Origin of the sequence: Bacillus yapensis (assembly GCF_005280205.1) — a bacterium.
Lineage (GTDB): Bacteria > Bacillota > Bacilli > Bacillales > Cytobacillaceae > Robertmurraya > Robertmurraya yapensis.
In genome coordinates this window covers 115344-169137 of the sequence record NZ_SUND01000010.1, presented here as the reverse complement: position 1 = coordinate 169137, position 53794 = coordinate 115344, and the positions used below count along the sequence as shown (strand labels likewise).

49 protein-coding genes, 1 other RNA gene and 1 pseudogene (1 of these 51 running past the window's edge) are annotated in these 53794 nt (G+C 36.1%); 16 read left to right on the top strand and 35 right to left on the bottom strand.

The genetic code is table 11. The features are described from left to right. Nucleotides 1–180: 180 nt before the first annotated feature. The 8 genes and pseudogenes from FAR12_RS13600 to FAR12_RS13565 all read right to left on the bottom strand — a co-directional run bounded on the left by FAR12_RS13600 (nucleotide 181) and on the right by FAR12_RS13565 (nucleotide 12379). Nucleotides 181–774 (bottom strand): restriction endonuclease subunit S domain-containing protein, encoded by a 594-nt coding sequence (locus FAR12_RS13600; RefSeq protein WP_170972201.1) that lies wholly within the window; start codon nucleotides 772–774, stop codon nucleotides 181–183. A gap of 4 nt (nucleotides 775–778) precedes the next feature. Next, entirely contained in the window at nucleotides 779–2434 is a 1656-nt protein-coding gene (locus FAR12_RS13595) for a site-specific integrase (RefSeq protein ID WP_126409198.1), read from the bottom strand. Beyond that, nucleotides 2412–5180 carry a helix-turn-helix domain-containing protein gene (locus FAR12_RS13590; RefSeq protein ID WP_170972200.1) on the bottom strand — a complete coding sequence of 923 codons (2769 nt, stop codon included), beginning with the start codon at nucleotides 5178–5180 and terminating at the stop codon, nucleotides 2412–2414. The genes FAR12_RS13595 and FAR12_RS13590 overlap by 23 nt, the downstream gene beginning before the upstream one ends. A gap of 16 nt (nucleotides 5181–5196) precedes the next feature. Continuing rightward, the gene (locus FAR12_RS13585) at nucleotides 5197–6378 is read right to left on the bottom strand and encodes a site-specific integrase (RefSeq protein WP_126409196.1); all 1182 of its coding nucleotides are present in this window, start codon (nucleotides 6376–6378) and stop codon (nucleotides 5197–5199) included. Beyond that, entirely contained in the window at nucleotides 6350–7285 is a 936-nt protein-coding gene (locus FAR12_RS13580; protein WP_126409195.1) for a tyrosine-type recombinase/integrase, read from the bottom strand. The genes FAR12_RS13585 and FAR12_RS13580 overlap by 29 nt, the downstream gene beginning before the upstream one ends. A 129-nt stretch (nucleotides 7286–7414) precedes the next feature. Next, a complete protein-coding gene (locus FAR12_RS13575) occupies nucleotides 7415–9565 on the bottom strand; it encodes a type IA DNA topoisomerase (RefSeq protein ID WP_126409194.1) in 2151 nt (716 codons plus the stop codon). Nucleotides 9566–10072: 507 nt separating this feature from the next. Continuing rightward, a pseudogene (locus FAR12_RS13570) lies at nucleotides 10073–11107 on the bottom strand (DNA topoisomerase); the annotation flags it as partial. Between the two features lie 282 nt (nucleotides 11108–11389). Further along, nucleotides 11390–12379 (bottom strand): HD-GYP domain-containing protein, encoded by a 990-nt coding sequence (locus tag FAR12_RS13565; RefSeq protein ID WP_246010393.1) that lies wholly within the window; start codon nucleotides 12377–12379, stop codon nucleotides 11390–11392. A 278-nt stretch (nucleotides 12380–12657) separates the two neighbouring features. Here FAR12_RS13565 and cspD point away from each other — a divergent pair, with 278 nt between their 5' ends. Then, nucleotides 12658–12858, top strand: a complete 201-nt coding sequence (gene cspD / locus FAR12_RS13560) for a cold-shock protein CspD (RefSeq protein WP_019155915.1) — start codon at nucleotides 12658–12660, stop codon at nucleotides 12856–12858. A 60-nt stretch (nucleotides 12859–12918) separates the two neighbouring features. Here cspD and FAR12_RS13555 read toward each other — a convergent pair whose 3' ends face one another. Together FAR12_RS13555 and FAR12_RS13550 are read right to left on the bottom strand one after the other, a co-directional pair. Next, on the bottom strand, nucleotides 12919–13095 hold the full coding sequence (locus FAR12_RS13555; protein ID WP_126409192.1) for a zinc-finger domain-containing protein: 177 nt from the start codon (nucleotides 13093–13095) through the stop codon (nucleotides 12919–12921). Between the two features lie 15 nt (nucleotides 13096–13110). Beyond that, complete coding sequence (locus FAR12_RS13550; RefSeq protein WP_126409191.1) at nucleotides 13111–13767, bottom strand: ribonuclease H family protein; 657 nt, start codon at nucleotides 13765–13767, stop codon at nucleotides 13111–13113. Nucleotides 13768–13907: 140 nt separating this feature from the next. On the opposite strand from FAR12_RS13550, the gene FAR12_RS13545 reads away from it, so the two are divergent. The 3 genes from FAR12_RS13545 to FAR12_RS13535 all read left to right on the top strand — a co-directional run bounded on the left by FAR12_RS13545 (nucleotide 13908) and on the right by FAR12_RS13535 (nucleotide 16022). Beyond that, complete coding sequence (locus tag FAR12_RS13545) at nucleotides 13908–14585, top strand: queuosine precursor transporter (protein ID WP_126409190.1); 678 nt, start codon at nucleotides 13908–13910, stop codon at nucleotides 14583–14585. Between the two features lie 109 nt (nucleotides 14586–14694). Further along, the gene (locus tag FAR12_RS13540; protein WP_126409189.1) at nucleotides 14695–15093 is read left to right on the top strand and encodes a reverse transcriptase-like protein; all 399 of its coding nucleotides are present in this window, start codon (nucleotides 14695–14697) and stop codon (nucleotides 15091–15093) included. 5 nt (nucleotides 15094–15098) lie between these two features. Beyond that, complete coding sequence (locus FAR12_RS13535) at nucleotides 15099–16022, top strand: DMT family transporter (protein ID WP_126409188.1); 924 nt, start codon at nucleotides 15099–15101, stop codon at nucleotides 16020–16022. 56 nt (nucleotides 16023–16078) lie between these two features. On the opposite strand, the gene FAR12_RS13530 is transcribed toward FAR12_RS13535, so the two are convergent. Together FAR12_RS13530 and FAR12_RS13525 are read right to left on the bottom strand one after the other, a co-directional pair. Beyond that, entirely contained in the window at nucleotides 16079–16345 is a 267-nt protein-coding gene (locus FAR12_RS13530) for a DUF6123 family protein (protein ID WP_126409187.1), read from the bottom strand. A gap of 37 nt (nucleotides 16346–16382) precedes the next feature. Next, nucleotides 16383–16874 carry a divergent PAP2 family protein gene (locus FAR12_RS13525; protein WP_126409186.1) on the bottom strand — a complete coding sequence of 164 codons (492 nt, stop codon included), beginning with the start codon at nucleotides 16872–16874 and terminating at the stop codon, nucleotides 16383–16385. 127 nt (nucleotides 16875–17001) lie between these two features. Here FAR12_RS13525 and sspL point away from each other — a divergent pair, with 127 nt between their 5' ends. Continuing rightward, complete coding sequence (gene sspL / locus FAR12_RS13520; RefSeq protein WP_126409185.1) at nucleotides 17002–17142, top strand: small, acid-soluble spore protein L; 141 nt, start codon at nucleotides 17002–17004, stop codon at nucleotides 17140–17142. Between the two features lie 335 nt (nucleotides 17143–17477). Here the strand turns inward: sspL and FAR12_RS13515 are convergent, their stop codons facing one another. The 3 genes from FAR12_RS13515 to FAR12_RS13505 all read right to left on the bottom strand — a co-directional run bounded on the left by FAR12_RS13515 (nucleotide 17478) and on the right by FAR12_RS13505 (nucleotide 20471). Further along, a complete protein-coding gene (locus FAR12_RS13515; protein WP_126409184.1) occupies nucleotides 17478–18353 on the bottom strand; it encodes a TIGR03943 family putative permease subunit in 876 nt (291 codons plus the stop codon). Between the two features lie 13 nt (nucleotides 18354–18366). Further along, a complete protein-coding gene (locus FAR12_RS13510; protein ID WP_126409183.1) occupies nucleotides 18367–19371 on the bottom strand; it encodes a permease in 1005 nt (334 codons plus the stop codon). A gap of 128 nt (nucleotides 19372–19499) precedes the next feature. Next, complete coding sequence (locus FAR12_RS13505) at nucleotides 19500–20471, bottom strand: CobW family GTP-binding protein (protein ID WP_170972199.1); 972 nt, start codon at nucleotides 20469–20471, stop codon at nucleotides 19500–19502. A 338-nt stretch (nucleotides 20472–20809) separates the two neighbouring features. Here FAR12_RS13505 and FAR12_RS13500 point away from each other — a divergent pair, with 338 nt between their 5' ends. Continuing rightward, on the top strand, nucleotides 20810–21973 hold the full coding sequence (locus FAR12_RS13500; protein WP_425456178.1) for a metal ABC transporter solute-binding protein, Zn/Mn family: 1164 nt from the start codon (nucleotides 20810–20812) through the stop codon (nucleotides 21971–21973). A gap of 73 nt (nucleotides 21974–22046) precedes the next feature. Here FAR12_RS13500 and FAR12_RS13495 read toward each other — a convergent pair whose 3' ends face one another. The 7 genes from FAR12_RS13495 to galU all read right to left on the bottom strand — a co-directional run bounded on the left by FAR12_RS13495 (nucleotide 22047) and on the right by galU (nucleotide 29692). Beyond that, nucleotides 22047–22916, bottom strand: a complete 870-nt coding sequence (locus tag FAR12_RS13495) for a 5'-3' exonuclease (RefSeq protein WP_246010395.1) — start codon at nucleotides 22914–22916, stop codon at nucleotides 22047–22049. Nucleotides 22917–22984: 68 nt separating this feature from the next. Further along, a complete protein-coding gene (locus FAR12_RS13490) occupies nucleotides 22985–24190 on the bottom strand; it encodes an MFS transporter (RefSeq protein WP_126409179.1) in 1206 nt (401 codons plus the stop codon). A 347-nt stretch (nucleotides 24191–24537) separates the two neighbouring features. After that, nucleotides 24538–25368: a sulfurtransferase gene (locus FAR12_RS13485; RefSeq protein ID WP_126409178.1), complete on the bottom strand. Its 831-nt coding sequence runs from the start codon at nucleotides 25366–25368 to the stop codon at nucleotides 24538–24540. A gap of 143 nt (nucleotides 25369–25511) precedes the next feature. Further along, on the bottom strand, nucleotides 25512–26219 hold the full coding sequence (locus tag FAR12_RS13480; RefSeq protein WP_126409177.1) for a hypothetical protein: 708 nt from the start codon (nucleotides 26217–26219) through the stop codon (nucleotides 25512–25514). 207 nt (nucleotides 26220–26426) lie between these two features. Further along, complete coding sequence (locus FAR12_RS13475; RefSeq protein WP_126409176.1) at nucleotides 26427–27416, bottom strand: NAD-dependent epimerase; 990 nt, start codon at nucleotides 27414–27416, stop codon at nucleotides 26427–26429. Continuing rightward, a complete protein-coding gene (locus FAR12_RS13470) occupies nucleotides 27409–28803 on the bottom strand; it encodes a UDP-glucose dehydrogenase family protein (protein WP_246010392.1) in 1395 nt (464 codons plus the stop codon). The genes FAR12_RS13475 and FAR12_RS13470 overlap by 8 nt, the downstream gene beginning before the upstream one ends. Beyond that, nucleotides 28793–29692, bottom strand: a complete 900-nt coding sequence (gene galU / locus FAR12_RS13465; RefSeq protein ID WP_126409174.1) for a UTP--glucose-1-phosphate uridylyltransferase GalU — start codon at nucleotides 29690–29692, stop codon at nucleotides 28793–28795. The genes FAR12_RS13470 and galU overlap by 11 nt, the downstream gene beginning before the upstream one ends. A 222-nt stretch (nucleotides 29693–29914) precedes the next feature. Here galU and FAR12_RS13460 point away from each other — a divergent pair, with 222 nt between their 5' ends. Further along, nucleotides 29915–31006 carry a CotS family spore coat protein gene (locus tag FAR12_RS13460; protein ID WP_126409173.1) on the top strand — a complete coding sequence of 364 codons (1092 nt, stop codon included), beginning with the start codon at nucleotides 29915–29917 and terminating at the stop codon, nucleotides 31004–31006. A 4-nt stretch (nucleotides 31007–31010) separates the two neighbouring features. Then, a complete protein-coding gene (locus FAR12_RS13455; protein ID WP_126409172.1) occupies nucleotides 31011–32375 on the top strand; it encodes a glycosyltransferase family 4 protein in 1365 nt (454 codons plus the stop codon). 149 nt (nucleotides 32376–32524) lie between these two features. On the opposite strand, the gene FAR12_RS13450 is transcribed toward FAR12_RS13455, so the two are convergent. From FAR12_RS13450 to FAR12_RS13430, 5 genes are all read right to left on the bottom strand, one after another. Beyond that, the gene (locus FAR12_RS13450) at nucleotides 32525–32935 is read right to left on the bottom strand and encodes a hypothetical protein (protein ID WP_126409171.1); all 411 of its coding nucleotides are present in this window, start codon (nucleotides 32933–32935) and stop codon (nucleotides 32525–32527) included. Nucleotides 32936–33175: 240 nt separating this feature from the next. Continuing rightward, nucleotides 33176–33916, bottom strand: a complete 741-nt coding sequence (locus tag FAR12_RS13445; RefSeq protein WP_126409170.1) for a nucleotidyltransferase domain-containing protein — start codon at nucleotides 33914–33916, stop codon at nucleotides 33176–33178. A gap of 20 nt (nucleotides 33917–33936) precedes the next feature. Next, nucleotides 33937–37587 (bottom strand): dynamin family protein, encoded by a 3651-nt coding sequence (locus tag FAR12_RS13440; RefSeq protein ID WP_126409169.1) that lies wholly within the window; start codon nucleotides 37585–37587, stop codon nucleotides 33937–33939. A gap of 510 nt (nucleotides 37588–38097) precedes the next feature. Beyond that, nucleotides 38098–38658 carry an isoprenylcysteine carboxyl methyltransferase family protein gene (locus FAR12_RS13435; protein ID WP_126409168.1) on the bottom strand — a complete coding sequence of 187 codons (561 nt, stop codon included), beginning with the start codon at nucleotides 38656–38658 and terminating at the stop codon, nucleotides 38098–38100. Next, nucleotides 38658–39743 carry a type III polyketide synthase gene (locus tag FAR12_RS13430; protein ID WP_126409167.1) on the bottom strand — a complete coding sequence of 362 codons (1086 nt, stop codon included), beginning with the start codon at nucleotides 39741–39743 and terminating at the stop codon, nucleotides 38658–38660. Before FAR12_RS13430 ends, FAR12_RS13435 begins: the two co-directional genes overlap by 1 nt. Nucleotides 39744–40047: 304 nt before the next feature. Between FAR12_RS13430 and FAR12_RS13425 the strand changes: the two genes are divergently transcribed. Continuing rightward, the gene (locus tag FAR12_RS13425) at nucleotides 40048–40503 is read left to right on the top strand and encodes a chemotaxis protein CheX (protein ID WP_126409166.1); all 456 of its coding nucleotides are present in this window, start codon (nucleotides 40048–40050) and stop codon (nucleotides 40501–40503) included. Between the two features lie 103 nt (nucleotides 40504–40606). On the opposite strand, the gene FAR12_RS13420 is transcribed toward FAR12_RS13425, so the two are convergent. Further along, on the bottom strand, nucleotides 40607–41380 hold the full coding sequence (locus tag FAR12_RS13420; protein ID WP_126409165.1) for an SDR family NAD(P)-dependent oxidoreductase: 774 nt from the start codon (nucleotides 41378–41380) through the stop codon (nucleotides 40607–40609). 1286 nt (nucleotides 41381–42666) lie between these two features. Between FAR12_RS13420 and FAR12_RS13415 the strand changes: the two genes are divergently transcribed. From FAR12_RS13415 to FAR12_RS13405, 3 genes are read left to right on the top strand one after another with little or no spacing between them, the layout of a single operon-like run. Then, nucleotides 42667–42816, top strand: a complete 150-nt coding sequence (locus FAR12_RS13415) for a cytochrome c oxidase subunit 2A (RefSeq protein ID WP_126409164.1) — start codon at nucleotides 42667–42669, stop codon at nucleotides 42814–42816. A gap of 17 nt (nucleotides 42817–42833) precedes the next feature. After that, complete coding sequence (locus tag FAR12_RS13410) at nucleotides 42834–43310, top strand: cytochrome c oxidase subunit II (RefSeq protein ID WP_126409163.1); 477 nt, start codon at nucleotides 42834–42836, stop codon at nucleotides 43308–43310. 56 nt (nucleotides 43311–43366) lie between these two features. Next, complete coding sequence (locus tag FAR12_RS13405) at nucleotides 43367–44968, top strand: b(o/a)3-type cytochrome-c oxidase subunit 1 (protein ID WP_425456180.1); 1602 nt, start codon at nucleotides 43367–43369, stop codon at nucleotides 44966–44968. A gap of 83 nt (nucleotides 44969–45051) precedes the next feature. On the opposite strand, the gene FAR12_RS13400 is transcribed toward FAR12_RS13405, so the two are convergent. Together FAR12_RS13400 and FAR12_RS13395 are read right to left on the bottom strand one after the other, a co-directional pair. Beyond that, on the bottom strand, nucleotides 45052–46572 hold the full coding sequence (locus FAR12_RS13400) for a carboxypeptidase M32 (RefSeq protein ID WP_126409161.1): 1521 nt from the start codon (nucleotides 46570–46572) through the stop codon (nucleotides 45052–45054). Between the two features lie 131 nt (nucleotides 46573–46703). Beyond that, on the bottom strand, nucleotides 46704–46937 hold the full coding sequence (locus FAR12_RS13395; protein WP_126409207.1) for a DUF2249 domain-containing protein: 234 nt from the start codon (nucleotides 46935–46937) through the stop codon (nucleotides 46704–46706). Between the two features lie 189 nt (nucleotides 46938–47126). Here FAR12_RS13395 and FAR12_RS13390 point away from each other — a divergent pair, with 189 nt between their 5' ends. Genes FAR12_RS13390 through FAR12_RS13375 form a run of 4 tightly spaced genes read left to right on the top strand, consistent with a single transcriptional unit; the run spans nucleotide 47127 to nucleotide 49165 of the window. Further along, nucleotides 47127–47369 (top strand): DUF2249 domain-containing protein, encoded by a 243-nt coding sequence (locus FAR12_RS13390; RefSeq protein WP_126409160.1) that lies wholly within the window; start codon nucleotides 47127–47129, stop codon nucleotides 47367–47369. Then, nucleotides 47366–47572 carry a DUF2249 domain-containing protein gene (locus tag FAR12_RS13385; protein WP_126409159.1) on the top strand — a complete coding sequence of 69 codons (207 nt, stop codon included), beginning with the start codon at nucleotides 47366–47368 and terminating at the stop codon, nucleotides 47570–47572. The genes FAR12_RS13390 and FAR12_RS13385 overlap by 4 nt, the downstream gene beginning before the upstream one ends. A 14-nt stretch (nucleotides 47573–47586) precedes the next feature. Next, nucleotides 47587–48831 (top strand): hypothetical protein, encoded by a 1245-nt coding sequence (locus FAR12_RS13380; protein WP_126409158.1) that lies wholly within the window; start codon nucleotides 47587–47589, stop codon nucleotides 48829–48831. A 13-nt stretch (nucleotides 48832–48844) separates the two neighbouring features. Continuing rightward, nucleotides 48845–49165, top strand: a complete 321-nt coding sequence (locus FAR12_RS13375; RefSeq protein ID WP_126409157.1) for a metal-sulfur cluster assembly factor — start codon at nucleotides 48845–48847, stop codon at nucleotides 49163–49165. 13 nt (nucleotides 49166–49178) lie between these two features. Here FAR12_RS13375 and FAR12_RS13370 read toward each other — a convergent pair whose 3' ends face one another. The 5 genes from FAR12_RS13370 to gpsB all read right to left on the bottom strand — a co-directional run. Further along, nucleotides 49179–51104 carry an ATP-dependent DNA helicase gene (locus tag FAR12_RS13370; RefSeq protein ID WP_126409156.1) on the bottom strand — a complete coding sequence of 642 codons (1926 nt, stop codon included), beginning with the start codon at nucleotides 51102–51104 and terminating at the stop codon, nucleotides 49179–49181. Nucleotides 51105–51205: 101 nt separating this feature from the next. After that, on the bottom strand, nucleotides 51206–51379 hold the full coding sequence (locus tag FAR12_RS23460) for a hypothetical protein (protein WP_170972198.1): 174 nt from the start codon (nucleotides 51377–51379) through the stop codon (nucleotides 51206–51208). A 57-nt stretch (nucleotides 51380–51436) separates the two neighbouring features. Continuing rightward, entirely contained in the window at nucleotides 51437–52579 is a 1143-nt protein-coding gene (locus FAR12_RS13365) for a THUMP domain-containing class I SAM-dependent RNA methyltransferase (RefSeq protein ID WP_126409155.1), read from the bottom strand. A gap of 449 nt (nucleotides 52580–53028) precedes the next feature. After that, nucleotides 53029–53412: RNase P RNA component class B (gene rnpB, locus FAR12_RS13360), an RNA gene on the bottom strand. Between the two features lie 73 nt (nucleotides 53413–53485). Further along, a protein-coding gene (gpsB, locus tag FAR12_RS13355; protein WP_126409154.1) for a cell division regulator GpsB crosses the window boundary here: on the bottom strand, nucleotides 53486–53794 show its 3' portion. The gene runs 3 nt beyond the window's last position; 309 of the gene's 312 nt are visible here — the last part of the coding sequence; its start codon lies off the right edge, out of view; its stop codon occupies nucleotides 53486–53488.

Sequence of the window (53794 nt, the reverse complement as noted above, 5' to 3'; positions counted from 1 at the left end):
CGTACATAACCGATTTTCTGCAAAATTTCACCTCGTTTTTGAGACAAGTCTTATGAGACACTCTTAACTATGATTTTATCAGTCTACTATACTTGTATCAATAGAGTACACTCTATTGATACATCATTATACTAACTTTCAAATAAATGCAGATCGGAGTATACAGATATTTAATTGTTCTTAACTCTCATCATCCAAATCCCCGAACAGTTCTGGAAATTCGTCTTCCAATTCTAACGAAGCAGCAGACTCTTTTCTATGCTCACTCATTTTAATAAGATTACTACTAATTCCTTTTCTCCTTCTTACACTTGGATTTGTACTTTCAATTATTATCTTTTCGTAATTTCTTACTTCCTGTTTCTTTTCGTTCAATTCATGTTTTAGCTTTTCTATTTTTTGTGTTAGTTCATCAATTTTTTTGTCCTTTTTCATTAGTTGATCAGAAAGCTTGTTGTTTTCTTCAATATTTTTAATAAATACCTCTTGAATATGATATAAAGCATCTCTTAGACCTTTTTCATCGTTTAAAAACCTATCTATTATTAAATCAAAATTCGGATATGGTATTTCATCGAAACCTACATTATTATGACTGGTAATTACCTTTCTATTTAGGGTTTCAATAGTTTCTCCCATGCGCCTTTTCCAAGTTTTTCGACTAATTCCTGTTTCCTTTTGCAAACCTAAATATGTGATAGAACCAGTATGTTTATTTGAGTATTCCAATAATAATTTTTTTAACTCTTCATCGCTATAAGACTCCGTTTTCATAATACTATTCAATAACCTCCCTATCTTCCGGCAGCAAAGAATCAACCATAGCTTTTTGCCGTATTAGGCGATTAATAAGATTTGCCTTGCTTAATATCTGTTCATGATCTAGCATTGAATAGGATTCTGTGGCAAAATTAAATTTCATATTTTTATAAAGATTTAATAGAGACTTTAATTCTGTTTCTAATTGCTGTTCTAAATGATCTGATCCGGATAATAACCACTTCAATCCCTCATCAGGGTTTTTTGGGTAATAAAAAAAATCATCACAAAATCTACATTCACCAGTGCAATTGTCAAAAGCCCCATATTTGCAATATCCGTTTTTTACCTCTTTTCGAAGAGGAAAATCCTCCGGTTTATAGATTCGTGATTCATTAATTTTATCTTTTACGCCAAATATCCCTTCTCCTAAACTTTTCTCAAGCCTATGAATTCTGGCTTTTGTTGAAATAATATAAACATAAGATTCAACGAAGTATTCCAAATGCCCCCAATAATTTCGTTGAGTACCTAATCGTGTATGGCCTGCCATTTTAGCAATAGTTAATGGATTAACCCCCTGTAACATCATATTACACATTGAAAAATGTCGTGTATCAGCAGGTGTTATATAATTACGGAAAATCTTAATGATTTCACCTTTTTCATTTCTTTTAACAAAGCGATAGAAATCAGTGTTATTCCAACCGATGATTTCTTTGTAGAAGGACATCAAGTGCCAATATAACGTATCTGGATGGTACATATCCTCCCTTTTAGTTATGCTATCAGCTTGAAAGAAACGTGATTGTATCTTAAATGAAAATAAGTAGTTTCCAATTAATTCAGGAGGAACTGTTTGCTTATACTCTTGAATAGTGTCATAAATATTTTTATTTATACGAATGACATTAGTCACGCTTATTTCGCTATATGATTTTGCCTCTTGTTTACTTCTTGGAACTTTTAAAAAGTAATAACCATCTTCCTCGTAGCAACAATCCCATTCTAGTAAACAAAATTCTTTAGGTCTCATTGGAATAATACCTGTAATCTTCCACCATAATATTATAGGAAAATATTTGGATTTCTGAAGTGTGGTTGCTCGATTTTCAAATTCCATCATAAAATAATGAAAATCAATAATTACTTCATAATTAGGTAAATCTCTATTTTTCGAATCCATATTTTTAATCTTTAAGTCATATAAATCACGATAAGTATGCTCTATAAATGAAAGAAATCTACTAGTAAAATCATTAAATCTATAACGACTATTCATTGTTTTTGTCATAGCATACTCTTCATAAGCATCTACATTTGTTTTCTTAAATCCACCAGAAACTACAATTGCTTGTTTAACATTTGTATGAATTGCTTGAATATGATTTATGGAAAATTTAGTGTCTATTAATATTAACAAAAAACATTTTAAGGCAACCTTTAATTCAGGATATAAGTCAATATCGAACTTTAAATACCTACGCATTCCCGTAAAATCAACAATACACCAATAATCACTCTCAAAACTATCTGTAAGCAGGATACCTTGATCTTTATTTGTTTCTAACATACTTAAATATTTAGATATGTCGTTTCTATCAAATTTATGATTTTCTGTGATTTGGATGCTTAATGCTCCATTTAATTCCTTAACCTTTTTCTGAATTATCAATTTGTTTCACCTCTCTATCTTTAAGAATAGCTCCATATAATTTTTTGATTCTTTTGCGATCAATAAAGGTCTCTACATATTCTTTACCTTTCTCAACAATAGCCTCATTCATTAATAGAAACATTTGTTTTAGAAAATGCTTTTCTCGTTCTTTATCCCATTCAAATTCACTATTGTAAATTTTATAAAGGCTCGTCTCAATCTGTTCAGATATAGAAAATAATAAATATTCTGTTGGTATTAAGTTCTCACATCCAATACAAGTGGTTCGTTCAGGACTTTTGCATTCAGGATATGTTAAACATTGAGCGAAAGCCATCCTTGCTGGCATTTCTCCACGAAATATTTTAACAATTAATCTTTTTAGATCCTCTTTAGGTAACTTTGAAAGCCTAAGTGCTAAAGATTCTTTTTTAATTCTTTCTGCAAGTAAAAAGGACGAATACGTTTCTAATTCATTTACTTTATACTTTTCACTTAAAGATTTAATTAAAGAGGTTCTGTCCTCCAGTTTTTGTTCATTTTGGTGCAACACAAGATTTATCATGGTATTATAAACCCAACCAAAATGACCCCTTTCGCATATATTAAAGGCCATACTATCAAGAGTACCTTGTGGGCTAGAGAATTTTATATAAACTTTGGTTGTATCTTCATTTAAGTGGCTTCGTAAAATTTGAGCTGCCTCATAGGATAAATGTGCATCCCCTTCTGATTCAGAAACATGGTGGAAAAAGTAGGTAATCAATGTTCTATTCATTTTGACACTATGGAACCCAGATAGTTCAAGTTTTTTTTCAAAAAACATTTTATTAATTCCATTTGCTCTAATTGAAGTAAGCATTAATTTATCATTGTATTTTCTACGGTGTAACTCCGTAATACTGATTGCTGTTGCAAACGGTTCAACCAAACTATCTAAACAAAGAAATTGTCCAAGCGCCCCCGTTTTCGAAATCTTCATTTGACCAACTTTTATATGAACCTGATTTACAATCAATCTTGCCTCTTCTTTCCTTAATCTATTATTCTCAAAAAATGTTAAATCTTTGATTGGTAAATCAACAAAATCAATGGTTGGTAAACCGTAAATAATATCCCCACTTCTCCACGCATTCATTAAGTGCATAATGACATATACCCATGCCTGTGCATATGTTTTATATTTAATCGCTTTCTCTATGTGCAGCTCTATATCTATAACATGATTATAATATTTATTAAAAATTTCAAGGGAATATATATCAGTATCAGTATTTGGATCATTAAACGTTGCGTATCGATTAAAAAAGTTACAATCCTCAATATTTTCAGAGCAATACTGAACAAAACCTATAAAGTATTGTTTAACATATTTAGGTTGACTCTCATTATTTAAGAAACTCTCAATATCTTCATCTGTCATTTCTTTTATACTCTTTGGTAAATGTTTAATTAAAGCCTTTAAAGTTTTTATATAATAAGCAGTTTTTTTTGAAAGGGTCTCTGCTCTTGCCTCACTTTCAGCTAACTTTTGACAAGCATATTCCGTGTATATTTTGACTGTTTGGGCTAATTTTAAGGGGATGGAAATCTTATCAACTTCAAACTTATACTTGTTAACTGCATCAATAGTGGTGAATTCACCGGGACTTTGAGGGATAAACCTATCATTTTCAAGTTTTTGTTTGTACTGAATAACTTCAGATTCTAGCACAATCCAATATTCAATATTGTTAAAACCGTTTGTAACCTTTTTGGCAGATTTCATATGCTTTTTTATAATTTCCCTTGCTCTTTGAACGCTTCTTGTTTCGAGCAATTGCATAACATCTTCAGGGAAAATATAACCTGTTGGTAACGGAAGTCTTTCCTGTGAATAAATTTCTTTTATCTTGTCTATTTCTAATCTATTGATGAGATAACCCTCCGAGTTTGACCTTAGTATGCAATCATTAATGAGTCCTTTTTTTATATAACTTCTTATTGTATCTTTATTACATCCTATTATTTGGGATACTTCATCTATATTTGCATATTTTTCTTTAATTTCAAGCATATCTTTAAAATAATCTTCTGCTTCTGAAGCTAAAACTATATAGGTATCCTTTACATATTTTTTATGGTTTTTTAATACGTTATTCCTTATTAGTCCCCTTATTGTCTCCGGATGAAGTTTGTACTTTTCAGCTATCTGTTTTACAGTTACATATCCCTCTGGTATGACATTTTTATTTTCGTAATCCTCTATATCTGATATTGGAATAAGATATCCCTCGGTTTGATTTCTAATAATAGCATTAGGAAATACTTTTCTTGGGCCATATGTGTGAATCGTTAATTTTGATAAGGATAATCGTTCACATGCTTCATTTAAAGTTAAAAAACCATTTTTTTCAATGTGTTCTTTTATATACTCGTCAAAAATATCCTTATGCACAATATAATTATTATTTTCATCTCTACTAAATTTTTTAATTTTTCCGTTCCGCAAATCACTTCTAATCTTCTCATTAGTACACCCTGAGATTTCCGCCATTTCGCTAATTGATAAAAAGTCTTTTTTAGCATCTTCTATTTTCGTAACTTTTTCTTTATAAGCCTCTATATCCGTAACTGGTATTCGGTAGCCCTCTTGCTTTGAATTAATAAAACAGTTTGGGAACTCGTCTTTTTTTATTAGTTTTAGTACCGTGGATCTATTTATCGAAAACAGTTTAGAGACCTCGGTAACAGAAATATATAAATTTTGATCATTAAGTTCCAAACTTAACACCTCCCTTTTATTCTTTTTTCTTATATATTTCATCTATCTTTTTTTCTAGCTTTTCTTTAATTCGTTTTGTGCTAGCTAGATATGGTTTTACTGAGTCAAAACCTTTGTCCCCTCTTGGAAAACTCACATCATATAAATTATCAGCTTCTTCAGCCAATAAGTTAGAAAATATCCCCCTACCTATATGACTAGCCCATCTCTCAGCTTCAAGCGCTAAAGCATTATTTCTATCCGCCATATTCTCCGAATCTCTAAGGTACTTCAGAAATATTTTCTTTGTTTTATTAAAATGGTAATAGTAATTGTTACCTGTCATGGCTAATCCTTTTTGATTAGGAAATAGTGGGGTTTCTCCATTTAATTTCATAACATCTGTTAAATTATTCATGTGTTTTTCATAAAATAAAGTTGACCAATCCTTAAATCCAAAAACAATTTGCCTTCTTTTACTTTTAATATAGCTAGACCCCGATGTATTAGTGATGTCCTTTCTCAAGTTTCGATCCTCAGAAAGATCCACGATAAAACCATATTCTCCTTTATCCCCTATAAGCTGTAAATCTTTTATTCTAAGATTACATATCTCTCCGGTTCGGAGTCCACCAAAGAATTGTAAATAAAGTGCAAACGCAATTTTACTATCTGTTTGATAGGCAATTTCTAAAAAGGTTAGAATATATTCATCTGGTAATTTATGGAGTCTCGGTTTCGGTTTACTGTAAAAGTATTGAACATCTTTAATTTTCAAAGTATGATCAATGATCTTTTTTTCATTTAGAAAATCAAAGAACTTTTCTATATATTTCTCATGTTTCTTGACCGTATTTTTAGGTGTCCTTTTATAAGAAAGCTCAGATAAAAAATTTATTACATGGTCTGATTTTAATTCTATAAGACTTTTAACTTTATTACTCTTATCGCTTATTAAAAAATTTAAAAACATCGCTATAGTATTTGCCGGTGCTTTCATAGTATTGTACTGGGCGTTTTTCCAATTATCTAATATAAATTCTGTTGAAAGAGGATGAATTACTTCAACGTTTGTGTCTTCATTTTTAATTTTTATACACGCATATTGTTTTTCTATTGGCTCACCTGTTGAAGTTTCTGCATATTGGGCCATTATTGCACGTACAACAAATTTCACATTAGGTTTTATACTAACAATCTTTCTTTGGTTTCTCCCCATCGTTCCCCCACCCTAAATTGATATATCTGGTTTCAAAGGATTGAAGTTCTAAGTTCCCTTTTAAATTAGAACATAAAGACTCGTAAATTTTTTCTGTATATGATTCAGTTGTATATCTAGCAATTTTAGATATATAAGATATTTCAAATGGTTCATTTTGTGCTAATACTAACAAGTTAAAAATCCCCATACGTCTTAACATTTGAGGTGAAACCGTATAATTAATATTAGCTATCGAACTGTATTTCCGAAACATTTTGTTAATTGCATCCCTTGTCATTGGACCTTTTTGTCCAATTAATAGTTTCTTACTTTGATAAATGGGTCTGACTTCTAAATAATCTTTTATCATTTTAATAAGAGGTTCAGTTATGCTAATTTTTCTTATAGGAGTGGGGAATTTTCCACTTTTTAAAATTTTAAATTGTATATAACCTTGTGATGGATCAGTAATTTCTATATCATCCAGTTCAATATTAATAAGTTCAGAAATCCTGCAACAAGTTCCGTATAATAAGTGAAATATAAGAATATCCCTCTTATTTTGACCTTCTAATATTGTTTGCCGTAGTCTATCAAATTCATTAATACTCATCATTCTCATAGTCCAGTTGTTTGTTTTAATTTTGATTATTTCATTTGGCTCAATTACTAATGGAGATTCTCCAATATGATACAAATATTTGTTATACCGAGTGACACTCTTAATTTTCCTCAAAACAGTATTTTCACTATATTTGGAATATAAAAATATTGTGTATTCAGTTAGCACTTCTTCTGTTATTTTGGGGTCCAGTTCCTTACTTTTTAACCAGTCGTAAAACTGAACAATGTCAAATACATAGCTCTTAATCGTATTTTTAGACAATCCTTGTCTTTCTAATTCATTGATAAATTTTTCGATCATGTGTGCGCTTACTCCATTTCTTTTATTACCTTAATTCTATAAAATTCTACATAACTTGTATACATAACTTTTATTAAGTTTAATAAAAAAGATGGGTTTTTTACTAACCCATCTCTATCTATACCAATACTATTTATCGAACTCCATCTTCCAACTATAATAGTCGTTTTCAGAGTTTTTTTCATATCGTAAATTTGCATCAAATTTTTTACCTTTTTTACTTGTTAATCCTTTAACCAAAACGACTCCATTTTTCAAGAGACTTTTAACCATTGTTTTAGTTGGTTTCTTTTTCATAGATGCTAAATATTTATCATTTTTCCAAATGACAAATTTACAACCATTCTTCCAGTTACTGCAGCCAAAACCTTTCTCACCTTCGATGACAGGGTGTTTACAATTTGGACAACTCCCAAGATTCTCATAAGTATTCTTGTTAGGAATCTTTTTTAAAGAAGGACCTTGATCTTCTTTTATCTTTACAACTGCCTGATTCGTAAAATCAAAAATAAAATTCAAAAATTCCTCTTTACGAAGCTTACCTTTTTCTATGTCATGAAGGGTTTTTTCAAGTTTTCCGGTAAACCCTAAGTCAAATAGTTCTTTTACCGGAAACATTTCAACGAGTTGTTTCCCCAATTCTGTACATTGTAGATATTTTTTGTGGGTAGTAATATATCCTACATCTTTTAGTTTTTTTATGGTCTCTGCTCTTGTTGCTGGTGTACCAATACTAAATCCATTTAAAATAGAATTCATGATTTCATTATCATCGCTATCATCATACTTCTTACCACAAGTTTCCATAACTCGTAATAGAGTCTTTTCTGTATGATATTTAGGTGGTTTAGTTTTATTTGCTGTTACTTCATGATTTTTGACAGTGACATTTTCATTAATTTCTACAAATGGAAGAGTGGATTCTTTTGTTTCTATTTCCTCAACCTTTTTCCAACCTTCGACTAATTGAACCCTTCCTTTTGATAAAAATTCTCCCTCTACATTATTTACAATTGTGGTTAGAGTAGTCTCTTCATATTCCGCTATAGGCATAAATTGCATTAAGAACCTATTTTTCACAGCATTATATACAATCATTTCATCTTTAGTCAATGATTTAGGGACTAAATACGTTGGAATAATGGCACTGTGGCTTTCAACCTTCTCATTATTAAATACCCTTTTTGTTCTTGTAAATCTCAGTTCACTTTCATAAGGCAGTCCCTTTTTTAGAACATTCAAAACATTTTCTGCCCGTTCAACAAGACTTTCATCCAAAAAATTGCTTGAGGTCCGGGGATAGGTAATTAGTTTTTTCTCATACAATGATTGTGAAATCCGCAAAACTTTGTCCGAAGTCCAGCCCTGATATTTGTTCGTAATAAACCCTTGAAGATTGGATAAATTAAATAAATAGGGAGGATATTCATTTTTCTTCTCAACGTTTTTTTCAGATACGGCTCCCTCTTTTCCAGACAAAAGGGAATGAATATCCATTAGAATTTGTTTATCTTTAAATTTATCCTCATTGTTAAGATGATAAATCCCTTCATATTCACTACCTGATAGGGTTGCAAATAATGCTTTTAGTTTAAAATAATCTTCTGGAACGAAATTTTCTATTTCTTTATCTCTGTCATAAATAATCTTTAAAGTTGGTAGCAAAACTCGTCCAATATTAAGTGCTTGTCCTTTACCCTCTTGATATTTTAAAGTTGCCATAGAAGTAAGGTTAATTCCTATTGTCCAATCCGCCCATTGTCTACCTATACCTGCATTTCTTAAAGGAATCATCTCATCATTGGATATTATATTATTAAGACCCTTTAGTATTTCATTCGGTGTCCACTCATTTAATAGTAAACGATAAACCTTTTTACCATGTCTTATCTTATATAAGATCGTATCTCCAATAATTTGGCCCTCTCTATCATAGTCACACGCAGATATAAGATTAGTAACATCATTTCTTTTAATTAGACTATATATGATCTTCAATTGTTTTTTTGCGCCTAAATCTTCTTTATCACGATTTTTTTGATTTGATTTCACCTTATATCTAAATTTATCAGGAATAAATGGAAAGTTTTCTGTTCTCCATTTTGCCATTTTCTCATCATAATCTTTTGCATCAAATAACTGTAATAGGTGACCAAAAGCCCATGTGATAATATAATCGTTGCCCTCAAAATAACCATCCTGTCTACTTTTTATTTTTAGTGCATCTGCTATATTTTTAGCTACAGAAGGCTTTTCTGTTAGTATTAGTGTTTTGCTCATCTTGATGTTTTTCTCCCTTCATAACAATAATGAAAATTGTCTATCCACTCAAGTTCTAAAAATACAAAGAGTAAATCATTTAAAACATAATAACTACTAAACTTTAATATTTGAACTCATAATTAATATTTTATATTTTTTAAAGTTTTTCGGCCTGTCAATCTGAAGATTTATTTAGGGAATTTAGTGAAGGAACCAATAAAAAAGGATATATTAAAAATTAGAAGTTTTTGATATAGAGGTTTTGAAAAAGCCGACGTGCTATTCTTCTTACTAAAAAGTTTAAATTTTATTATGAATGAATAGCTATTGTATAAAATATAAATATAGATTGTCCCAAATAATCTAAATACCTGTAATTGGTCTCCGGTTATGGTTACGGGTTTGCGGTTATGGTTTTTACGGGTCTGCGGTTATGGTTACGGGTCTCCGGTTATGGTTTTCGCGGAAATACTAATTACCCCATTATGTCCACTTTCATTATGTCCACAACATATGGACATGCTATAAACCGTTATAATTCAACTTTTCTCCTATTCTATCAATTATGTCCATATCCTTTTTTGTATATAAAGAACGAGGATAGGAAACGATTCCCTTTTGATATAGCTGCTGCACAATATCCAGTGTTTTCTTTGGTGAAAATTTAAAACGACGATTCGCGTCTGCCTGCAAAGAAGATAAATTATAGAGAAATGGCGGCAAGTATTCCTTTTTTTCAGCTTGCACATCGGCAACGACAGCTTCTTTTCCCTCACAGAAAGCAGAAATTTTTTCTGCCATTTCCTTAGAATCGATTCTTGTTTCTCCTTCTTTTTCCCATTTACCTTCATACTTCTTCTTATCGATTTGGAATTTTGCTTTGACCTCCCAAAAAGGCTCAGAAACAAATGAATCGATTTCAAGTTCTCTTTTAACAATAAGGGCAAGTGTCGGTGTTTGAACTCGTCCAACTGAAAACACATCCGAAAACCCTTGTTGTTGAAGTAACAGACTATAAAGTCTTGAGGCATTCATTCCGACAACCCAATCAGCACATGCCCTTGTATAGGCTTCATAATAGAGGTTTCTTGTATCATTTTCAGTTAATAAACTTAGAAATCCTTCGTGAATGGCCTTCTTCGTCAAGGATGAAATCCAAAGGCGCTTCATCGGTTTATCACATTTTGTTAAACGAAGGATATTCCGAACGATCAATTCACCTTCTCGCCCCGCATCACCTGCGTGAATAACTTCAGTCACTTGTGGATCAGAAAGAAGCTGTTGGATAATCGAATATTGCTTCCATTTATCCTTTGAAACTTCATATTGGAATTGAGTGGGAATCATGGGTAAGGTTTGAAGGGACCATTTCTTCCAGTTCGTGTCATATTTTTCGGGGGGAATTAGCTGAGTGATATGTCCGATTGCCCAGGTGACATACGCTCCATTGGGGAATACTTCATTTGGTAGAACTTCGATATAACCTTGCTTACGTTTCATTTTATAAACGGATGCTAGCGTCAAACCTTGGTCCGGCTTTTCTGCAATAATGAGTTTCATAGAATTGCTCACTTCCAATTTTACAAATTCACTTACTTTAATCAATTGCTCACTTTTAAAAAAACGAACTTTCTCTTGAGACTTAAATTCACAGAGAAATCGTAGATCCATCACATATAATTCTGTTCGTTTTTTATGTTTCCAACGTACTTGTTAAAGTCGACTCACGTTTTTATTGTACCTCAATATGAATAAAAAAGGAGAAAAATTTTTGACAGAAAAGTTAAAGCAAAGGCACAGCTTAGGCGCCTTTGCTTTAACTTTTCTTAAATTACATGACATTCATATTTCTTCTAGTACCTTTTCAATTTGTAAGCTTTGACTATATCTTAAGTCAATTAATCGCTCATCCGTTTGAACTAAACATCGAATCGGATCGTAAGGGTCAATCATGAGAATCATCCCCTCGCTTCGGTCCGTAAGCATTACTCTTTTCCCTACTAAAGTATTCATGATCTTATTTATGAAGGTTAAGACAATATTGGGTTCGAGCTTTCCAAATGCGTCATTTTGCATTTGTTTCATAACCTCATAAAAAGGAGAAGCCTGATGATACACTCTTGTAGAAGACATAGCATGGAAAACATCTGCAACGGCTACTATTTTGGATAAATATCCAATTTGGTGACCAGTGAGTCCCATTGGATAGCCCTTTCCATCTTCTCTCTCATGATGTTGCAAAGCAATAAGTGCTACATTTTCATTAATCGAGTCAATATTTTTCAATAATTCATAACCATAAATAGTATGAAGCTTCATTTCATCGTATTCTTCTTTTGTAAGCTTTCCAGGTTTATGTAGTATTTCTACTGATATTTTCGCTTTCCCGATATCATGCAGGGTAGCCCCTAACGTTAAATCATTCAAATCCTTTGGTGGCAGGTTCAACCACTTTCCAATCATCGTCGCAATAATTCCAACACAAATTGTGTGCCTATATGTATATTCATCTTTTTCATTTAATTCATAGAATAAGTGGTATAAGTGGGGTATTTCAGCTGCCTGTCGGATTGTTGGAACAATATTCTCTTGGATAATTTCTAATGAAAGCTTTCCTCCATTACCAATATCCTTAAATAGTTCTTTCATATGCTTCGTCGCTGCATCAATTTCTTTCGCGATTTCTTTTGTCATTAGGTGGCTATATGGATGCAGATCTATTGATTGGTGAATAGGCTCTTTATTCTCTTTCATCGATTCTAAAATCGCATCAATTTCCGTAATGGTCATAGGTGAATTTTTATTAATGATCGTTCCATATCCTTTTCTCATGTTTCCACCTACTTTCTGTACTTTCAAATAACCCCTCTAACTTCAGAATAGTATATTTTCCAAATTTAAACAATGACTATTTTGAATTTTTTGTCGTTTCGTCATAAAAGCCCTTACATTGCTTGACGGATGCCTATTTGATCATGTATATTAAAAGCATCATTATTCAGAATATATTTCCGCAATTGGTAACATTTAGCTTATTATATTCCGTTTAATGGTAATCTATCTTCGGCACATCTTTAGTGTCTTGAAAGGCTTAGGAGGCAAAGTTTAATATGCAAAACGGTAAAGTAAAATGGTTCAACAATGAAAAAGGCTTTGGATTTATCGAAGTTGAAGGCGGAGACGATGTATTCGTACACTTCACAGCTATCCAAGGTGACGGTTTTAAATCATTAGAAGAAGGTCAAGAAGTTTCTTTCGAAATCGTCGAAGGCAACCGTGGACCACAAGCTTCTAACGTTGTAAAGCTATAATAATTTTATATGATCATTCAAGGCTGGCGAATTTTTCGCCAGCCTTTTAAGTTGTTGCTTTTAAGTTAATTTATCACCAATCATTTTAATCTTTTGCCCCACCGTACATTGTGAAATGCAAAATTTATGAGCATACGTTCTTCCGATTTCTTTTTTATGATATTTATGTAAAAAACAACCCTTGCAATAGCTATTCAACATTTCTTCTACTTCCATCAATACTTGTTTGCGATTCAAATGATCAACCCCCTTTTAATTGATCTCGATTGTGCTGTTAATGATTGTTCCCTCGAGAGCTTGAGTAGCCAATCGGTCTGCCTCTTTATTTTCCTTTCGTGGTAACGCCTCATAAAGTGGTTCAATTCCTAATTGTTTCATTTTACCTTCTATTCGGTCAAGCCAGCGATTCAAATTATCTTCAAAACATGGCCATTCACCTTCTAATTGTTTTAATACCACTTGAGAATCTCCTTTAATCTCAACAGGCAAATGATGGACTCCAAGGTCTTGAAGTAAGTTTAGAGCAAAGTAAAGAGCAGCATATTCAGCTTCATTATTCGTATCCATTTGTTCAATGAGCTCATTTGCTCTAAGGCGAAAGTTCTTTTTCCCCTGTTTATAATAAATAATGGCACCCAATCCTGCTTCACTAGTATCTTTATTAAATCCTCCATCAAAATAAATTTTAATATCATGAGGCTCTTCTTCAATTTCTGCCGACAGCTTCCGAAGCTCCTTCAGCGACCAAGAACTATTCATTTCATCGATAAAAGATAAGTCTGTCGCCTTCCCCGATTTTTCTAATTGTTCTCCTGTTAGAAGAGCCATTTCTGCATCGAGCCAATCTGATGTAAACAAAACCTTTCGATTCCCAGTTATTTTATACTGCATTTCGATTTGATATTTCATTTTTCCAACTCATTTCTTCTGTAGAATGATCATTTCCTATTTTCACTGCGCATAAATATCGTTATAATGGTCAAGGACAATTTAATAAGCCTATGCGGTTCGTGAACTCCCGCATTATCAAAACTACAGGAGGATTATATATGTTTAATGAATGGTTCGGCCTTGTCTTTGTAATCGTCAACTTTATTCTATTATTGGTCTGTTACCGACTCTTCGGAAAAACTGGTTTATTTGTTTGGATTGGTTTCTCTACTGTTTTAGCCAATCTTCAGGTTATAAAAACAATCGAAATCTTTGGTTTAACAGCCACACTCGGGAATGCCATGTACGGCTCTGCTTTTCTTGTTACTGATATTTTAAACGAAAAGTATGGGAAAGATGACGCAAAAAAAGCAGTATGGCTTGGTTTCTTCACATTACTTACAATGACTATTATTATGCAAATGGTTCTGTTATTTAAACCACATGAAATCGATTTTGCACAGGAACATCTAAGTGCGATATTCGGGATTTTGCCAAGAATTGCACTCGGAAGTTTAGCTGCATATCTTGTAAGCCAATTTGCAGATGTCTATATCTTTTCCTATTTGCGAAACAAATTTCCTACAGATGGGCAATTTTGGATTCGCAATAACGGCAGTACGATGTTAAGCCAATTGTTAGATACAATTGTGTTTACAAGCATCGCTTTCTTAGGTGTCTATCCATTTAATGAATGGATCCAAATTTTTATTACGACCTATTTATTAAAATTTATTATTGCTATTTTAGATACCCCGTTTGGATATATCGCCAAACGATTTCCAGCAAAGCCTTAAGGATACCGTTTACGGTGTCCTTTTTTGTTGATATAGGAATCTTCACAAATGGCAGACTTTTTATATTTCATGATACACTATGATTAGTTTATTTTGGGAGGATTTCATCTTGATTGAAGTATACATAGATGGAGCAAGTGCAGGCAATCCTGGGCCGAGTGGTGCTGGGATTTTTATAAAAGGAAACGGGGAGCTTGAAAATTACGCTATCCCCCTTGGTGTAATGAGTAATCACGAAGCGGAATTTATTGCTTTTATTGAAGCATTAAAGATTTGTCTTGAAAAAGAGTATAAAGTTGTCTCATTTCGAACTGATTCAGAGTTAGTAAATCGTGCAGTGGAAAAAGAGTTTGTTAAAAATAAAGCATATGCTCCTTTTCTTGAAGAAGCACTTCGATTAATGAATAAATTCGATTTATTTTTCATGAAGTGGATACCAAGCTCTGAAAATAAAACAGCAGACAATCTCGCACGAACGGCTATCCGGAAAAATACAGAAAAGAGGTAGGAGCTTTGTCTAAAAAAACAGTATTTGCAGATTTCTCTTTATTGCTCGTGGCATTTGTCTGGGGCACCACTTTTGTCATCGTGCAAAATGCCATTGACTTTCTTCCACCCATCACTTTTATTAGCGTTCGCTTTTTGCTAGCAGCCTTGCTTTTAGGTGGATGGTTACTCCTATTTGAAAGACAGCAACTGAAATATTTGAACCGAAAAATATTACTCTCTGGCCTTATAATAGGGGGCTGGTTATTTCTAGGATATGCAACGCAAACCGCTGGATTGTTATATACAAGTTCTTCAAAAGCTGGTTTTATCACAGGATTAAGTGTTGTATTTGTACCGATATTAACTTTTCTGTTATTAAAACAGCAGCCAAAGAAAAAAGCGGTTATCGGTGTATTAGTAGCTACAATTGGACTTTACTTCCTAACCATGACAGATGTTACAGCTCTTAATAAAGGAGATGCATTGGTATTTATTTGTGCGATCGGATTTGCTATGCAAATTGTTTACACCGGTAAATACAGTAGCGATTTCCCTTCTCTCTTATTAACCGTCATCCAAATTGGAACAGTCGCCATTTTTTCAATGATCTACTCCTTTATCTTTGAAGATTGGACTCTTGCCTTTCAGCCGAAAATTCTGTTTAGCCAAGATGTTCTAGTGGCACTAATCATCACTTCTGTTTTTGCAACAGCTCTGGCTTTCTTTGCCCAAACAAATTTTCAAAAATTCACGACTCCTACAAGAGTCGCATTAATTTTTGCGACAGAACCCGTTTTTGCAGCTATTGCTGGTTTCATTTGGGCTCATGACCGATTATCGGTTAGTGCTATTCTCGGTTGCTTATTAATCCTAGCAGGAATGATTTTCGCAGAACTTCCTGATACAAAAATCTTCGTTCGTCAAAAAAAGAATTCAGTTGGACTATAACGAAAGAAAGGCACACTCAACATGGAGTGTGCCTTAAATAGTATGTATTTGAAATCTCAAACAGCTAAAATATTTTTTTCTTTAATGAATTTTAGCGCTTCCGCTCTAGTTGTAATTTGATTGGATTTAAACATTTCTAGTAAAGAGACATAAAAACTTCCATCAAATCTTTTTTGTGCCTTCAATGTCAATTCCAAAGCTGTACGCGCAAGCTCATCCGATGCATCTGTATATTGCTTACCGAAGTAAATAAAACCAATTGCATCTTCTCCGAACTGAAAGCCCTTACCTTCTAGTAATTGTAAATATTCTTCTAATCCCACAACAAAGTTCCTCTCCCACCTGAACTTCTTATTCCTTCTAAAATTTTAGCCTAAATTTCGACCATTTTCTATCTTTTTTTGATATTAAATGCCCTAAAGTGCCAGTTAATACTCCTAGCACCGCTCCACCTAAAACTTCTTCAGGCTGATGGCCAAGCATTTCTTTGAGCTTTTTCGGGGATTTCTGCTCAAACTTTACTTTTTCGTCATGATGAATTTTGTCGACTAAGTCACCTAAATCATTTACCTTTAATGTGAGCTCTCCTGTTTGGCGCCTAATTCCTTGTGCATCATACATCACAATTAAGCCATAAATGAGTGAAAGAGCGAAATCAATGGTAGGGACCCCTCGCTGTAAAGCAATATAGGTTGTTAAAGATGATACTCCAGCTGAATGGGAGCTCGGCATGCCGCCTGTTTGAAAAAATAACTCTGGCCGCCATTCCTGTTCCTTCATGTAGTGAATTGGAATTTTCAATCCCTGTGCAAGTCCTATACTCAGTAGAGCAATATATACCCCTTTATTCATAGCTACACCTCTTTGTTTTTAGGCTCTAAGCTATAGTTTGATTTACGAGGGGAGAATCTATACAAAGGTATTGCATGACATTCGTTCCGTATGTAAATACTTTAATCATGACAAGGGAGGTGTTTGAATGGCTAAACATAACCAGCGTAATCGAGGAAAGAAAGCACCTGGAGTCAATCCTCAAGGATATGGTCAGGATGCCGAGTTAACAGAAAACCCCAAAAGTGAATTAGAGGCGCGAGCTAAGAAGTCGAATACAAAAATCTGATTAGTATTACGCTGTTATACCAAAACAACAATTCTCGACCGGTTCATGTGGACATTATTTCGGGGATTTCTGAAATTGTGCTCTCATGAACCTTTATGTAGACATTATTTTGTTAATATCTATTGATTCTGTTATTTGATTGACAACTATTACGCCCTTTCATCTGTTTCTGTCATCCAAACCTTATTTCATTGACAACTATTACACCCTTTCAGCTATTTCTGTCATCCAAACCCTATTTGATTGACAACTATTATATCTCTGGATAAAAACACTTCTTCGCCTCTCCTGTTCTTTAAGCTATAAAAATAGAACAACATCTAGACCCACCTAATCTACAGTATTTTAGTTAAAACTGGATAGATATAGGGACTCGCAGGTTCTTCGATAACAGTCCATTTTACAGCTTTGATTACAGGAATCTTAACTCCATTGTAGTTCATGACATCAAGCGTACCTTCTAGTTCAAGCCATGTGTCTTCTGGATATTCAGTTGCTTGCTCGAATTCTGCCATCAAACCGATGATGCTTGCATCTGCAATACAATGTGTAATCAGAAACCTAGAAAGTACAAGCTGATTTCCCTTCATCCCCTCTTCCTTATAAACAAACCCTTGAACCTTTATTTTCTTCCCCTGAAATTTCTCTGGAGTGTCACTTATAAATTCATAGTAAGAGGCGAATATATCCTCCTTCATCTCAATAAACTCTGTCTGTTCTAAGTTTTTCATTTTATCATCATATTCCTGGTTTGAAAGAAAATTATCATTAACGATTTCCTCTTCATCGCCAAATTCATACTCCAATAAATCTTCATCATATGAGTTACTATTAGACTGTGGGAGAACTGTCCCTTTATTAGCTGCAATTGAAGCATCTAATACGGTAGGTGAAAGCGCAAAACCTGTTACCAACGGAAAAAGAATGATCGAGTAGTTAACTAATTTTCTAGGAACAGATGCCGAATCACCATGGTCATGATTACAACCAGGAGGACAATAGGCATGTTCATCACGATTGTTTTCCCAGATCCGAAACAGTTGAATTAAAAATAATAATGTAAATATCCAAATAGCAAGGAAGCTCATATTTTCATATTTAGGATTAATATATTTGGATATATCCCCCGTTGTATGTAGCTTAATAAAGAACAAATCAAAAGCCAACAATAGAATAGCTTTAAAAAAATGTTGAAACCGGGTGCGTACCATTCTTTTCATCCTCCTAAAAGATACTCACTAGAGTAGTACTAATAAATACAATAACTGTAATGAGTACCAGCAAAATCAACACAAACCTTGCTTTAAACATACTCAACAACATGATTGTATTTTTCAGATCAATCATTGGACCAAATACTAAGAATGCTAAAATTGAAGTAGACGGAACTAAATTGCTAAATGATGCGCCGATAAAAGCATCCGCTTCCGAACATAAGGACAAGATATAGGCTAGTCCCATCATAACAACCGAGGAACCTACAACTCCATCACCAAAGACAAAAAGAGAATTGGCGGATATATATGTTTGAACTGCAGCCGCTATAAATGCGCCGATAATCAAGTATTTGCCCATATCAAAAAATTCATCGATTGAATGTTTCAACATACCTTCCATCTTGACCGTAAGTGACTCATTCCTTGTCCTTTTAGGAGCTGACGACGTAAAGTCTGATATCGTATGTTTCAATTGTTTTGATTTAAAAATAAAACTGATGATTAAAGCAATCACTATAGCTGCTGCAAAACCAACCCCCATCCTTAAGGCAGCCATTTTACTATCGTTTCCGAACGCCATATAAGTAGAGAATATGACAATCGGATTAATGAGCGGCCCTGTTAGAAGAAAGCCCACTCCAGCATGTAGTGGCACTCCTTTTTCCACTAATCTTCTTACAATCGGGACAATTCCACATTCACAAGCAGGAAACAAAGCACCGACTACACAACTCATCACAACTGCTAAAAATCGATTTTTGGGAATCAACCGGCGAATATGATCCTCTGTCACGAATATTTGAATGAACCCAGCGATAAGTACGCCAATTAATACAAACGGAATGGCTTCAATAAGAATACTCAAGAAAATCGTATTTAATTGCAGAAAAGAATCGGAAATATGAAAGGACAGTTTTTCACCAGCTAATTGACTAAACAAAATGAAATAAAGGACAATGCTAATGGCTATTAAACTTGTAAAATCGATTAGGTATGAATGTAGTTGGCGCATTGAAAAATCATTCCTTTGTCTTGTACTTCAACTCATTTTCAATATATATGCGATAAATTTCAATTTAAGTGTACAAACATAAAAAAGAAAGGCAGACCGAAAACTTTGCCGCTGCCCACTTCAACATGTTAATGACTTTTAGTTTTAAATGTACGATGATACTTTTCTAGAATTTCATCCTTATTTAACTTCTCCCCAATTAATATCATCGTCGGCTGGATGGTTGAGGAGTCCCTTATTTTCTCGAACAACAACGTACCAGAGGAGAATTGAAAATTATAGAAGCCTCCACCCTCTTCTAACTGAATAATTCCCTTTCCTCTCAAAACCGTTTTCGGCAACCTTTTTAACCAGGATTCAAGCTCTCTCTTTTTTATTACAGGTAAATTATCGATCCGTAGAGCGTTGATAGTAGAATGGTGATGATGATTCTGGTGATGATGTTCCTCACTTCTATCGTCATGATTATGACTTGAACTGTATCGTTTTAAAAATAGTTCCTTTACTGGGATAACTCCAAATTTTGTTTTATGAATTGGTACACCCGATTCGAGCTGTTCCCTTATCTTCCCCTCAACTTTGGTTAAGGTTTGCTCTTTAACAAGGTCTATTTTATTTAGCAAAACAATGGTGGCACTTGAGATTTGCTCTTTCAACAGTTTACGTACTTCTGCTGAACTCGAAAAAACACTCTGGTATTCAAGAAATTGGCTAGCATCTACAAGGCTAATCATGGAATGCAATTCAAAATAATCGGTGTACTCTGTTCCTAAAAGAGTTTCTTTTATTTCTAATGGGTTAGCAACGCCAGTCCCTTCAATTAATAAAACATCAATATTATTCTTACTCATTTCTGCAATAAATTCATTTAACGTGGCCTTTAAATCATCCTGAATCGTACAACAAATGCATCCATTTAATAGCTCGCGCACTTGCTGGTTTTCAAACAAGTGGCTTTCCACATTGATTTCTCCTAATTCATTCAAAATAATCCCTGGCTGCAGATTATTCATTTTGAATTCTTTTAACATATTTAAGAGGACAGTCGTTTTTCCACTTCCCAAAAAACCGCTTATCATATACACGGGTATTTTTTTCATCAAACCTATCTCCTTTTCTATCATTCTTTTCCATAGTTGAAAATCAAAATAAATCGTAATGATTATTATTTATAGTTAAGTCTATTAGGAAAACGAATGTTTATGACGATTAATTCAACTAACATCATATTGACGCTTATTTTTAGCAAAAATATTACTTTACACCATCACCTATTATTTCACTTCTTGGGTTGTAAATCGTAATGATTACGAAAATTTTTGTTTACAAGTCCCATTCTTTGTTATAAAGTATAAATCGTAATGATTACTATTTATATACATTTAAAGGTTTAGTAATCGTAATTTTGCAATTTATATTTTCATAAGGAGATGTTTTTTTGATGAAATTAAAATCTATTTATTTTGTACTAATGCTTGCTGTTGCTGCATTTCTAGGTGGCTGTTCTAGTAATGCTTCAGGGGAAAAAGAAACAGAAATAAACACGAATGTTCAATTAACTGTTTATACTACCATTTTTCCACTTGAAAATTTCGCAAGGTTAATAGGTGGTGATAAGGTAAATGTCAAAAGTGTCTATCCCCCAAATGTAGACGCCCACACTTTTGAACCAACAACAAAAACGATGGTCGATATCGCAGGTGCAGATCTGTTTATTTACACCGGTGCTGGTGTGGAGGGCTTTGCAGATAAAGCTGTCGAAGCTTTAAAGGATGAGAATGTAGAAATCATTAAAGCAGCGGATGGTATCGAATTGCTAAAAAGCTCACATGACCATGAACACGAGCATGCAGAGGGTGAAGAAGCTCACGATCACGGGCATGTGGAAGACGAAGAAGCTCATGATCACGAACATGTGGAAGGTGAAGAAACCCATGATCATGAACATACTGAAGGTGAAGAAGCTCATGATCATGAACATACTGAAGGTGAAGAAGCTCATGATCATGAACATACTGAAGGTGAAGAAGATCATGATCACGAACACACTGAGGGTGGAGATGGACACAACCACGGGGAATATGATCCTCATGTTTGGCTCGACCCAATCAGAGCTATTCAACTTGCAGAAAATATTAAAAATGCACTAGTGGAATTATCACCTGAGAATAAAGAGTTATTTGAATCTAACTTTGAAGATTTGCAGAAGAATTTAGAAGGATTGGATCAAGAATTTGCGGACACAGTCAATCAAGCCTCAACTAAAGAAATCTTAGTTTCACATGCTGCATACGGCTATTGGGCAGAGCGATACGGTATCGAACAGTTATCAATCTCCGGACTATCTCCAACACAGGAGCCTTCTCAAAGTCAGCTAAAGGCCATTGTCGAGGAATCAAAAGAACATAATCTTAAATATGTGATTTTTGACCAAAACGTAACTTCAAAGGTGGCAGAGATCATTCAAAAAGAAATCGGTGCAGAACCACAAACATTGCATAATTTAGAATCTGTTACTGATGAAGATATCAAAAATAATCAAGATTATTTTACGATTATGAAGAAAAATATCGATACTTTAAGGAAAGTACTAAATAACTAAATTGAGAGCACGTAAGCTACGCAAAACTAAAAAAAAGAAGATACTCGCCTAATAACGAGTATCTTCTTGATCTTTACCCTACATTTTCTTCATTCATTTGCAAGAAGCGCGTAAGTCCCTTAAATTCAACCTCAGCAAATTTATCGAGCACTTTATCACGATTAATGTTTAGAATCGCTTCTTCAAACGAATACTCAATCGGTACTTCACAATGAATTTCAGCCAGCTTTCGACTTAAATGAAGCATTTCCAAATCTTCTTCGATTTTCGTTTTTTGCGCTTTTGTTAGTTGATCCAAATTGGCAATAACTCCATCCACATGCTCGAACTGTTGAATCAGCTTTAATGCTGTTTTTTCACCAATTCCTCTTACACCTGGATAGTTATCACTTGGGTCTCCCATAAGAGCCTTAACGTCAATCATTTGATGTGGCTTGATTCCCTTTTCTTCAAAAAAAGTATCCTTAGTATGAACTAAATAATTGCCAAACCCTTTTTGTAAAAGAACTACCTTAATTCGTTCATCGAGTAACTGAAGGATATCTCTATCCCCCGTTAAAATATAAATATCTACATCTTCATTAAGATTTTTTGCAATTGTACCGATACAGTCATCTGCCTCATATCCTGCTAACCCGATGTTAGGAATATCAAAAGCTTCTACAACTTCTTTTACAAGATCAAACTGAGGAATCAGTTCTACAGGTGCTTCGCCACGATTCCCTTTATAGTCTTGAAACATTTCAGTACGAAAAGTTTTGCTGCCCATATCCCAGCATACCACTGCATGGCTAGGATTAAAGGAAGAGAATGCCGTTAGCATATGCTTTAAAAATCCTTGAACACCATTTGTCGGGACACCTTTTGAATTGATCATAAATTGTCCGGTAACAGCTGTTGCAAAAAATGCACGGAAAAGAAGTGCCATTCCATCAACGAGCATAAGCGATTTTCTATTGGATTCCACGTGCGTCCCTCCTGTAATTAACATAATCCCTATTATAACATGAATTACCCGTTCTGAAGGTCTACAACCTTCGTTTTCCGCTGTAAACGACGTTGCCAAATGATGGCTGTAATGAAGGTCAATACTAAAAGTAAGAATCCTAACATAAACGGATAAGCAATTTTCACATCATATAAAACACCTGCAAGTGTTGGTCCTAATACATTCCCAATACTCATATATGCATTATTCATTCCCATAGCAAAACCTTGTTCATTACCGGCCATTTTTGAAATTAAAGTATTTAAAACTGGACGGAGAATAGATGTTGCCAAGAAAATAAGTAAAGTGATAATGAAGAAAACAGAATAGCTTGGTGCAAAAATTGATAGAAGGAATCCACCTGCTGCAACCCCAATAAATAGGATTAAAACTGCTCCTTCCCCAAAGCGGTTAACAATTCGATCCACAATAAAGAGCTGAACAATAACACTAATAATCCCTGTTGAAGTTACCATGATCGCAATTTCTTGTGGTGTTGCACCATATAGATCATCCACAAATAGACCAAGTACAGACTCGTATGCCATTAAACCAAAACTCATCACTAATGTAATGATTAATGGAATAAAGTAAGGCATTTTTACAGAACGAATGATTTGATGAACCATAGACTCTTCTTCTGTTTGTACATGACTATTTTCAGGTACCGCTACCTGGCTTTCTTTTAATACAATGACGGAGAAAATAACGGCCACTAGAGAGACGAGCGCCGAAATTAGAAACGGCATTTTCAGACCAAAGTCTGCTAGGAATCCCCCAATTCCAGGTCCTATTACAATTCCTAGTGACATCGCCGCAGAAATCAAGCTATTCCCCTTTGCACGCTGAGCAATCGTAGTAATATCAGCTACATAAGCAAAGATTGCTGGTACTAGTAACGCTGCACCAATTCCTCCAATAACACGAGAAAAATATAACCACCAGATGGAATCAAAACCATAGAAAATAAACATAGATAAAGTAAGTCCGACTAGACCATAAATAATCATTTTCTTTCGGCCATATTGATCGGCCCATCTACCAGCAATTGGTGAGAATACAAGCTGAGCTCCGGCAAAAATGGCAATCATTAAACCTGCTGCTGTTCCTCCCTGCCCAATTGACTCCAAATACATAGGTAAAATCGGAATGACGATCCCAAAACTACCTATCGCAATAAACATGTTAATCATTAACATGAATAATTTTTTTCTTTGATCATTCGACATTAACATATCCCCTTTTCTTCTAGCTGTAGACATATAACAAAAGCGCAAGCGCCTTGAATAGCCCCGACAAGCGCTGGAAGGCCAGATGATGAAGTTTGTTCTTCAACTTCATCATCTGGTCTGAAGCGACCTCGAGGGGCTAGGCGCTGGAGCTAAACGTAGATGCACCAATAAAAAGTGATCCACTATTACGAAATCCATAATTTCCGAATCATGAAAAAACCTCCCTCCAACATTTGTTGGAAAGAAGGTGTATTTCTCCATTATCCACATGTTAATTATTACAACATTTTACTAGGGTTTCCACTAACTTTCAAGCTATTGGTACATTAAGTTTTTGTAAATCATTATTTACCAATTTCAATCTCATTCTCATCATAGGAAATCCAATCACTAAAGCTTCCTGCATACAGCTTAATATTTGTATACCCCGCTTCCTTTAACGCAATATAATTTGGTGTTGCCGTAACACCTGACCCACAATAAACAATGATTGGCTCATCTTTTGAAAGCTCCTGAAAACGTTCTTCTTGTTCTGAAGGCGTTTTGAAATGACCGTTTTGAAATCCCTCTACCCAATCTTTGTTGATGGCAGTAGGAATATGACCTGCTTTTTTATCAATTGGCTCCTCCACCCCTAAGTACCGATTACTTGCACGAGAATCAATTAAGGTTACGGAACGTTCCTTTACTGCCTGTTTGACATCCTCAATTGTTGCCAGCATGTCATCTTGAAGTTCAACTCGATACGTTGATAGGGTATTTGTAGGCACTTCATCACTAACTGGCAACGCAGATTCCTGCCATTCTTTAAAGCCACCATCTAAAATATAGACTTCTTCATGCCCTACATATTTTAGGAGCCACCAAAGTCTGGCTGCGTAAGAGCCTTCTCCACCATCATAGGCAACGACTAATGTTTGATTGGAAATCCCAACTTGCTCGAGTTTCTTTTGAAAATTCTCGACCTTTGGTAAAGGATGTCTTCCACCATGCTTTGTAACAACAGCAGATAAATCCTTTTCCAAATCAAAATACACTGCTCCAGGTATATGACTTTCTATGTATTGGGATTCACCAAATTGTGGATTTCCTAATTGGAATCGGCAATCAACAATCCTCACATTATCGTTGTTAAGTAAAGCAGTTAGTTCTTCCTTCGATATGAACGTTTTCATGGACTTCCCCACCCAATTTTTTTATTTACCATTCATTATACTAAATCCGCATCGAATGTACCAAATATTCACAAAAATAACCCCGATGCTTAGCTTTGTTTGGCTACGCAATCGAGGCATGCACGAACATTTTCATCAACTCTTTAGTTACGAATCGTTGCGCTCCATTGTCCTCCACCTTGAGTACATGTGAAGCTACCACTTGCATTTCTTCCATCAATTCGACCATTATATTCACAGTTATTTCCGTCACTACTGTTTCTGCGTAAAATACGGACATTATTTCCGGTCTGTTCCATTGTCATTACTGCTGTGATCGGATTTGCACCTTGACGCGTCCATCGAGCATCAAAGGTATTACTGTTCCCTCTACGGGTCCATACACCTCGCCAAGCACCTTCTTGCACTTCCCATGTTCTTCCTAGATCAGGTACTTGTGGTCCTCTTTGAATCGTCGCACTCCAAGCTCCTCCACCGCGAGTACAAACACTCTGTCCAGTTACTCGATTTCCAACTACCCTACCAACATATTGACAGTTGTTTCCGTCACTGCTGTTTCTTCGCGAGATACTCACAAAATCACCTAAGACTTGAACAGTTAGTACAGCAGTTATTGGGTTTGAGCCTTGCCTCGTCCATCTACCATCAAAGGTATTGCTATTTCCTCTTCTAGTCCAAACTCCTCGCCAGCCACCTTCTTCCACGTCCCAACGAGTTCCTAAATTAACTTGACGGGACGATAAGTCTTCATAATAGTCTGGTTCAACTGGATAAAAAGAAGGAACTGGATAATATGGACTTACACGAAAATTCGGATGGAAGAAATAATTCGGTTTTCTATAAAAATGCATACCCCTACCTCCTCAAAACACTTATTTTCCCCACCATAATATGTAAAGAGTATTAAAATGTACTTAGGAAATGGAACTAGGACAAAATAAGAAAAGCGAAAGAGCCTTTGAAATAATTCCAGCTTATCCCTGCGAAGAGTAACTTTTCTAGAATAAACCTTAAAAAAGAACCTTCCACAAATGGCGAAAAGCTCCTTTACGAATTAACTATTTATAGTAATCTCTATACCAATCTATAAATTTTTTCATTCCCTCATCAATCTTGACCAGCGGCTTATACCCTGTATCTTTGATCAACTCTTGAAGATCAGCATAGGTTTCAAGAACATCCCCCTGTTGCAATGGGACATATTCTTTTTGAGCTTTCTTTCCTACACTTTTCTCTAAGACCTCGATAAAATCTGATAAAGATACGGGATGTTGGTTGCCAATATTATAAATTTTATATGGGATTAAACCTTCCCGACTCGGTCCATTCATGATTAACCTAACAATCGATTCTACACAATCGTCGATATAAGTAAAATCTCTTTTCATTTTTCCATAGTTATAAATTTTGATCGGTTCTGAATTTAAGATCGCCTGCGTAAAAGAGAATACGGCCATATCGGGTCTCCCCCAAGGTCCATAGACTGTAAAAAACCTCATTCCAGTCGCTGGTAATTGGTATAAATGACTGTAGGTGTAGGCCATTAATTCATTGGCTCTTTTCGTCGCAGCATATAGACTAATAGGTTCGTCCACTCTCGCACTCTCGGAAAATGGGGTATCTGAATGATTGCCATAGACTGAACTTGAAGAGGCGTATAACAAATGGGGAATATGATGATTTCGACAACACTCTAGTATGTTTGCAAATCCAACTATATTAGACTGAATATACTTATCCGGATTAGTTAAGCTATAACGTACTCCCGCCTGTGCAGCCAAATGTACAACAACCTCAAAAGGATATTGCTGAAAAAGATGTTCCAATAGCTCCATATTTTCGATCGAACCTTTCATAAATGAAAAATTCGTGTCCTGTTTTAACAGGCTTAATCGATCCCATTTTAATTGAGGATCATAATAATCATTCATTTGGTCAATCCCAACCACCAACGACCCTTCATCTAAAAGCCTTTTACTTAAGTGGAAACCGATAAAGCCAGCACAGCCTGTTACTAACACGAGCTTAGGTACGTTCTGTTCAACCATGCAGATTCTCCTTTCGCAAATTCCCAACTCCTACTCCTTCATAGTAGAATCCATATTCAGCCATTTTTTTAGGCTCTAAAACATTTCGCCCATCAAAAAGGTATGGTTGCCGAACCCGTCTCCTCGCTTCCTTCCAATCCATGTGAACAATTTCGTCCCATTCCGTTACTAGAATTGCTGCATCCACATTATTTATTGCATCCAACGGATCAGTAGTTATCCAAATCTCCGGGTATATTGTCTTTACTAGCGCTGTACTTTTAGGGTCGTAAGCAGAAACAATTGCTTTATGGAGAAGAAGCTCTTTGATAAGTTTTAACGATGTAGCCTCTCTAATATCATCTGTGTTCGGCTTAAAAGTTAAACCTAATACCCCGATATGCTTATCTTCAAGTGAACCAAATAGATTGGATATTTTTTTCATAAACCAGGTCACTTGTGTTTCGTTAATCCCCACCGCTGCATCTAATATTTTTAAAGGCATTCCCACTTCTGAGGACATAGCTAATAAAGCCCTTGTGTCCTTTGGAAAGCAAGAACCACCATATCCTATCCCCGCTCGGAGGAAATCCGCTCCAATCCGTTTATCCATGCCCATACCTTTTGAAACAATAGATATATTAACTCCTAGCTCTTCGCTTACTCTTGCTAATTCATTAATAAATGATATTTTTGTAGCCAGAAAGGCATTAGATGCGTACTTAATCAGTTCTGCTTCTTTTCTATTTGTAAAAAGGATAGGGGCTTTGCTATGTTGGTAGAGTTTCTCCATCATTTGTCTAGCTCTCACATTTTCGCATCCTACAACAATACGGTCAGGATAGAGTGCATCATGAAGAGCACTTCCTTCACGAAGAAACTCCGGATTGGCTACAACATCAAATTTTATGTCCTTTTTGCGAAGATTGAGCTGTTCTTTGATGATAAATTCTACTTTTTCTCCAGTCCCAATTGGAACTGTGCTTTTAATAACGATTGTCCGATATTCTTGAAGTGCAGAGCCTACTGCTTTTGATACTTGCTCGATCTGTTCTAAATTCGCTGCTCCACTTGGTAAAGGAGGAGTACCAACAGCAATATAGATAAATTCACTTTGCCGAACCGCATCTTGAATATTGTTTGTAAATATTAACTGTTGTTGTTCTAAAAGGCTTTTTAATATTTCTTCCATCCCCTCTTCATAAAACGGAAGAATAGCATGGTTTAATTTTTCTAGTTTCTCCTTGTCCGAATCTACGACGAAAACGTGATAACCTTGTTCAGCAAAAGCAATACTTGTCGTAACACCTACATAACCTGCACCAATAACCGTGATATTCATAGATTCACCTTTTTTTGATTCAGTATATGGTCTTTTGAAAATTAAGTAACGGTAATCACCTATCATTTCCCGCGTTTCTCTCTATTTCCTTTAGTATTTCCTCCATATATTGAATCACTTCGTCACGTAATTCATCGCGTTCTAAAGCAAAGTCTAGTGTGGCGCGGATAAAGCCTTCCTTTGACCCGATATCATACCTTTTCCCTTGAAATTCATAGGCATAGACTGCTTGTTTGTGATTGAGGAGATTCAAAGCCTCCGTTAACTGTATTTCTCCATCTCTACCTGGAGTTAATTCTTTTAAAACATCAAAAATCTCTGGTCGTAAAATATATCTGCCCATGATCGCATAACGTGATGGTGCTTCCGATTGTCTTGGCTTTTCTACTAATCCATCAATATTTAATACATGTTCGTCAACTTCGACCCCTTTCAATTTGATAATTCCGTATTTCGATACCTCTTTCGCATCGACTTGCTGTACCCCTACAATCGACGAATGGTAACGCTGAAATACTTTAATTAATTGTTCTAAGCATGGAGTTTCCGACTTAACGATGTCATCACCTAATAATACAGCAAACGGTTCATTTCCTATAAAGCTCCGTGCACAATAAATGGCGTGCCCTAACCCCTTAGGCTCCTTTTGTCTTATATAGTGAATGTTGGCCAATCGGGATATTTGTTTTACTTCATCCAGCATTTCTAGCTTATTCTTTTTAGATAGTGCTTCTTCTAGCTCATAGGACTGATCGAAATGATCTTCAATTGAGCGTTTGCTACGACCGCTTATGATGATAATATCTTCGACGCCCGATGCGGCTGCCTCCTCGACAATATATTGAATCGTAGGTTTATCTACAATAGGAAGCATTTCCTTTGGCAATGCTTTAGTTGCCGGTAGAAATCTCGTACCTAAACCTGCGGCTGGTATAATCGCCTTTCGTATTTTCATATAACATCCCTTCCTAATGGCTCGTTATTTAATCATATGTTTTTTCTAAGGAAGAGTTTGAGAGATTCGTTTAGTACAACCATTTTTTTCAAGTTAACGAAAATCTTTTTCTTGGTGGACCTGTCCTATACAAGTGTTTTTTTCAAACATAATCTATTAACAAATATTGATCTTGAATTTCTTATAAAAAGTTTTACAGTCCGGTTATTTAGGAGGATTCTTATGGTTAATTCAATGATTGTCCCATGGGAGATTAATAAGAGTACCCATGAATTTTTTGTCCCTGAATATATTCTTTCTTACGCTCAAGAAGTTCTAAAACATTATGATTTATCCGTTAAAAGCATCGAAGTTGTGACCACTAAGCCTGACAAAGGTGGAGCCATTTGGAAAATAGACACGAATAATGGACCTAAAAGTCTTAAACTTCTCCACCGAAGACCTACGCGGAGCTTATTTAGCTTAGGCGCTCAAGAATATTTATCACTTGTACAAGAAGCACGTGTACCACCCATTTACAAAATCAAGTCGGGTGAGAATTACATTGAAGCAGGCGGAAAACTATGGTTTATTGCAGAATGGATTGAACCATTGCAGCCTGTCACCAAAGACTTGGAGGGAGCCAAACAACTTTGCTATGCCCTCGGAGAATTCCATCGGTTAAGTAAGGGTTATATTCCCCCAGCCCAAGCTGAAATAGCTTCAAGACTATACAAGTGGCCAAAAAGTTATCAAAAAATGGTAGAAAAAATGGATTGGTTTCGCCAAATTGGCACTGCATATAAAGATATGCCTGCAAGTCCAGCTTTACTAGCAGTGGTTGATCAATTTGAGACCCAAGCAATCGAAAGCTATCGCAGATTAGAAGCATCTCAATATTCGAACCTAGTTAAGCATGGAAATGATTATTGGGGATTAGTTCATCAAGATTACGGCTGGTCAAATGGCCAAATGGGTAAGGACGGTATGTGGATTATAGATTTAGATGGAGTTGCGTATGATATCCCGATACGAGATTTAAGGAAGCTTATTTCTGGCACGATGGCAGATTTAAAATATTGGGACATTACATGGGTTAAGGAAATGATTCAATCTTACCATGAAGCAAATCCAATAAGCCCTGAAGTTTATGAGCTTCTCATGATTGATTTATCCTTACCAAATGAGTTTTATAAAAACATCAAAGAGGTCGTATTTGAACCAGAAAACTTTCTTGATGAACAAACAGCTACACTCATACAAACGATCGTTGAAACGGATAAGACCAAATGGCCTGTCCTACAAAAACTACAAGATGAATGGAAGGGAAGATAATCTAATGAGAATCTTAATGATTTGTACTGAAAAGCTCCCTGTTCCTCCGATTCGAGGAGGTGCGATACAAACTTATCTTTCAGGCTGTCTCCCCTATTTAAAACAAGAGCATGAAATCACCGTTCTAGGAGTTACGGATCCTTCACTTCCTAATAAGGAAACAGTCGACGATGTCAATTATGTTCGAGTGGATGGTAAGATTTTCGAGCTATATATGGAAGGCGTCATTGAATTTTTACAATCCAATGAATTTGATCTCATTCACATTTTTAATCGTCCTCGCCTCGTTATACCAGTTCGACAAGTCGCTCCAAATTCGAAAATTACCCTCAGTATGCATAATGATATGTTTACTCCAGCAAAGATCAGTTCCGAAGAAGGCACTGCCGTCATTAAAGAGGTAGCACTCATCTCCACTGTCAGTGATTATATCGGCGAACAAATTCAAGCCTTATATCCACAGGCAAAGTCCAAGGTAAGAACGATATATTCTGGTGTTGACTGCGATCGGTTTTTACCAGGAGAACATCCCAAAATGGAAAAAATTCGCCAATCTATCAGACGGAAACATGGTCTTGAAAATAAAACCATCATATTATTTGCAGGTAGATTATCAAGTAATAAAGGAGTAGACCGACTCTTACGCGCCATTCCGGAGCTCGCAAAAAAACACAAAGACTTAGCATTGGTTATTGTCGGAAGTAATTGGTTTAGCCAAAATAATGTCACTGATTATGTTGCTTATGTTCGTGCGTTAGCTAAAAAGCTTCCGATACCCGTTGTTACTACAGGCTTTGTTGCACCGCAAGAAATCCAGAATTGGTTTGCAGCGGCCGATATTTTTGTTTGCACGTCAATTTGGCAAGAACCGCTTGCACGTGTACATTATGAAGCAATGGCAGCTGGACTTCCGATCGTGACGACTGCACGTGGAGGAAATCCAGAGGTCATGATTCAAGGGGAGAATGGCTACATTGTCCAACATCCTGAGGACCCCTCTCAGTTTACTGAAAAGCTTTCTCTCCTGCTGTCAGATCGAACGGAAATGAAAAAAATGGGGGAGCGAGGAAGGGAGTTCGCTCTATCCTTCTATCAATGGGACCGTGTCGGAGCAGATATTTTAGCATTTTGGAAAGGCGCTCAAGAAACTCTAATTTCTTCAGAGAAGATTGACTATACTGACCTGTTAAATAATAGCTCTACAGAAAGGGTAACGAATTATTTCCAACACATGCCAATTGAGGCTCCTTCTATGATCAATCAAGAAAAAGTAGAAACAGTAACAGTGAAAAAAAAGAAAGAGAAAAAGAAAGAAAAAGAAAAAACAGAAACAGAGAATACAGAAAAAGAAAAATCAGAAAAAAAATAACCGTAAAAAGAAAAAGGCTGTTCGTCGTATTCGATCAGCCCTTTTCTTAGTCATTACTTAATTGAGTAAATGGTGGTTGAATAATCAATTTTATTAACCAATCGTTTCTAAGCATCGTTCTTCAGGTACAGTCACGCTTTCAGCTTCATCTAATCTTCTTCTGCTTCCCCATCTTCTACGTTTTCGGCTTCACCATTTTCATCGTCTTCGTCTTCGTCTTCATCTTCGTCGTCATCTTCATCATCTTCGTCGTCATCATCTTCTTCATCGTCATCGTCATCGTCATCTACGTCGGCGTTATCATCTTCTCCATCTTCTTCATCGGCTACGGCTATGGCTCCAACTTCATCATCGTCATCATCAGAAGATTGTTGCCCAACCTCAAGCTCCACTTCTTCACCGTCTACGAACACGACCTTAATTTTTACTTCCCCTACCCCTTCTTGGAATAATGAATCAAGGAATAACTGTCTTGCTTCTTCGAAAGTTGCATTTTCATCTAACATAACTTCTTCTTCAAAGTCAATCTTAATCTTTGCCGAATTAACATTTTTTGCCATGAATTCTCCTCCTTAAATTCCTCCCATTTCTCCACCATAATAGAATAGGGAAACAGGTTGTTATTTACTATCTAGTCTATGAAATCATTAATAAATGGTTATTGGACAACTTCACTAAATCAAAAAAATTCCACTTTTCATCTATTAAATATGCAACGAAAAAAAAGCATACCAACTCTATAATTTGTTGGTATGCCTGATAGTCAATTAAGAGGAACTACTCATACTTCATCTTAATCCCTATATGTCTAATAATGCCCATAGCCATATGTCTAGCTTTTCCTTAAAGGTCTCTCCCCTGTTAAGCTCCTGACAGCGAGTTTCTAATCTTAGCTTCTCTTTTTCTAGCTGAAAGATCATCTCACTTAACACTTCATGTGGGAGTAGCCTCACTTGTTTTTTTGCTTCTCCTAATAAAAAATAATAACGCAGCCAGATCTCCTGAGGTTCTTTCTCGATTTTAAAGAAAGGACTACTTATGGCACCATGCCTAATAATCTTTTGGATGATAAGGATGGATCTTACAATTTGGATTAGCTGTTTTTGTTGTCTTGTCCCAAAGTTTTCTTTTCCAATAACATCTTTCAAATTTCTATTCACTAAGCTTAGATAGTGCATCGCAACTGAAAATGGAGAATAATTCTCGACTATCATTTGCCGTAGCTTTGTTGAAAAGCCTCGCTTATCTTCATAAATAATGGGGGAAAAAGCCCATTCGTACAAACTAGGATTTGATTTTGCAGCGAGTTGAAAAGCCTTGAAAATATCCCATCCATGTGCATCCACAGGGTGACTTAAATCGATGACTTCCATAGGCTTGCTTAAAGAAAGATAGGAACGAATATTCCTATGTTTATAAATGAATCGCAAATCCTGATCAGACTCGGAGGAATCCAGTCCCCATGCACGGCTTCCAGCATCGCATGCAAAAAGGATATCAATATTCCATTTTGACTCACAATCCTGCAACCATTCTTTCATTTTTCAAATCCTTTAGCCTTTTAGTCATTTACGAGCTCTTTCTCCAATTCCACTAACTGTTCTACTGGAATTTCATTACTTAGAGTTGCAAACAACCCTTGATAATATTCCTCTGCTTCCTCCAGTAAGAGGTTAAGAAGTGTATCAAAATGTTTGTTTAATTCCCTATCATAATGGGCCAGCAGTTTTTCCCTTTCAGCGTTCATGTACGCTTCAGTCGGAGTCTGCAAGGTTTCATTAAGAGCATCATGCATGAGACGTTTTTCATTTTTTTCAAAAAAGGATTTTGGATTCTTAAAAAGAGTTAATACCTTTTTAAATATATTCTTATCTATTTTGGCCAATTCATTTGCAAAACTTAATTCATCCATCTTTCCAAGCTGCCCCTCACTAAAGGAAAGATCTTGATTTACTCTAGAAAGAGATTTAGTGATCAATTGATGTAATTCATGCATGAGCTTCCAAATAAACACTTCGATTCGTAATGAAGTCGCTCGAAACTCTTGAGCAAAATCAAAACCAAAATCATGTAGAAACTCATCTAATGAATGCTCTAAAACCTTCTTAAGATTTCTTCCATCATCCCGCAAAACAGAAGGATTGAAAGCTTCCTTGAAAAAGTCGTTAAAGCGTAAGAACACTCTATGCTTAATATAATACGTTAATTCTTCTATCTCTTGATTTAATCGCTGAAGGAGGATATCCGGATTCTGCTCTTGGATCAACTTCTTTATTTCTGCTTGTTCTGTTTTTAATTGTTGCACTTTTGCTTGCTTTTGCTCGTTATCCTCATTCGCAGAATGAATGAAGCTTCTTAATTGCTCAATCGCTCTTTCCCATTCAAGCATCGCAGAATTAATTGATATATCGGTTAAATCATGAGTGATAAAGGAATAAAAGCTTTCCTCAAACTGTGAAATTCCAGATCGATGTTCTGTAGCCCCTTCTAGCTTTTCCTTAATAGCCAGCATGCTAGAAATTGGGAAAAGACTCGGCTTTCTAATTCCATATTGGACAAGTTGGTCGTGGACATATCCAAGTACTTCACCTTTTTCAGTTTCATTATTCGCTAAATCAACCGCATTGACGACGAAGAACATTTTATCCATCTCAAATGTGTCTTTTACACGTCCGAGCTGAATGAGGAATTCGCGATCGGCCTTCGAAAAAGCATGATTGTAATAAGTGACAAAAAGAATCGCATCAGAATTTTTGATATAATCAAAGGCAACTCCTGTATGACGAGCATTAATCGAATCCGCTCCGGGAGTATCCACTAGAGTAATACCTTTTCGAGTAAGCTCACAATCATAATGGACCTCAATCAGCTCCACCAAACAGGACTTCTCTTCGTTTGCGACAAAATCTTTAAATTCAACTAAGTCGGTTTGAATGATTTCTCCCAGCTGGTGCCGATAAGTCTCAAACCCTTTATAAAAGGCATTTAAGAAAGAGATATGTGTCTTTTCATGGGCATCAAAATTTGATAACTTCTCAATGACTGTTTTGATTTGGTTAAGAGCTTGATCAAAGTTATCTACTTGCACGTCGAAGACAGATAGGGAGCGTTTTACATCCGCTAATAAAACCTCATCTGTCTTAAGTTGCACTTTAACTAGACCATGCTGATTCTCCGAATCAACCGGCATTATTTTATTGATCGCCGCCGTTGTTGGATTTGGGGAAACGGGCAACAGTTTTTCACCAATTAAACTATTCGCAAATGATGATTTTCCAGCACTAAAAGCACCAAATAACGCTACCGTAAAACCTCGTTTTTCTAATCGCTCGGCCTTTTCACTTAAAAGAGATGAGATTTTCTTAAATCCAGGTATCTGCTGCAACTTTCCTGCTGAATGCTGCAATTTCTTCACGACAGAGGTCACTTTATCCTGACTATTCTCTACTCGTTTATTTGGAGCATCTAAAGTAACTTTGAAATGCGGAACATCCTTTTCGGTTGTTTCATTCTCTAAGTCTGACTCATGCACGATTTCTAAATTATTATTTTCGGATACGAGATCTTCTAATGCATTGGCATGGAATGATGGTTCAAAATGGCCTGTAAGTACCTGTTCCATCCGAATCAAGTTACCAGTTTGAAATTCTAAAATTTCTTGCTTCATTTCCCAAGCTTGAAGAAGTGAGTCTAGCTGAAGCTTCTCTTTTTCCAACCTTCCCCGTTCTTCCTCTGAATTCGCATCTACAACAGCGAGATAACTATCCTTAATCGGTGTTATCTCTTTCCTTGCTGCTCTTTTTGCTACTTCAGCTACATCCGAGGTATAGTTCAGGACATAGTCACCTGACACTTGTGCCCCTGGCTTCAATACACTCTCAAGCATTTCCTTTGTTATTAAAATCGTTAAGCCTTGGACTTTGCTTAAAATTGCTGGATCTTGGATTTCTTCCGTTTTTATGATTTTATTTAGAAATTCTTTAATATGCCAGGTAAGCTGTGAATTTACTTTATCTTGAAAATCGATTAAGAATCGTTCAAGCCTATCTTGTTTCTCTTGCTCAGTCTTTTGCTTTGAAAAGAAAAGGCCGACTTTAAAATTACTTTGAGCAGACTCTAGGAATCCTTCAGCCAGTACTCGAGTCTCAAACGGCATTAAATAGGCACTTTTTAAGATATCCTCAAACCCATTTTCAAAGTCCTTTTCCTTCGTTTTCTTAACAGTAGCGAGCTTGGTTAACTCCTTTTCAACCTCCTTTACTTTGGTTGGTAGGAGTTCTTGAGAGTCACCAGGTATCTCTGCGAGTTTCTCTTCACATTTTTCAAGACTTTCTTGATCCTTCTCTTTTAAAAAGCGTTGGTGCTCCTCTGTGAGTTTATTTAATGAATGAGCTACTGATATAGGTAAAAGTGCATCCCGCTCTTCTAATTTTCCTTGAATAAACTGTCTTAGCTTTGAAAATTCATTATGTACGTGTCCTTCTGCTTTCAAGGAAGTATAGAATATTTCTGCAGGTTGTACCCCCCATGCAGCAAAAGACTCCTTAACACTCTTCTTAAAATCCTGAAAGCTTAACTCTTCATCTCTATGTTTATCAATTTGATTAATAACTAAGTACACATCTTTTCCAGCCTCAGTTAACTCCTTTGTGAAAAGGAAATTTAATTCAGACTGAACATGATTATAATCCATCACGTAAAAGACTAAATCTGCTAAATGCAGTGCCGATTCTGTCGCGATACGATGGGCATCATCTGTGGAATCTATTCCAGGTGTGTCCATAATACAAGCGTTGGGTGGCAATTTATCAGATTGATGGCTAATCTCGATCGTTTGGATCGAATCGCCATCCTTGCAGTAGGACTTTACCTTTTCATAATTATATGGTGCTGGATAAAGTCTTGGGTTCCCCTCTTTAAAAATAACCTTTGCATATTCCTCTCCCGTCTTAATCCTGACCAGATTGGCACTCGTCGGAATCGGACTTGACGGAAGTAAGTTCTCACCAATGATTTTATTAATCATGCTAGATTTTCCAGCAGAAAAATGCCCACAAAAGGCGATCCCATATTCTTGATTTTGTAGTTTTGTAAATAACTGCTTTGCTTTATCAGCTGTTTCGGTATCCCCATTCCCGATAAACAAACTGTACAGCTCTGCTATTTTCGTTCTCAATGCTTTAATCTCATGCTGTGAAGCCGTATCAATCATTTCTTTAACCCCTTGTCAGTTCGTCTTAAACATATCTATTTTAACTGATTTTTCATAAATTTTCACAAAAAAGTCTAACTTCGTTGAGATTGATGTTAAAATCTTAAAACCGATTTTAACGTAGAACTAGATAGATTGTGCTCTTTATTTGTGTGTAAGCTCTTTTCTAATTAATTTGAGTATTGATATTAGAACTTTCCTTATATATATGATTAAGTCGCAAAAGCAACAAAGATTAAGAAAAGAGCATAAAAAAATAACCAGACCGATTACGATCTGGTTAAGAGTTTAATTTATTTTGATTGAACAGTTGATGGTTTTCCAACATGATTAAGTACGTATTTCATAACAAATGTATAAACTGCAATGGTTGAGATAATAAAAATCGATACCATATGTAACACACCCTTTGCATTTTTTAAATTCCGATACAAGCTAATTGAGAATAATATTCATATTCAATAATATAGCACGAATGATAATCATTTTCAATAGGATGTAACAAAATGTTCAAACTCTTTTTGAAAAGGAAGGTAGAAATCGTTTCTGTTTAGAAAAAACTTCGCCATATTCCGTTAATTCTAATAGCGCCTTTTCTTCTGCTGGTATTCGTATAGAAAGAATAAGGATATTTAACAAAGTAAATAGAACAGCAGTAAAATACGCTTGGAACATGAGTGGAATAATGATTAATTCTAATGAGACAATGACATAATTCGGATGTTTTAAAAATTGATATGGACCCTTTTTAACCACATTCGCTTGTGGAAGTACAATAATTTTCGTGTTCCAATACCGCCCTAAGGATAAAATCACCCACACTCTTCCTATTTGAGTAAAGATAAAGCCAATTAATAAAATGGGCAAAGCAGAGGAACTAGTTCTGTTAAACAAGAACACTTCAAATAGTAAGGAAATAAAAAAACAAATATGCAGGATAACCATGTATCGATAGTGTGATTGTCCAACTTCAACCCCACCTTGGCTCTTCATCCACACTTCGTTTTTCCTCGCAATAATTAATTCAATGAGTCGTTGCAGTATGATGATGACGATCAACCATGTTAACATTATATCCACCTTAGGAGGAGTAATTCTGAGCTAAACCCTGGTCCTAATGCTGTTGCCAATCCTAATTCTCCACGAGCCCCAATTTCCATGAACCTTTTTAATACGTAGAGAATGGTTACGGAAGACATATTGCCAAACTTTCTTAAAACATCAGCGGATATTTGTGTCTTGTCCTCTGATAGATTCAACGAATTCAAGTAGGCATCTAACACCTTTTTTCCACCTGGATGGGCAATAAAATGCTGAATACTGGACATTTCCAACTCGCGATTCTCAAGAAACTTCATCACCGCGGGCTTTAGCTCTTGTTCAATAATCGTCGGAATATCCTTGGAGAACACAACAAATAATCCATCGTTCTTCACTGTCCATCCCATCACGTCGAGGGAATTTTTCAAGGTTGTAGATTGTGTTTCAAGCACAGCAGGAACAGAGGAAAGCTTTTGCCATTCCTCTCTTTCCACCTCATCCCCAACCATCAAAGCACAGGCCACGCCATCGGCAAATAAAGAAGAACCGATTAGATTACTTTTTGAATGATCATTTCGTTGAAAAGTTAAACTGCAAAATTCGATTGCTAATATTAATACCTTTGCTTTCGGATGGGCCAAGCAATAGTCATATGCTCTCGATAAACCAGAGGCACCACCAGCACAACCTAATCCCCAAATGGGAACTCTTTTTAGATGCGGGGATAGTGGTAGAACATTCATGATTCTCGCTTCAATACTTGGTGTAGCAATGCCAGTGCTGGAAATCGTAAAAATGGCATCAACCTCTTCGTAAGGAATTTGTTTCTTTAAAAAGTGCTCGCTACTCAAACACTTCTCAATTGCTTCACTCCCGAGCTCTACAGCATTCTGAATGTATGTATCATTTTTCTCTTCAAATGATTTGTCAGTTTCAAACCAATCGAGTCCTTTGACGAAATACCGCTCTTTGATTTGAGCACTTTGAAAAACCTTTAATAATCGTTCAATATCCTTAAAAGTAGATGAAAATAGCTTCCTAGAAAACTCCAGCACTTCCTGCTGACCAATTTTATTGGGGGGATGTACTTCTGAGATCGAAACAATTGCAGGCATGAAGGGACTCTCCTTCGTTTTATAGATAAGGTTATTTTTTCCATTTCATCTAACATTATACTGGCATAAAAAAAACTTCCCTCAGAATATGAAGGAAGCAATCGTTTTGAAGGTTTGTTGTGCTCTTTTATTATAAATCGATTTTCGAAGACAATCACCAATCAAACTTTTCCATTTATTTATTACTTTTTACCTATTTCTTTTTACATTGTTAAAATCAAACGGATTTTTAACCATTTTATTGCTTCCATAGCTTTAAAATTATGTTAATATTATGGTTAATCAAACAACGGAGGAAAGATTAGTGACTTTAACTAAAAGTGTGACTGACATTTTAAATGGGACGATCGAATCAGTTAAAGGAGTTCTCCCATTTGAAGTAACTGTGGACAAACCATCTTTGTTTACTCAATCATTTACTCAGCATTCTATTGGCGTGCTCATTGGTATGACTGGTGATGTAAGAGGTAGAGTCATTATCGATGCTGAAGAAGCTGTATTTGGAAAGATTGGTGAAGGTATGTTCGGCATGGTCCTTGAGGGAGAGATGCTTGAATCCTTTGCTGGTGAATTAGGAAATATGATCGCCGGAAATTTATCGACTTTTATCTTTCAACAAGGATTTGAAATGGATATTACTCCCCCAACGGTTCTGGTAGGGCAAACAAAAGTATTTGGATTTAATCGGGCATTTCGCCTTCCTATAAATATTGCAAATGTAGGCGTTTTAGACATTATTTTAGCCGTAGAATTAAGTTAAGAGAAAAAGCAGGGATCTGTACTGCACCCCAATTGTTAGACACTTAAAATCTAACTATTGGAGGTCACTTCACATAGTACCTGCTTTTTCTTATGTCTTCGTATTAAAAACCTTTTATCGTCATACCGCCATCTACAAATAACGTTTGACCTGTTACATAGTTCCCCGCGTCTGACGCCAAAAAGACGGCCGGTCCGACTAGCTCAGGTAATTCACCAACTCGATTTAAAGGGGTAACGGATAAAATATCACTCAAGTAATCTGGATCAGCTAGAAGCTTTTCTGTTAACGGGGTTTTAAAGTACCATGGTCCAATGGAATTGACATTAATGTTATATGGCCCCCATTCCATCGCAAGAACCTTCGTCATTTGAATCATAGCCGCCTTTGTAGCTGCATAAACAACCCCAGTTCTTAATGCCACCGTACCAGCTACTGATGAAACAGAAATGATTTTACCATTTGTTGCTGTCTCTTTCATGATTTTCCCTACTTCTTGGGACATCATAAATGCAGACTTTAAATTCGTGTCCATAATCGTGTTCCATTCTTCATCCGTAACATCTAACGCTTTTGAACGAATATTCATGCCAGCGTTGTTGATGAGGATGTCGATCGTTCCCCACTTCTCTACTATCATTTGGAGGCTCTTCTGAATATCTTCCCTATTCGTTACATTCGTTGGAAGGACAAGTGCTTCTCTTCCAAACTCTCGGACGTATTTTGCCGTGTCCTCTAAATCCTCTATTGTTCTTGATAATAAAGCAACATCCGCTCCTGCTTCAGCTAAGCCAATCGCTAAGGCTCGTCCAATCCCTCTCCCTGCTCCAGTTACAATGGCTTTCTTGTTTTCTAAACGAAATGACGGTAAATACATGTAAACCACCCTTTGAAGTAAAATTATGTAATTACACACAACATAACAAATTCTTGAAAAATAGAAAAGAAATTTGATTATATGTTTCGAAACGCTGTTTTCGCAATGATTGTGGTTTTCTCCGTAAATGTCCAAAGGCCGACATTTACACTTCCTACTGGGTTTAGAGTCACACATTATTTTTGCACGGCACTTTTCGCTTCTCTCATATGTTTTTTAAGGTACAATAGGGGATTTGTATGCCAAACTACGATTCAAAAGCAACAAGTTTTTTTCGAAAGAAAATAAACAATGTCTGCGAAAAGAGCCTTTCTAAAATACAAAAAATAACACCTATGAATCTGGTGTTATTTCATTTGAGTTTGATTGGGTTTGTACTTCAATCCAAATTTTATTCGATACGTTACCGCCGCAGGCTGTACACACGTCAGCTGCATCATATAAAATTCTGCAATGATCACAATAATATTTTTCCATTAATAACTCCACTCTCTTTATCAAATTTTTCATTAAGTCTACTTTACTTGGCTTATGCTTTTTCGAAACGCTTCGGTTTAAGGTATCTTTTAAAAATCAACTGCAGTTGTTTTTTAGTCTCTTCTACAATTTTGTTTACGAAGAGAATTTTGATTAATATTCCATTATATTGAAATATCTACGTAGATGTGACTGAAATCATACATTATTTTATGAGCCGTTTTAAAAGATTTTATTAGAATAATAAATTCTCAGTGATATATATCATACTGAGGGATAGAAATACATGTTAGAATCACTCTACACAAGAATGTAGGAGTGAGCATTCATTGCAAGACAGTTATACTACTCTAACAAATTTAATAAAAAGAATTAAAGAAGAGCATGATATCGCCAATCATGCATCAAATAGCACCGAGTACAGCGAATATTGGCTTGGAAGATTTGCGATTACACAAGAGCTATTAAACTATTTCGATAAACAGAAACCGAAACGAGCCGGCTACAGTATTTGCAGAAGATGTATTTTAACCGACGACGATATAAAAAATCCTTAACAGGACCTATGGAACGCTACTTAAACAATAGCCTTCTATAGGCCCTTTATTTTTTTCACAGAAAGTTCACATTTTACCAAATGATTTTGTGACATAAATCACTGTTAAAATAAGTTTCCACTACTAACATAGTAATTATCAGATATTGAACAATTTGTGAAATCCTTTGAACCATATGGATTCTCCAAAATTGTCTAGTATGATGAAAATGTAATTATTACATTCTCTATTTTTCCGAAAGGAGTGAGTGTTATGGCAAAAGCGGAATTGAAGAGTAAAACAAAAACTGAAATTGAAGATAGCTCTTCTCTAAAGGGAACGTTAGCTTCTGTTTTCTTCGTCGGCTTTTTCATTATTGTTCTTTGGATCGGCGTTTACTTCTTATATTTAGATCGTTTTTAGAAAGGGGAATATAAGCCATGCATGTGCATAAGTATGAAAAAATTTGGCTGATTTTCGGAATAACAACACTGATTGTATTCCTATCCGTTGTAGGAGTGAGTGCCTTCTATGCTGGAAATCAACCACCTAGCTGTTTAACAGTAATTGATCCGGAAAAGGTAGATACAACTGCCCCATTTAATGAGCCTGGTTTAAAGAAGGTGGAAGGAAAAGATTGGGATTATGAATTAGTGTTTGTTGCCCAAGCTTTTGCTTATACACCTGGAGATGTTGAAGTTCCTCTTGGAGCTAAGGTGAAAGTTATCGCAACCTCAAAGGATGTTATTCACGGCTTCGAAGTAGCTGGAACAAATATTAATATGATGGTAGAACCTGGTTATATTAGCGAACATATTACAACCTTCGATAAAACAGGTGAATACTTAATTTTATGTAATGAATATTGTGGAGCAGGTCACCACATGATGATGTCGAAAATTAAGGTGGTGGAATAACAATGATAAAATCTCCATTGAAATCTAAAGTGGATCCTCGTGATGGCAAGCTAGCAATGGCTCATTTATATGTAGCTTTTATCGCTCTTTTAGTCGGTGGCCTTGCTGGTCTCTTACAAGTATTAGTTCGTTCAGGTAAATTTCAATTACCTGCTGGAATTGGCTATTATCAAATATTAACTGTACACGGTGTTGTTTTAGGACTTGTATTAACTACATTTTTTATTATGGGCTTTCAGCTTTCAGTCGTAAGTAAAACGGCGGGTACTTTTACAGATAAGCAAAGGACTGTAGGTTGGATTGGTTTTTGGATTATGACGATCGGTACAATTGCTGCTGCAGTTATGATTTTATTAAACAAAGCATCCGTTTTATATACCTTCTATGCTCCATTACAAGCGCATTTTATCTTTTACCTAGGGTTAACACTGGTTGTCGTAGGAAGTTGGACTGTCGGTGCTGCGATTATTATGAAGTATGCAGAGTGGCGAAGAGCGAATCCAGGACAACAGAGTCCTTTGTTGACCTTCATGGCTCTTGTTAATACGTTAATGTGGATTGTTGCTACGATTGGGGTTGCAGCAACTGTGTTAATTCAATTATTACCTTGGTCATTAGGTTGGGTCGATACGGTTAACGTAGCAGTAAGCCGTACGTTATTCTGGTACTTCGGTCACCCATTAGTATATTTCTGGTTATTGCCAGCCTATATGGTATGGTATGCAATCATTCCAAAAATCATTGGTGGAAAAATATTCTCAGATTCATTGGCAAGAATGTCATTTATCTTATTCTTATTGTTCTCAATCCCAGTAGGATTCCACCATCAATTATTAGAACCTGGAATTGATGCTGCTTGGAAATTCCTACAGGTTGTACTAACATTTGCTGTTGTTATTCCATCTTTAATGACTGCATTCTCTTTATTTGCTTCGTTCGAAACTTTTGGACGTTCAAAGGGTGCAAAAGGACTATTTGGTTGGTTGAAGAAGCTTCCATGGGGAGATGCTCGCTTCACAGTTCCATTCATCGGCATGGTTGCCTTTATCCCAGCAGGTGCTGGCGGTATCGTCAACGCATCTCACCAAATGAACCAAGTCATTCATAACACGATTTGGGTAACTGGTCACTTCCACTTAACGGTGGCGACTGCTGTTGTTCTTACTTTCTTTGGTGCTGCATTCTGGTTAGTGCCGCATTTAACTGGCCGCAAATTAACAAAGAAAATGAATAAGCTTGCATTGATCCAAGGGTCCCTTTGGGCAATTGGAATGACATTTATGTCAGGTGCGATGCATGCTGCAGGACTTCTTGGTGCACCTCGCCGTTCGGCTTTTTCTGATTATGGTGGTTCTGCCCAAGCAGCTGAATGGATTCCTTATCAAATCGCGCAAGCAGTTGGTGGTTCAATCCTATTTATTGCGATTATATTAATGCTTTATATCTTTATCAATCTAGCATTCTTCGCACCTAAAGGTGAACAAGAATTCCCAGTTGGAGAAGCACTTCACCCTGAAGAAAAAGCTCCAATGGTATTCGAAAACTGGAAACTATGGCTTGGAATTACAGTGTTATTAATTCTTTTTGCTTACACAATTCCATTTATCGATTTGATTCAAAATGCACCTCCAGGGTCTAAAGGTTTCAAGCTCTGGTAATCCAAGATATATATAAGAAAGCTGTGCCAACTAATTAAGTGGCCAGCTTTCTTTTTTGTTTAGAATACAGTTCACTCAAGATACTAGTTTAAGCTGTATACTTTATTATATTTATCATACAGGTAATCGACTAAATACTGTGCATTCAATCCCTCACCAGTAACATCCTGTAATATCTCAAGTGGCTTTTTCATGGAGCCAAATTGATGAATTCTTTCCGTTAACCATTCTCTGATTGGTTGAAGGTTCCCTTCTTCTAGCAATTGGTCGTAATTCGGCAGGTCCTTCAACATCGTATTTTTGAATTGAGCTGCATACATATACCCCAAAGCATAGGATGGGAAGTATCCAAACGAACCACCTGACCAGTGGACATCTTGTAGGACTCCATTCGCATCTGAATCAGGTCGAACGCCCAAATATTGCTCATATTTTTCATTCCAAATTTGCGGAAGGTCCTTCACTTCAATTTCATCATTAAATAAGCCTTTTTCAATTTCATAACGAATAATGATATGCAATGGATACGTTAATTCATCTGCTTCAATACGAATCAAGGAAGGCTTAGACTCATTGATAGCCCGATAGTAGTCTTCTACTGATACATCATTAAATTGACCTGTAGAATAGGATTTTAAAAGCTCATAATTTTGTTTCCAGAACGAGTAGTTACGACCAACAAAGTTCTCATAGAACAGAGATTGAGATTCGTGGATTCCCATTGATGTACCTGTGCATAATGGTGTTCCGATTAAATCCTTCGAAATATTTTGTTCATAAAGGGCATGCCCCCCTTCATGAATTGTACCGAACACAGCAACACGGAAATCCTTTTCATCATATTTAGTTGTCACGCGCACATCGCCAGGATTAAGTCCGATCGCAAAAGGATGTACCGTCTCATCTAACCGACCAGCTTGGAAATCGTAGCCCATTTGTTTAAGAATTTCCAAACTTAGCCCCTTTTGTTGCTCTTTCGGGAAGTTTTCAAATAAGAAGCTGGTCTCAGGCTTAGCATTTGATTCGGAAATAGCCTTCACAAGTGGAACAATTTTTTTACGTAGTTCGCCAAAGACATTATCCAAAATTTCAACGGTGATGCCCGGTTCATACATATCTAAAAGAGTATTGTATTTATTCCCTTTAAAGCCCCAATATTGAATGAATCGCTTATTTGTTTCCACAAGCTTCTCTAAATAAGGTCTAAACAATTCAAAATCAGAATTATCCTTCGCTTCTTCCCATACGCTTTCTGCCTTCGATTGAAGAATGACATATTCTTTATACTCTTCAGCTGGAATTTTCTTATTGCGGTCGAATTCCTTTTTGCATTCTTCTACTGTTTTTCTTGTGACTTCCGAAATCACACCACTCGCTTCGTCACTTAAGAGATTCTTGATATATGTAGCCATTTCTTCAGACGTCGACATTTGAAATACCTCTGAAGATAGCACACCAATAACTTGAGAACGCTGCTCAACACTTTTCTTCGGTGCACCTGTACGTAAATCCCAATAAACTAGCGAAAGTGCTTCACCATATGCGCACATTTTTTTGACATATTCTAAAAAATCCTGCTCTAATTGCTTAATGTTTTCACTCATATGAATCCTCCTAATCTACAATTCTTTTCCATTTTATCATATTTTTCAGAAAAGTTATCTTGAAAAGAAGGAAAAATTAGTCAAGCAAAAAACGTTATTCTTGCAAATAACGTTTTTTGCTTAAGGATGATCTATTTTTTACCAATTGCGACCTTCCAGACTTCTGGACCTTCCTCTAGGTATTCCCAACTAAATTGATCTGGTCTCTCTACCGTAAATTGATACCATAATGGTTTGGGATCATGGTCATTAATTAGTTGCATAAATTCCCCTGACTGAAGTTCGTCAAAAGTCTTAAAAATGATTGGATGCTTTTCTCTCGGTGGATAATTTGGTGCAATAACCTGTGCAGTAAATTCTCTCATCATAAATACTCACTCCTATTTTTCTAGTTTGGAAAACTACACTCCAAGTATATGGGCTGGAAAACACACAGATAGTGACACCTATCACACTCTCTTGAAAATCTTTTTTTCATTTGTGATTCATATCACGATTCCATTCATTGAAAATGATTATCATTAAATTATAGAAATATTAAAGGAGTGACCTATATGGATAAAAGAATTGTTGAATTAGATGTACGTGAGGATTTAAAAAACAAAATCGAGCCTTTTCAAAAGATTATGGAAGCTGTAAAAAATTTGAGTGCTGGAGACGTATTTATTCTTCATGCTCCTTTTAAACCAGCTCCACTTTTTACTGTATTAAAAGCAAAGGGCTTTGAGCATGAAGTAGAAGAGATTGAAAAGAAACATTGGAAAGTTACTTTCACAAAAAAAGGTGATGCAAAATGATTCTCGATAATCGTGGACTGGAACCACCAAATCCAATGATGAGAACTTTAAAGGCAGTAGAAAAGCTTGAAAAGGGCCAAAGCTTGAAAATTATCAACGACCGCAGACCGATGTTTCTGTACGAACAGCTCGATGAATTGGGCTATAAGTATATGACAGAGCCTAATGATGATGGCAGTTTTACGATAGAAATTACGAAGTAAGGAACGTGATGTTCATGACACCACAATCAATAGGTAGTGAAACGAATATCAAGCTACCCTTTTCTTTCATCTTGTTTAGTATTCTAGCAATCATCGTTTCTCAAGTTTTATTTCTTTTCCATGGAGAAGCACTGATAAATGGGCAATTCCGTATACCTGCGATATGGTCTGCTGCTCACTTATTCATTCTCGGTTGGGCGCTTATGATTGCGATGGGAGCAATGTACCAGTTGGTCCCTGTCGCATTTCTAACAGCGATTTGGAATGAAACATTTGGCTTTATCCAATTTGCCGTCACGGCCTTAGGCGTGACAACATTTGCGATTACCTTGTATGTGGCACCTCACCTAGCTCTAGTTCCAGGTCTAGTCATGCTACTAGGAATATTAATGTTTTTGTTCCAAATGGGCATGACACTTAGAAAGCAAGCGGAGCCGAACATCTTAACTCTATTTGTTGGGACAGCATTAATTTGTCTATTTCTTACGATATTACTAGGGATCACATTGGTTATCAGTATGAAAACAGGTTTTGCCGGGGAACTTTATCCCCTACTCTTTAAGAGTCATTTATTATTGGGAACAGCTGGATGGTTCACGTTATTAATCTTCGGATTTTCTTATAAAATGGCACCCATGTTTTCCCTTTCACATGGGTATGAAATGAAGCTCGCCAAGTATGTATATGGTTTTTATGTTTCTGGCTTGGTCTTTATTATTGGTTCATTTTTCTTGAATCAAGTAATCTTGCAAAAATTTGGCTTCTTTTTACTCTTAATCGGTTTCAGCAGTTTTCTTTGGCATATCGTGACCATCATAAAAAAGAGAATTAAGAAAAAGCTAGACCGACCTTTTAGCTTTGCCCTACTTGCGATCCTTTTTGGAGAAATCATTCATCTACTCGCATTTATGGCTGTGATGACGAATCATTTTTCAAGCTTCGTTGGCCCTTTAATGGTCGCTTACTTGATGCTTTGGATTGCCTTAAGTATTATCGGATATCTATACAAGATTGTTCCATTTTTATGGTGGACACACAAATATTCCAAAATTATCGGCAAGGCTGATGTTCCAACAATGAAAGATATGATTAATGAGAAATTGGCCCTCCCTCTATTTATAGGATTTATTCTTGGAATTGCAATTGTCTCGTTCGGGCTTGTGTGGAAAGTTACTCTTCTCTTTTACATCGGTCAAATTACCGTAACGATTGCTTCCATTGTATTTGGAATGGCTATTCTTGCAGTTATGAAAAAATAGGAGGTAGATCTTCATGGATGTTCAAAATCAAGCGGAATTACTAGATAAAATTCGCAACAATTTAAAAAGAGTACTAGATCCTGAGCTTAAATTAAATGTTGTCGACTTAGGTTTAATTTATGATTTATCACTCGTGGAGGAAAGGGTTGCTGCGATTACGATGACCCTTACAACGCCTGGCTGCCCGTTACATGATAGTATTGTCAGTGGCGTGAAGTACTGTGTAGAAGAAATGGAAGAAATCGATCGAGCAGAGGTTCAACTCGTCTGGGAACCTGCTTGGTCCCCTGACAAAATGACCGAAGATGGCTTGCGAACACTTGGGAGATTGTAAGAAAAGAGACAGCCTATTTGGCTGTCTCTTTCGGTTCAGTAGGTAAGACCTGTTTAATCTTATCTAATACATTCGTATTCAAGCTATCTTCTAGTAAAATGTGAACAGTTCCTTTATCCTCATGCGTTCGAATTAAGCGACCAATTCCTTGGCGCAAACGAAGAATCATATAAGGCATATCCACTTCTTCAAACGGATGATTTGTTCCTTCTCGCTTCGCTGTAAAGACTGGGTCATGTGGCGGGAACGGTAAATCAAATATAATCACATTTTCTAACGAGCTTCCTGGGATATCAAGTCCTTCCCACAAATGGGTAGAGCAGAGAACAGATTCTTCTTCATTTTGAAACTTCGAAACTAGTGTACTAATTTCAGCATCGCCCTCAAAATAAATCGGAAAGTTTGTTTGCTCCAAAGCATACTGCTTGAATTGTTTCATGTCATCCTCATTTGTAAAGAGGACAAGTCCTCTACCGTTTGTACTCTTTAATGCATTTAATGTATACTCCAGCTTTTGCTTGATGAGCCCTTGAGCAAAAACAGGCATTTGAATGACCATATTTTCATCGTAATCAAACGGAGATGCAACAGAAAATGATAGAAAGTCGTCAATCCCCAAGCTTTTCGCAATGTACTGGAAGGATTGATTTTCAGACAAGGTCGCAGAAGAAAAGACAAATGGTTTCTTTTGCGAGAATACTTCTTCTCGCATAATATCTTCGACCATTCTCGGCATAATAACGAGCGTTCTTTCCTCATTTGTTTCTTCAAACCAGATAATGCCTTTTAACTCTTTTAAGAAGAGAGATAAAGAATGCGTAATTTGCTCTAAATATTCTTCAACAATTTTTAAATCGTATTCGTTAATCACATACATTTCGCTTTCAAAAACAAGCTCTTCTTCTAATGAAAAAAGAAGTTGCTGAAGTTTTTTCCCTTGCTTCAATATCTCTGGAGTTTTCGTCAACATCTGTTTCTCAGAGTCTGAAGCTTTCTCTGCCACCCTTTCGATCATTTCAAAGAATCGTTCATTCTCCATGATCGTTTCGTCGATAATGTGAAGCGTTTTTTCACGTACATTATTTTCCATTAATCTTGTTAGGAGCGTTTCTAAAGTTAACTCCGATAATCTATAGGTTAATGCCTTCTGGCTCGCAAATTCTAGAAGATGTCCTTCATCAAAGACAACACAAGAGCTTTCTGGTAATAATGGCAGCTGTCCTTCTCGTTTTCTTGAATCCTTCGTCCAAACATGCTCCATATAAAAATCATGAGAGCAAATAATCAAATCAGCTGCATTTCGATAATAGTCACGGTGCAATGTTTGTCCACAACGATGTCGCATCTCACAAGTAAAGCAATCCTGTAACGGATCCCAACCAACTTGATTCCACTCCTCGTTCGTCAACCCAGGGTAATCTCTGCGGTCACCATAATGAGTAAAGGATTGCATAGAGGAATCACGATGAACAAAATCTGGAAGACCATCGTAAACTTCACTAAAAGGTTCACCATCATGTACTGCCTTATCTAATTTTTTCATGCAAAGATATTGATCTCTTGATTTTGCCAAGCGAACATCGATGTCCAAATTCAGTGCTTTTTCAAGACGGGCGATATCCCCTTCTTTTTTCACTAACTGTTCGATCAAGGTTTCATCGGCACAAGCAATAATTGCAGGTCTATTCATATATCTTGCATAGCAGATCGCATATAGATGGTAAACGATTGTTTTCCCTGTTCCTACTCCCGCTTCAGCAAAGATGACTTTCTTTTCTTTAAAAGCTTTTTCTAATTGAAAAGCCATGTAAATTTGTTCATCTCGGAGTTCAAATCCTGCCTCAGGCAAAATGTCATAAAATACGTCTCCGATCCATTCACCCAATTTATCTATAAAGGTTTCTGTTTTTGAAACCGAAAATGGTAACCTTGTCTGCATGAAAATCCTCCACATATCAAAATGAAAAAGACTGGCTCTAAATCTTGAAGAGTCAGCCTCTTGATTATATATGTTTATTCTAAAAAAGTCATATAAAGAAATTAACCATTAATATGGGACATTGAATAAGACAAAGCCCGCTTCAATTCTTCTTGCGCACTCGTGAGCTTTTCCAACGCTGGATCATTCAGATCTTCACCTTCATGTTGAAGAGCCTCGAGCGAATATGTAATGGCCCGTTCAATCGAATTAAAATCAATTAAAGAATATCTCATTGTCATGCCTCCAAATCATATTAATGACAATAGTATTCTATTCAATTTTAACCCATTTTATACCTGATTACGCGGTGGTCTCTTTCCCCAATATTGGTAGTAATCTGTTCTTATAAAACCATTAAAGAGCTTTCTTTTCTTCGTCGCTGGTTTTCCATAGCAAGCTTCAAAATTTTCATTTGAAGTCAACATATAGACAGACCAAGTATCATATGGAGCAAATGCTTGGCCCATGTCACGATACATTTTTTCCACCTCATTCTTATCGCCTAGACGCTCTCCATAAGGTGGATTGCCGACAATGACACCATAATCCTTTGTCGTTGTGAAGTCTTTTACTTGCATTTGCTTGAAAGTCACCAAATCTCCTAAGCCTGCTTCAAATGCATTCTCACCTGCGATTTTCACCATTCTGTGGTCGACATCAGATCCCGTAATGTCTAAAGGTTGATCATACTTAGCCAGATCCTCTGCTTCAGTTCGCCCTTCATCCCAAAGCTTATCAGAAATCCAATCCCAAGCCTCAGACACAAACTCGCGATTAAAACCTGGAGCAATATTTTGACCAATTAATGCCGCTTCAATTGGAATTGTTCCTGAACCGCAAAAAGGATCAACAAATGGTCGCTCAGGTGTCCAATTGGTTAATTGCACAAGTGCTGCTGCCAATGTTTCTTTAATCGGCGCTTCCCCTTGACCCGCTCGATATCCCCGACGATGCAACCCTGCTCCACTACAGTCGATCGTTAATAGAGCTACGTCTTTCAAAAGGGACACTTCAATTTTGAAAAGTGGTCCATTTTCATCAAACCAGCCTGTTTTTTTATATTGATTTCTTAACCTTTCAACAATCGCTTTCTTAACAATTGCCTGACAATCGGACACACTGAAAAGCTTTGATTTTACTGATTTTCCCGATACAGGAAACTCAGCATTTTCCGGTAAAAATTGTTCCCACGGCAAGGCTTTCGTTTTCTCAAATAACTCATCAAAGGTAGTAGCCTTAAACTCTCCCACCTTAAGCTTGATTCGATCAGCTGTTCTTAGCCAAAGATTGCTTCGAACAATCGCTAATTCGTCTCCACGGAAATTGATTCTTCCATTTTCCACTTCACACTCATACCCTAAATCTTTTACTTCCTTTGCTACAATCGCTTCTAATCCCATTGCTGAAGTAGCTATTAGTTGATATTTAGACATTTCTTCACCCTTAATTTTAAAAATTCTTCATCCCATATCCAGAAAAAATATTCACCATATGGAACTGGTCTTGTAATATCGTACCCTTTATTAAGGTCACATTTATCTTTTTTTAAAAAGTTTTTTCTTAAATTAATCACAGCTATGTATATTATTTAAATTCCCTTGAGAATTTTTGGCCTTACGTTATCCCAAAACAATAAAAACGGACTTACTGAGTGCAATTTAGTTTGTGCATCAGTAATTATAACACCTAATCATATAAGCTCATACCTTTGCGGCAAGATTCTCCGTAATTTAGAGTGCCTTAGATTTATCAGTACGTGTAATAAGCCCCGTTTTTCTAAAATCCATAAGGGATTTTGGTGAGGTATTTCAATATTTATAACTCATAAGAAAAGCTCCCCAAATGGAGAGCTGAACTTTTTTATCATATTCCATTAATAACGTTCTGTAAGCCATGTTTTGTACCATCGTACTGCAAACGACTTACGTCTTGTACTCCGGTGGTAATCATCTATCTACAGATTGAAACAATCTGTCCTTCTCCTTGTTCAGTTCCAAGTGAGAAAGTGCCCCTACCATAATTTGGGTTTCTCGCTCGTGGGGTTTACCTCGTTCCACCCTGTTCATTTCTGAACAGGCTACGTCACTGTGGCACTTTCAAAGTATTCATGCCATATCTTAAAAAGACTTAGGCATTTTCCCTGCCGTCAGCTCATGACAAGCTGCCCTAGCTTATGACTTCGCTAGGCACGAACACTACAAGCATCGCAGCTTGTGCGAGCATGGACTTTCCTCTACAATTTGCATTGCAGCGATTACCCGAACGTTATTAACAAACGGACAATTTCTATTATAGGTATTCATGTTCGGAATAGCAATGGTAATAAAAGTTAATGATTTTTACTCGTAAAGCTTACTTCCAAAAACATGTTTCTCCAAATTTGATAATCTTTTTAAAATATCAAAATTCGTTGTACCCGCTGCAGCTGATTGCGCTGCTGGAGCTGGACGCTTTGAAGATTCTTCAGCAAGTCTCTTTAATCTTGCGTTTTCTTGCTGTAGCTCTTCAATTTCAACCTGCATCGTTTCATAATCCTTAATGATGATATCAAGAAACTTATCTACATCCTCAGGCTTATATCCGCGTACCGCCGTTTTAAACTCTTTTTCCAAAATATCTTTAGCAGTTAATCTAATTTTATCTGAATT

What these genes read in the sequence shown, in the direction of transcription:
- FAR12_RS13490 (WP_126409179.1), bottom strand. Translation starts at nt 24,190, where the DNA reads ATGTCGAATGATCAAAGAAAAAAATTATTCATGTTAATGATTAACATG.
- FAR12_RS13600 (WP_170972201.1), bottom strand. Translation starts at nt 774, where the DNA reads ATGAAAACGGAGTCTTATAGCGATGAAGAGTTAAAAAAATTATTATTG.
- FAR12_RS13440 (WP_126409169.1), bottom strand. Translation starts at nt 37,587, where the DNA reads ATGATTGATACGGCTTCACAGCATGAGATTAAAGCATTGAGAACGAAA.
- FAR12_RS13575 (WP_126409194.1), bottom strand. Translation starts at nt 9,565, where the DNA reads ATGAGCAAAACACTAATACTAACAGAAAAGCCTTCTGTAGCTAAAAAT.
- FAR12_RS13460 (WP_126409173.1), top strand. Translation starts at nt 29,915, where the DNA reads ATGGTTAATTCAATGATTGTCCCATGGGAGATTAATAAGAGTACCCAT.
- FAR12_RS13385 (WP_126409159.1), top strand. Translation starts at nt 47,366, where the DNA reads ATGATTCTCGATAATCGTGGACTGGAACCACCAAATCCAATGATGAGA.
- FAR12_RS13495 (WP_246010395.1), bottom strand. Translation starts at nt 22,916, where the DNA reads ATGCTCGTTGATGGAATGGCACTTCTTTTCCGTGCATTTTTTGCAACA.
- FAR12_RS13365 (WP_126409155.1), bottom strand. Translation starts at nt 52,579, where the DNA reads ATGTCTAAATATCAACTAATAGCTACTTCAGCAATGGGATTAGAAGCG.
- FAR12_RS13515 (WP_126409184.1), bottom strand. Translation starts at nt 18,353, where the DNA reads ATGGTACGCACCCGGTTTCAACATTTTTTTAAAGCTATTCTATTGTTG.
- FAR12_RS13370 (WP_126409156.1), bottom strand. Translation starts at nt 51,104, where the DNA reads ATGCAGACAAGGTTACCATTTTCGGTTTCAAAAACAGAAACCTTTATA.
- FAR12_RS13470 (WP_246010392.1), bottom strand. Translation starts at nt 28,803, where the DNA reads ATGATAGGTGATTACCGTTACTTAATTTTCAAAAGACCATATACTGAA.
- FAR12_RS13580 (WP_126409195.1), bottom strand. Translation starts at nt 7,285, where the DNA reads ATGATCGAAAAATTTATCAATGAATTAGAAAGACAAGGATTGTCTAAA.
- FAR12_RS13450 (WP_126409171.1), bottom strand. Translation starts at nt 32,935, where the DNA reads ATGGCAAAAAATGTTAATTCGGCAAAGATTAAGATTGACTTTGAAGAA.
- FAR12_RS13480 (WP_126409177.1), bottom strand. Translation starts at nt 26,219, where the DNA reads ATGCATTTTTATAGAAAACCGAATTATTTCTTCCATCCGAATTTTCGT.
- FAR12_RS13585 (WP_126409196.1), bottom strand. Translation starts at nt 6,378, where the DNA reads ATGGGGAGAAACCAAAGAAAGATTGTTAGTATAAAACCTAATGTGAAA.
- FAR12_RS13510 (WP_126409183.1), bottom strand. Translation starts at nt 19,371, where the DNA reads ATGCGCCAACTACATTCATACCTAATCGATTTTACAAGTTTAATAGCC.
- FAR12_RS13565 (WP_246010393.1), bottom strand. Translation starts at nt 12,379, where the DNA reads ATGAGAAAAGGATATGGAACGATCATTAATAAAAATTCACCTATGACC.
- FAR12_RS13380 (WP_126409158.1), top strand. Translation starts at nt 47,587, where the DNA reads ATGACACCACAATCAATAGGTAGTGAAACGAATATCAAGCTACCCTTT.
- FAR12_RS13415 (WP_126409164.1), top strand. Translation starts at nt 42,667, where the DNA reads ATGGCAAAAGCGGAATTGAAGAGTAAAACAAAAACTGAAATTGAAGAT.
- FAR12_RS13545 (WP_126409190.1), top strand. Translation starts at nt 13,908, where the DNA reads ATGTTTAATGAATGGTTCGGCCTTGTCTTTGTAATCGTCAACTTTATT.
- FAR12_RS13400 (WP_126409161.1), bottom strand. Translation starts at nt 46,572, where the DNA reads ATGAGTGAAAACATTAAGCAATTAGAGCAGGATTTTTTAGAATATGTC.
- FAR12_RS13485 (WP_126409178.1), bottom strand. Translation starts at nt 25,368, where the DNA reads ATGAAAACGTTCATATCGAAGGAAGAACTAACTGCTTTACTTAACAAC.
- FAR12_RS13375 (WP_126409157.1), top strand. Translation starts at nt 48,845, where the DNA reads ATGGATGTTCAAAATCAAGCGGAATTACTAGATAAAATTCGCAACAAT.
- FAR12_RS13505 (WP_170972199.1), bottom strand. Translation starts at nt 20,471, where the DNA reads ATGAAAAAAATACCCGTGTATATGATAAGCGGTTTTTTGGGAAGTGGA.
- FAR12_RS13525 (WP_126409186.1), bottom strand. Translation starts at nt 16,874, where the DNA reads ATGAATAAAGGGGTATATATTGCTCTACTGAGTATAGGACTTGCACAG.
- FAR12_RS13475 (WP_126409176.1), bottom strand. Translation starts at nt 27,416, where the DNA reads ATGGTTGAACAGAACGTACCTAAGCTCGTGTTAGTAACAGGCTGTGCT.
- FAR12_RS13410 (WP_126409163.1), top strand. Translation starts at nt 42,834, where the DNA reads ATGCATGTGCATAAGTATGAAAAAATTTGGCTGATTTTCGGAATAACA.
- FAR12_RS13445 (WP_126409170.1), bottom strand. Translation starts at nt 33,916, where the DNA reads ATGAAAGAATGGTTGCAGGATTGTGAGTCAAAATGGAATATTGATATC.
- galU (WP_126409174.1), bottom strand. Translation starts at nt 29,692, where the DNA reads ATGAAAATACGAAAGGCGATTATACCAGCCGCAGGTTTAGGTACGAGA.
- sspL (WP_126409185.1), top strand. Translation starts at nt 17,002, where the DNA reads ATGGCTAAACATAACCAGCGTAATCGAGGAAAGAAAGCACCTGGAGTC.
- FAR12_RS13405 (WP_425456180.1), top strand. Translation starts at nt 43,367, where the DNA reads ATGGCTCATTTATATGTAGCTTTTATCGCTCTTTTAGTCGGTGGCCTT.
- FAR12_RS13395 (WP_126409207.1), bottom strand. Translation starts at nt 46,937, where the DNA reads ATGAGAGAATTTACTGCACAGGTTATTGCACCAAATTATCCACCGAGA.
- FAR12_RS23460 (WP_170972198.1), bottom strand. Translation starts at nt 51,379, where the DNA reads ATGAGATATTCTTTAATTGATTTTAATTCGATTGAACGGGCCATTACA.
- cspD (WP_019155915.1), top strand. Translation starts at nt 12,658, where the DNA reads ATGCAAAACGGTAAAGTAAAATGGTTCAACAATGAAAAAGGCTTTGGA.
- FAR12_RS13550 (WP_126409191.1), bottom strand. Translation starts at nt 13,767, where the DNA reads ATGAAATATCAAATCGAAATGCAGTATAAAATAACTGGGAATCGAAAG.
- FAR12_RS13390 (WP_126409160.1), top strand. Translation starts at nt 47,127, where the DNA reads ATGGATAAAAGAATTGTTGAATTAGATGTACGTGAGGATTTAAAAAAC.
- FAR12_RS13435 (WP_126409168.1), bottom strand. Translation starts at nt 38,658, where the DNA reads ATGTTAACATGGTTGATCGTCATCATCATACTGCAACGACTCATTGAA.
- FAR12_RS13430 (WP_126409167.1), bottom strand. Translation starts at nt 39,743, where the DNA reads ATGCCTGCAATTGTTTCGATCTCAGAAGTACATCCCCCCAATAAAATT.
- FAR12_RS13420 (WP_126409165.1), bottom strand. Translation starts at nt 41,380, where the DNA reads ATGTATTTACCGTCATTTCGTTTAGAAAACAAGAAAGCCATTGTAACT.
- FAR12_RS13455 (WP_126409172.1), top strand. Translation starts at nt 31,011, where the DNA reads ATGAGAATCTTAATGATTTGTACTGAAAAGCTCCCTGTTCCTCCGATT.